This window comes from Klebsiella quasivariicola (assembly GCF_002269255.1).
Taxonomy (GTDB): domain Bacteria; phylum Pseudomonadota; class Gammaproteobacteria; order Enterobacterales; family Enterobacteriaceae; genus Klebsiella; species Klebsiella quasivariicola.
Genome location: NZ_CP022823.1, coordinates 2231925 through 2289051 on the forward strand (window position 1 = coordinate 2231925; position 57127 = coordinate 2289051).

At 58.9% G+C, this 57127-nt stretch carries 53 protein-coding genes, 2 tRNA genes and 4 other RNA genes (2 of these 59 only partly in view); 36 read left to right on the forward strand and 23 right to left on the reverse strand.

From position 1 onward, the window contains the following. From B8P98_RS11130 to B8P98_RS11165, 8 genes are all read left to right on the forward strand, one after another. Positions 1–136, forward strand: partial view of an ImcF-related family protein gene (locus tag B8P98_RS11130; protein ID WP_087804709.1) — the end only. The gene continues 3275 nt to the left of window position 1, outside the view; 136 of the gene's 3411 nt are visible here — the last part of the coding sequence; its start codon lies beyond the left edge, outside the window; the stop codon is at positions 134–136. A gap of 133 nt (positions 137–269) precedes the next feature. Next, positions 270–2033: a type VI secretion system baseplate subunit TssF gene (tssF, locus tag B8P98_RS11135; RefSeq protein ID WP_095033003.1), complete on the forward strand. Its 1764-nt coding sequence runs from the start codon at positions 270–272 to the stop codon at positions 2031–2033. Between the two features lie 29 nt (positions 2034–2062). Continuing rightward, the gene (gene tssG, locus B8P98_RS11140; RefSeq protein ID WP_167382655.1) at positions 2063–3079 is read left to right on the forward strand and encodes a type VI secretion system baseplate subunit TssG; all 1017 of its coding nucleotides are present in this window, start codon (positions 2063–2065) and stop codon (positions 3077–3079) included. Continuing rightward, positions 3060–3596: a type VI secretion system lipoprotein TssJ gene (gene tssJ, locus B8P98_RS11145; RefSeq protein ID WP_095033005.1), complete on the forward strand. Its 537-nt coding sequence runs from the start codon at positions 3060–3062 to the stop codon at positions 3594–3596. Before tssG ends, tssJ begins: the two co-directional genes overlap by 20 nt. A 2-nt stretch (positions 3597–3598) precedes the next feature. Then, positions 3599–4042, forward strand: coding sequence for a type VI secretion system baseplate subunit TssE (gene tssE, locus B8P98_RS11150; protein ID WP_095033006.1), 444 nt, complete (start codon positions 3599–3601; stop codon positions 4040–4042). A 19-nt stretch (positions 4043–4061) separates the two neighbouring features. After that, complete coding sequence (locus tag B8P98_RS11155; RefSeq protein WP_025711987.1) at positions 4062–5429, forward strand: VasL domain-containing protein; 1368 nt, start codon at positions 4062–4064, stop codon at positions 5427–5429. Positions 5430–5560: 131 nt separating this feature from the next. Next, the gene (locus B8P98_RS11160; protein WP_095033007.1) at positions 5561–6475 is read left to right on the forward strand and encodes a sugar ABC transporter substrate-binding protein; all 915 of its coding nucleotides are present in this window, start codon (positions 5561–5563) and stop codon (positions 6473–6475) included. A gap of 83 nt (positions 6476–6558) precedes the next feature. Beyond that, positions 6559–6888 carry a DUF1869 domain-containing protein gene (locus B8P98_RS11165; protein ID WP_080924340.1) on the forward strand — a complete coding sequence of 110 codons (330 nt, stop codon included), beginning with the start codon at positions 6559–6561 and terminating at the stop codon, positions 6886–6888. 87 nt (positions 6889–6975) lie between these two features. On the opposite strand, the gene ychF is transcribed toward B8P98_RS11165, so the two are convergent. Both ychF and pth read right to left on the reverse strand, forming a co-directional pair. Then, positions 6976–8067, reverse strand: coding sequence for a redox-regulated ATPase YchF (gene ychF / locus B8P98_RS11170; RefSeq protein WP_025711990.1), 1092 nt, complete (start codon positions 8065–8067; stop codon positions 6976–6978). A gap of 117 nt (positions 8068–8184) precedes the next feature. Then, positions 8185–8769, reverse strand: coding sequence for an aminoacyl-tRNA hydrolase (gene pth / locus B8P98_RS11175; protein ID WP_025711991.1), 585 nt, complete (start codon positions 8767–8769; stop codon positions 8185–8187). A gap of 272 nt (positions 8770–9041) precedes the next feature. Between pth and ychH the strand changes: the two genes are divergently transcribed. Both ychH and B8P98_RS11185 read left to right on the forward strand, forming a co-directional pair. Beyond that, positions 9042–9317 (forward strand): stress-induced protein YchH, encoded by a 276-nt coding sequence (gene ychH, locus B8P98_RS11180; protein WP_002910437.1) that lies wholly within the window; start codon positions 9042–9044, stop codon positions 9315–9317. A gap of 220 nt (positions 9318–9537) precedes the next feature. Next, a complete protein-coding gene (locus B8P98_RS11185; RefSeq protein WP_080924322.1) occupies positions 9538–10584 on the forward strand; it encodes a MerR family transcriptional regulator in 1047 nt (348 codons plus the stop codon). On the opposite strand, the gene dauA is transcribed toward B8P98_RS11185, so the two are convergent. The 4 genes from dauA to lolB form a co-directional block, all read right to left on the reverse strand. After that, positions 10585–12264: a C4-dicarboxylic acid transporter DauA gene (dauA, locus tag B8P98_RS11190; protein ID WP_080896697.1), complete on the reverse strand. Its 1680-nt coding sequence runs from the start codon at positions 12262–12264 to the stop codon at positions 10585–10587. A 124-nt stretch (positions 12265–12388) separates the two neighbouring features. After that, complete coding sequence (gene prs / locus B8P98_RS11195; RefSeq protein WP_002910407.1) at positions 12389–13336, reverse strand: ribose-phosphate diphosphokinase; 948 nt, start codon at positions 13334–13336, stop codon at positions 12389–12391. A gap of 183 nt (positions 13337–13519) precedes the next feature. Further along, the gene (ispE, locus tag B8P98_RS11205; protein ID WP_167382691.1) at positions 13520–14368 is read right to left on the reverse strand and encodes a 4-(cytidine 5'-diphospho)-2-C-methyl-D-erythritol kinase; all 849 of its coding nucleotides are present in this window, start codon (positions 14366–14368) and stop codon (positions 13520–13522) included. Continuing rightward, entirely contained in the window at positions 14368–14979 is a 612-nt protein-coding gene (lolB, locus tag B8P98_RS11210) for a lipoprotein insertase outer membrane protein LolB (protein ID WP_095033009.1), read from the reverse strand. Before lolB ends, ispE begins: the two co-directional genes overlap by 1 nt. 271 nt (positions 14980–15250) lie before the next feature. Between lolB and hemA the strand changes: the two genes are divergently transcribed. Genes hemA through kdsA form a run of 6 tightly spaced genes read left to right on the forward strand, consistent with a single transcriptional unit; the run spans position 15251 to position 20588 of the window. Next, entirely contained in the window at positions 15251–16507 is a 1257-nt protein-coding gene (hemA, locus tag B8P98_RS11215) for a glutamyl-tRNA reductase (protein WP_002910404.1), read from the forward strand. Between the two features lie 42 nt (positions 16508–16549). After that, entirely contained in the window at positions 16550–17632 is a 1083-nt protein-coding gene (gene prfA / locus B8P98_RS11220) for a peptide chain release factor 1 (RefSeq protein ID WP_025711996.1), read from the forward strand. After that, entirely contained in the window at positions 17632–18489 is an 858-nt protein-coding gene (gene prmC, locus B8P98_RS11225; protein ID WP_095033010.1) for a peptide chain release factor N(5)-glutamine methyltransferase, read from the forward strand. The genes prfA and prmC overlap by 1 nt, the downstream gene beginning before the upstream one ends. Further along, positions 18486–18878: an invasion regulator SirB2 gene (sirB2, locus tag B8P98_RS11230; protein ID WP_004203211.1), complete on the forward strand. Its 393-nt coding sequence runs from the start codon at positions 18486–18488 to the stop codon at positions 18876–18878. Before prmC ends, sirB2 begins: the two co-directional genes overlap by 4 nt. A gap of 3 nt (positions 18879–18881) precedes the next feature. Beyond that, the gene (gene sirB1 / locus B8P98_RS11235; RefSeq protein ID WP_095033011.1) at positions 18882–19694 is read left to right on the forward strand and encodes an invasion regulator SirB1; all 813 of its coding nucleotides are present in this window, start codon (positions 18882–18884) and stop codon (positions 19692–19694) included. 39 nt (positions 19695–19733) lie between these two features. Beyond that, positions 19734–20588 carry a 3-deoxy-8-phosphooctulonate synthase gene (gene kdsA, locus B8P98_RS11240; RefSeq protein WP_002910393.1) on the forward strand — a complete coding sequence of 285 codons (855 nt, stop codon included), beginning with the start codon at positions 19734–19736 and terminating at the stop codon, positions 20586–20588. An 86-nt stretch (positions 20589–20674) separates the two neighbouring features. On the opposite strand, the gene chaA is transcribed toward kdsA, so the two are convergent. Then, positions 20675–21775, reverse strand: a complete 1101-nt coding sequence (gene chaA, locus B8P98_RS11245) for a sodium-potassium/proton antiporter ChaA (protein WP_004203207.1) — start codon at positions 21773–21775, stop codon at positions 20675–20677. A gap of 263 nt (positions 21776–22038) precedes the next feature. Here chaA and chaB point away from each other — a divergent pair, with 263 nt between their 5' ends. Both chaB and B8P98_RS11255 read left to right on the forward strand, forming a co-directional pair. Next, positions 22039–22269 carry a putative cation transport regulator ChaB gene (gene chaB / locus B8P98_RS11250; protein ID WP_025712000.1) on the forward strand — a complete coding sequence of 77 codons (231 nt, stop codon included), beginning with the start codon at positions 22039–22041 and terminating at the stop codon, positions 22267–22269. Positions 22270–22405: 136 nt separating this feature from the next. Further along, positions 22406–23086: a gamma-glutamylcyclotransferase gene (locus B8P98_RS11255; RefSeq protein WP_025712001.1), complete on the forward strand. Its 681-nt coding sequence runs from the start codon at positions 22406–22408 to the stop codon at positions 23084–23086. 217 nt (positions 23087–23303) lie between these two features. Here the strand turns inward: B8P98_RS11255 and B8P98_RS11260 are convergent, their stop codons facing one another. Next, on the reverse strand, positions 23304–23546 hold the full coding sequence (locus tag B8P98_RS11260) for a DUF1883 domain-containing protein (protein ID WP_002910387.1): 243 nt from the start codon (positions 23544–23546) through the stop codon (positions 23304–23306). A gap of 237 nt (positions 23547–23783) precedes the next feature. After that, on the reverse strand, positions 23784–24137 hold the full coding sequence (locus B8P98_RS11265; protein WP_004184593.1) for a DsrE/DsrF/TusD sulfur relay family protein: 354 nt from the start codon (positions 24135–24137) through the stop codon (positions 23784–23786). A 67-nt stretch (positions 24138–24204) separates the two neighbouring features. Between B8P98_RS11265 and nasR the strand changes: the two genes are divergently transcribed. The 7 genes from nasR to B8P98_RS11300 all read left to right on the forward strand — a co-directional run bounded on the left by nasR (position 24205) and on the right by B8P98_RS11300 (position 36781). Then, positions 24205–25386: a nitrate regulatory protein NasR gene (gene nasR, locus B8P98_RS11270; protein ID WP_004214922.1), complete on the forward strand. Its 1182-nt coding sequence runs from the start codon at positions 24205–24207 to the stop codon at positions 25384–25386. Between the two features lie 242 nt (positions 25387–25628). Further along, entirely contained in the window at positions 25629–26885 is a 1257-nt protein-coding gene (locus B8P98_RS11275) for a CmpA/NrtA family ABC transporter substrate-binding protein (RefSeq protein WP_095033632.1), read from the forward strand. A gap of 1 nt (position 26886) precedes the next feature. Next, entirely contained in the window at positions 26887–27771 is an 885-nt protein-coding gene (gene ntrB, locus B8P98_RS11280) for a nitrate ABC transporter permease (protein ID WP_004152255.1), read from the forward strand. A gap of 9 nt (positions 27772–27780) precedes the next feature. Beyond that, a complete protein-coding gene (locus tag B8P98_RS11285; protein WP_004145418.1) occupies positions 27781–28569 on the forward strand; it encodes an ABC transporter ATP-binding protein in 789 nt (262 codons plus the stop codon). 10 nt (positions 28570–28579) lie between these two features. Continuing rightward, the gene (gene nirB / locus B8P98_RS11290) at positions 28580–32647 is read left to right on the forward strand and encodes a nitrite reductase large subunit NirB (protein WP_095033012.1); all 4068 of its coding nucleotides are present in this window, start codon (positions 28580–28582) and stop codon (positions 32645–32647) included. After that, entirely contained in the window at positions 32647–35247 is a 2601-nt protein-coding gene (locus B8P98_RS11295) for a nitrate reductase (protein ID WP_080896698.1), read from the forward strand. The genes nirB and B8P98_RS11295 overlap by 1 nt, the downstream gene beginning before the upstream one ends. 151 nt (positions 35248–35398) lie before the next feature. After that, positions 35399–36781 (forward strand): YchO/YchP family invasin, encoded by a 1383-nt coding sequence (locus B8P98_RS11300; RefSeq protein ID WP_025712007.1) that lies wholly within the window; start codon positions 35399–35401, stop codon positions 36779–36781. On the opposite strand, the gene narL is transcribed toward B8P98_RS11300, so the two are convergent. After that, a complete protein-coding gene (narL, locus tag B8P98_RS11305) occupies positions 36778–37428 on the reverse strand; it encodes a two-component system response regulator NarL (protein ID WP_002910198.1) in 651 nt (216 codons plus the stop codon). The genes B8P98_RS11300 and narL overlap by 4 nt on opposite strands. A 10-nt stretch (positions 37429–37438) precedes the next feature. After that, complete coding sequence (narX, locus tag B8P98_RS11310) at positions 37439–39217, reverse strand: nitrate/nitrite two-component system sensor histidine kinase NarX (protein ID WP_004175566.1); 1779 nt, start codon at positions 39215–39217, stop codon at positions 37439–37441. A 312-nt stretch (positions 39218–39529) separates the two neighbouring features. On the opposite strand from narX, the gene B8P98_RS11315 reads away from it, so the two are divergent. The 6 genes from B8P98_RS11315 (at position 39530) to narI (ending at position 47983) form a co-directional block, all read left to right on the forward strand. Further along, the gene (locus tag B8P98_RS11315) at positions 39530–40918 is read left to right on the forward strand and encodes a NarK family nitrate/nitrite MFS transporter (RefSeq protein WP_025712008.1); all 1389 of its coding nucleotides are present in this window, start codon (positions 39530–39532) and stop codon (positions 40916–40918) included. Between the two features lie 125 nt (positions 40919–41043). Further along, a complete protein-coding gene (locus B8P98_RS30855) occupies positions 41044–41145 on the forward strand; it encodes a hypothetical protein (protein ID WP_032409060.1) in 102 nt (33 codons plus the stop codon). A gap of 178 nt (positions 41146–41323) precedes the next feature. Beyond that, on the forward strand, positions 41324–45067 hold the full coding sequence (locus tag B8P98_RS11320; protein ID WP_025712009.1) for a nitrate reductase subunit alpha: 3744 nt from the start codon (positions 41324–41326) through the stop codon (positions 45065–45067). Continuing rightward, on the forward strand, positions 45064–46599 hold the full coding sequence (gene narH, locus B8P98_RS11325; RefSeq protein ID WP_002910193.1) for a nitrate reductase subunit beta: 1536 nt from the start codon (positions 45064–45066) through the stop codon (positions 46597–46599). Before B8P98_RS11320 ends, narH begins: the two co-directional genes overlap by 4 nt. Beyond that, positions 46596–47306 carry a nitrate reductase molybdenum cofactor assembly chaperone gene (gene narJ, locus B8P98_RS11330; protein ID WP_012541353.1) on the forward strand — a complete coding sequence of 237 codons (711 nt, stop codon included), beginning with the start codon at positions 46596–46598 and terminating at the stop codon, positions 47304–47306. Before narH ends, narJ begins: the two co-directional genes overlap by 4 nt. After that, entirely contained in the window at positions 47306–47983 is a 678-nt protein-coding gene (narI, locus tag B8P98_RS11335) for a respiratory nitrate reductase subunit gamma (RefSeq protein ID WP_002910189.1), read from the forward strand. Before narJ ends, narI begins: the two co-directional genes overlap by 1 nt. Here the strand turns inward: narI and B8P98_RS11340 are convergent. Continuing rightward, positions 47980–48876 carry a DMT family transporter gene (locus tag B8P98_RS11340; RefSeq protein ID WP_080924315.1) on the reverse strand — a complete coding sequence of 299 codons (897 nt, stop codon included), beginning with the start codon at positions 48874–48876 and terminating at the stop codon, positions 47980–47982. The two genes, narI and B8P98_RS11340, sit on opposite strands and share 4 nt — an antisense overlap. 107 nt (positions 48877–48983) lie before the next feature. Between B8P98_RS11340 and B8P98_RS11345 the strand changes: the two genes are divergently transcribed. Next, the gene (locus tag B8P98_RS11345; RefSeq protein ID WP_025712011.1) at positions 48984–49427 is read left to right on the forward strand and encodes an Lrp/AsnC family transcriptional regulator; all 444 of its coding nucleotides are present in this window, start codon (positions 48984–48986) and stop codon (positions 49425–49427) included. A gap of 102 nt (positions 49428–49529) precedes the next feature. Here the strand turns inward: B8P98_RS11345 and B8P98_RS11350 are convergent. The 8 genes from B8P98_RS11350 to B8P98_RS11385 form a co-directional block, all read right to left on the reverse strand. Beyond that, positions 49530–49662, reverse strand: a non-coding RNA gene (locus tag B8P98_RS11350) — RtT sRNA. A 43-nt stretch (positions 49663–49705) separates the two neighbouring features. Next, positions 49706–49837: non-coding RNA, RtT sRNA (locus tag B8P98_RS11355), on the reverse strand. A 43-nt stretch (positions 49838–49880) separates the two neighbouring features. Beyond that, a non-coding RNA gene (locus tag B8P98_RS11360) (RtT sRNA) lies at positions 49881–50011 on the reverse strand. 43 nt (positions 50012–50054) lie between these two features. Beyond that, positions 50055–50139: transfer RNA gene (locus B8P98_RS11365), tRNA-Tyr, on the reverse strand. A gap of 39 nt (positions 50140–50178) precedes the next feature. Further along, positions 50179–50263, reverse strand: a tRNA-Tyr gene (locus tag B8P98_RS11370). A 28-nt stretch (positions 50264–50291) separates the two neighbouring features. Next, positions 50292–50432, reverse strand: a non-coding RNA gene (locus tag B8P98_RS11375) — RtT sRNA. Between the two features lie 170 nt (positions 50433–50602). Then, positions 50603–51445: a formyltetrahydrofolate deformylase gene (gene purU / locus B8P98_RS11380; protein ID WP_095033013.1), complete on the reverse strand. Its 843-nt coding sequence runs from the start codon at positions 51443–51445 to the stop codon at positions 50603–50605. 42 nt (positions 51446–51487) lie between these two features. Further along, entirely contained in the window at positions 51488–51946 is a 459-nt protein-coding gene (locus B8P98_RS11385) for a YchJ family protein (RefSeq protein WP_042929233.1), read from the reverse strand. 112 nt (positions 51947–52058) lie between these two features. Here B8P98_RS11385 and rssA point away from each other — a divergent pair, with 112 nt between their 5' ends. The 3 genes from rssA (at position 52059) to galU (ending at position 55164) form a co-directional block, all read left to right on the forward strand. Beyond that, complete coding sequence (gene rssA / locus B8P98_RS11390) at positions 52059–52961, forward strand: patatin-like phospholipase RssA (RefSeq protein WP_025712015.1); 903 nt, start codon at positions 52059–52061, stop codon at positions 52959–52961. 89 nt (positions 52962–53050) lie between these two features. After that, positions 53051–54064 carry a two-component system response regulator RssB gene (gene rssB / locus B8P98_RS11395; protein ID WP_095033014.1) on the forward strand — a complete coding sequence of 338 codons (1014 nt, stop codon included), beginning with the start codon at positions 53051–53053 and terminating at the stop codon, positions 54062–54064. 197 nt (positions 54065–54261) lie between these two features. Next, positions 54262–55164 (forward strand): UTP--glucose-1-phosphate uridylyltransferase GalU, encoded by a 903-nt coding sequence (gene galU, locus B8P98_RS11400; RefSeq protein ID WP_025712017.1) that lies wholly within the window; start codon positions 54262–54264, stop codon positions 55162–55164. Between the two features lie 122 nt (positions 55165–55286). Here the strand turns inward: galU and hns are convergent, their stop codons facing one another. Together hns and B8P98_RS30860 are read right to left on the reverse strand one after the other, a co-directional pair. Beyond that, the gene (hns, locus tag B8P98_RS11405; RefSeq protein WP_002910103.1) at positions 55287–55694 is read right to left on the reverse strand and encodes a histone-like nucleoid-structuring protein H-NS; all 408 of its coding nucleotides are present in this window, start codon (positions 55692–55694) and stop codon (positions 55287–55289) included. Between the two features lie 421 nt (positions 55695–56115). Further along, complete coding sequence (locus tag B8P98_RS30860; protein WP_042929236.1) at positions 56116–56247, reverse strand: hypothetical protein; 132 nt, start codon at positions 56245–56247, stop codon at positions 56116–56118. Between the two features lie 7 nt (positions 56248–56254). On the opposite strand from B8P98_RS30860, the gene tdk reads away from it, so the two are divergent. After that, positions 56255–56872, forward strand: a complete 618-nt coding sequence (tdk, locus tag B8P98_RS11410) for a thymidine kinase (RefSeq protein WP_025712018.1) — start codon at positions 56255–56257, stop codon at positions 56870–56872. 152 nt (positions 56873–57024) lie between these two features. Here tdk and adhE read toward each other — a convergent pair whose 3' ends face one another. Further along, a protein-coding gene (gene adhE / locus B8P98_RS11415) for a bifunctional acetaldehyde-CoA/alcohol dehydrogenase (protein ID WP_025712019.1) crosses the window boundary here: on the reverse strand, positions 57025–57127 show its 3' portion. 2573 nt of this gene lie beyond the right edge of the window; 103 of the gene's 2676 nt are visible here — the last part of the coding sequence; its start codon lies off the right edge, out of view; its stop codon occupies positions 57025–57027.

The following is a 57127-nucleotide window of genomic DNA, read 5'->3' on the forward strand; positions in this document are numbered from 1 at the left end:
TACCGAGGCGGGGGAAGGACCGCTGGCGCTGCTGGCGCTGCGAAACTTTACGCTACCGGAGACGATATTCAGCGTGCGCGCGTCTGCTGAACGTGTTCCGCTGACCGACGATATACCCGGCGAAGAGGGATACTGAACCTTCTCCCTCACTGATTGGCGTTGACCTGCAACGCCAGGCCTCCTTCGCTCATGGCCGCCCGACGGCCAACTAATCTGGCCGCGCAGCCATGCTGCGTGCCTCCCTGTAGACGAATAAGGGAATATTCATAATGGACGATTTAACCCTGCGATATTTTGATGCTGAAATGCGCTACCTGCGCGAGGCGGCAAAAGCGTTCGCGCAGGCTCACCCCGATCGGGCGGCGATGCTGGATCTCGATAAAGCCGGCACGCCGGACCCTTACGTCGAGCGCCTGTTTGAAGGCTTTGCCTTTTCCGTAGGTCGCTTGCGCGAAAAAATTGATGATGATCTGCCGGAACTGACCGAGGGGCTGGTCAGCATGCTGTGGCCGCACTATCTGCGCACCATTCCATCGTTATCGATCGTGGCGCTGACCCCAACGCTGCCGGCGATGAAGATGGCGGAAACGGTGCCCGACGGGTTTGAGATAAGCTCCCGCCCACTGGGACCGAAAAATACCGTGTGCCGGTACCGAACCACCCGCGATCAGACGCTTAACCCACTGGCGATAGAGGAGGCGGTGATGACGGCAGAGCCGGACGGACGTTCGGCCCTGCGACTACGATTCACCTGTAGCGAGCTGGCTGACTGGTCGCAGACCGATCTCCGCCGCCTGCCGCTGTACCTGGGGGAAGACGCCGTTACCGGCAGCGCCCTCCATCTGTGGCTGACCCGACGCCAGGCCGCGCTGTACCTGCGCCTGCCGGGTCAGGCAGAACGGGTAAGCCTCGACGGCTATTTTTCGCCAGGGGGATTCAGCGAGGAGGATCGTTTATGGCCGAAGGGAGAGAGCGCTTTCAGCGGCTATCAGCTGCTGCTCGAGTATTTCATCTTTCGCGAAAAATTTATGTTCGTGCAGCTAAATGGTCTGGAAAACATCACCCTGTCGGCGGGGATATCGCATTTCACGCTTGAGGTGGTGTTCAGCGAGGTCTGGCAAAGCGATTTACCCGTCAGCGCAAGCAGCCTGCGCCTGCACTGTGTGCCGGTGATTAACCTGTTTACCCTCGAGGCCGATCCGTTGACCATCAGCGGGCTGGAGAGCGAATACCTCCTGCGTCCGAAGCGCCTGCAGGACGGGCATACCGAAATCTATTCTGTCGACAGCGTGACCGGCTCCGGGCGCACCGGGGAGGCGCGCTATGTGCCTTTCACCAGCTTTCGTCACCAGGGCGGGATGATGCGTCGCCATGCGCCGGAGCGCTACTACCACACCCGCGTCAAGCGGGGCGTTACCGGTATGCACGACACCTGGCTTATCCTCGGCGGACAGCAATGGGAGGCCGACCGGGCGCTGGAGCGGGAAACGGTCTCCCTGCGTATCACCGGCACGAATGGCCAGCTGCCGCGCAGGGCGCTACAGAGCACGCTGCTGGATCGCTGTGAGCCGATATCCGCTACGCCGCTTACCGTGCGCAATCTCTGTAAGCCCACATTGCCGGTATATCCCCCGGCGGAAGACCGCTACCACTGGCGGGTCATGAGCCATCTGGGCACTCGTTTTCTCAATATGATGAGCAGCGCCGAGGTGCTGCGCGGTACGCTGTCGCTCTACAACTGGCGGGAGGATGAGCTCAATAACCGCCGTCTGGACGCTATTCTGGCGGTCAGCCATCACCGAATCCAGCGTTTCGAACAGGGATTCCTGCTGCGCGGGCTGGATATCGAAGTGACGCTCGACGGCAGTGGATTTACCGGCATGGGGGATGTCCATCTGTTTGGCGACATGCTCAACCGCTTTTTCGCGCTGTATGCCGATATGAATCAGTTCAACCAGCTAACGCTCATTGTTCAACCTGAAGGAAAATGTATCCGGTGGAAAGAGAATCACAGTCTGCGGCTGCCCGGCTGATGGATCAGCTCCGGCCTCAGTTGCCATACATGAATTTTTACCGCTTCTGCCAGCTGCTGGAGGAGATCCAGCCGAAGGCGCCGGTCATCGGCAGCGACTGGCAGTTGGGTGATGAGCCCATACGCTTTCGCCCGCATCCGGGGATGGGTTTCCCGGCCGGCGAAATTCGAGGAATGGACGATCCTGAACCGTCCCGGCTGCCGACGGTGCGCGTTGCTTTTATGGGACTCTACGGCGTGGAATCCCCGCTGCCGACCCACTATAGCGATGACATTGCGCAACGGCGGGAAGGCGTCGAGGCCACCGAGGATTTTCTCGATATCTTTAACCATCGTCTGATCGCCCAGTATTACCGTATCTGGCGCAAATACTCCTACCCGGCGACCTTTGGGGCGGGTGGCACGGACAACACCTCGCAGTATCTACTGGGCCTGGCGGGGCTGGGCATACCAGGATGTGCCGCCGTTGCCGCAGCGCCGCTGTCGCGCTTTCTGGCGCTGCTGCCGGTGATGATGCTGCCGGGGCGATCCGGGGAAGGCATGGCGGCGCTGGTGGCGCTCCTGGCCCCGGGGACCCGAGCGACGGTGTACCACCACGATCCCTGCCGGATCCCCTTATCGCAGCCGTTAACGATGAGCATCCGCCAGCCGGTTAGCCTGCAACATCGGCCAGTGATGGGAACCCACGCCACAGATGTGAACGGCCAGGTGTTGCTGCAGCTGGCGACCGACCTGCCTGACGAGGTCCGCGGCTGGCTGCCCGGCGGCGAACTGCTCAGCGACCTGATGGCACTCCTGCACGTCTGGCTTGGATCTCATCTCGACGTGCGGCTGCAGCTTTGCATCGCCCGCCATTTACTGCCGGATGCGCAACTTTGCTGCCAGCAGGCGCATGCTGTCCAGCTCGGCCGTACCGCTGTGCTGCGTCCGCTGGATGCGCGGAAACAGGCTGAAGACAAGATCACGATTTATCTGGGGCGCTATCAATGTGTCCAGGAAAATATCCACCGCAGGGAGAGCGATGAAGATGGCGAATACCGCAGTTAAACCCTCTGCCACGTTGCTGGCATTCCTCATGGCCACCCTCTTAACCGGCTGCGGCCTGACGCAGACCGTGAAAGACGGCGCCGTTTCCGTGACCCAGTCCATTTTTTACCCCCAGGTGAAAACGCTTCATCTGGATCTTCGCGCCCGGGAAGGGGTGAATAACAACGCCAAGGGCGCCTCCCTGGCGACGGTGGTGCGTATTTACCAGCTGAAGGATCGGCAGGCGTTTGACAATACTGACTACCCGTCGCTGTTTGCCGGCGATGGCCTGGCGCTGCAGGCGGATCGGGTGGCGGAAAAAGATGTTCGCCTGCGTCCGGGCGAATCGGTGACCGTCGATATGCCCATGGAAACCCGCGCGCAGTTTGTGGCGGTGGCGGCCATGTTTATCGATCCAGACCTGACGCAAAACAGCTGGCGGCTGGTACTCACCCGGGACGATCTTGACCCGGCGAGGCCGCGCATTATCGAAGCCAGCCAAAATCAACTGACGCTGCACCCGCTTAAGGAGAAGTGAAAATGCCTCGTCCCTCCCTGTATGACATCCTGTACGGTAATTTCGCCGGCGGGCTTGACCTGAATACTGTCAGCGAAACGGATCAGGTCATCCTGTCGGTGCTCGATAACATGCAGCGCATCCTTAACTGTCGGGCCGGAACGCTGGCGCATCTGCCAGACTACGGCTTGCTGGATATGACCGCTATCCTTCAGGGCATGCCGGCATCGGCGCACCAGCTGATGAGCACGTTGTCGGCGGTGTTGCTCAAATACGAACCGCGCCTGCTGCGGATCGCGGTAGTGATGCTCGATCAGCATGCACCCGGCGAGTTGCGCTATGCCATTGATGCGGAGCTGAAAGGAATCGGTCTGGTGCGCTATGGAACGGCGTTTATGCCCGAAGGCAGGGTGTTGATCCGCCACCTTAAACGTCAGCAGTATCTTGACGCCCGCTCCGCCCTCTAATCTCTCGCTGAAAGACATCATGATGACAACATACAACGACCGCCACTATAAAACCGGTGGCGACCCGCGCACGCTGGCTGATTTTATTGCCCTGCGTGCGGAAATGAACAAGCTTAGCCACCCGGCGCGGCCGGATATTAACTGGTCATATGCCGAGCAGCTTGCCCGCGCGTTGCTCGAGCATCACGGCGCAGATCTGCAGACCGTCGCCTGGTATACGCTGGCTCGCGCCCGGCTGGGCGGGCTGGCAGGGATCAACGAGGGCCTGTCGCTCATGGAAACGCTGCTGGCCCACCAGGGGAAAAACCTGTGGCCGCAAGCGGTCCCCGCCCGCACAGAGATCCTTCGTACTCTGAGTAAGCGGCTGCGGCAGGTGATCCGCACCCTGAGCCTGACCCCGGACGATCTTGAGTCGCTTGGTCAGGCTGAACGTTTGTTGCAAACTTTCGAAGCGGTCCTGCTGCGCCTTGAGATTGCTCCTGAAAACCAGCTGAGTGAACTGCGTGCATTGCTGCACAGCGCGGCAACTCGCTTCGATAGCCTTGACTCTGCGCCAGCGCTTCCCGCCGTACCGCCGATGGTGGCGTCCAGCCTGGAACACTCTGTTTCTCTGGCCAGCGAAGAGGATGCAGCGAAGGCTGAGCCAGCGGCAGACCTAAAACTAAGACCACAGGCTGAGCCGCTGGCTCCGCCTTCACCAGCAACGCGCTGGAAGCCGTTTATCGGCGGGATGGTCACCATGCTGGCGGTGGCGGGCATCGCCGTCGGCGGATGGCTGGCGCTGCGTCAAGCCGCTCCGCCACCGCCTTCTCTGACGCAAAAGGCCGGGCCGATACCGGGCCTGCCGGCAGCGCTTCTCCAGCGGCCGGGCGATGTTCGTCAGATGCAGGACCTGCTGGACGAGCTTGCCCACCTGACGCCGGACTGGGCGGTCAGCTACGGCGACCAGCTGGTCCGCCATGCCCTGAGCCGCTGGCCGGATCAGGCGCAACCGCTGGCACAGCAGTGGCGGCAGCAGTTGAGTGCTGCTGCGTTGCCCGCGGAAAACCTTACCGGCTGGTCGGAGGGTATGCAGCAGCTGCAGCGGCTCGCCGACCGGCTCAATGCCCTTGACGAGCAGAAGGGGAAATACCTGACGGTGAGCGAACTGAAGACCGCAGTATTTGCCATTATGCAGTCGTTCAACCGCGCCGTTCCGCTGGAGGAGCAGCTGCGCCAGCTGGCCGCGCTTCCCGCTGATGAACCCTGGCCTGCCGCCCGCGGAAGCCTCGCGGAGCTGCATCTGCAACAGCTGTTAGTGGAGTATGCCCTGTTGAAGCGCAAGCAGTCGACGCCCGCTGCGCTCCCCCCAACCGGTGAGTCCTCGGTGAGTCAGACGGCAAAATAAAGTGTGCGCATGGCAACATTTTCTTTACATCATCATTGCATGTTCAGAACGCCCTTCGTAGTCTGAAAATGATTTAAATATACCATTTGTATTTATATTGAAAATTTCATTTCGAACCCTGAGGGCGTGTTATGAAGCACTGTAAAATCATCCTGTTAGCAGGGTTACTGGCCAGTTCCGCCTCGGCGCTGGCGGAGAAGATCGGCGTCTCAATGGCTTACTTCGATCAAAACTTTCTCACCATTATCCGCCAGTCCATTGAGAAAGAGGCCAACGCCCGCCACGTCGACGTGCAGTTTGAAGATGCCCGCGGCGACACCGGACGTCAGGCCGATCAGGTGCAGAGCTTCATCGCCTCCGGTGTGGACGCGATCATCGTTGACCCGGTGGATTCCGCCAGCACCCCGCAGCTAACGAAGATGGCGCAGCAGGCCAGGATGCCGCTGGTGTATGTGAACCGGACGCCGGGGGATAAAACACTTCCGCCGGGCGTGGTGTTTGTCGGTTCGGATGAGCGAGAATCCGGCACATTGCAGATGGAGGCGCTGGCGAAGCTGGCAAACTACAAAGGCAATGTCGCCATCATGATCGGCAACCTCACCGATGCCGGCGCCCTGCAGCGCACCAAAGACGTGGAGCAGGTGGTTGCCAAGTATCCGGCAATGAAAGTGGTGCAGAAACAGCCGGCCAACTATTCCCGCAGCGAGGGAATGGATCTGATGCAGAACTGGACAGGCAACGGGGAAGCGATTGATATTGTGGCGGCGAACAACGACGAAATGGCGATTGGCGCGGCGATGGCGCTCGAGAAGAGCCAGAAAAAGCTGTTGATCGGTGGGATCGATGCCACCCCGGACGGCCTGAAAGCCCTGGCCAGCGACAAGATTCAGGTGACGGTCTTCCAGGACGCAGTCTGTCAGGGCAAAACGGCCTTAGCGGTAGCGCTGAAGCTGATTAAAGGAGAAAAGGTCGAGTCTCATGTCTGGATCCCGTTTGAGTTAGTGACCAAAGAAAACATGCAGACCTATGTGGAAAAGAGTCATTAACGGCAAGGCGCAAGTGAACGAACTTTGCTGATAAAACCGGGTTGACAATGTGACGCCCGGGCAACGAAACCGGAGGAAAAGACATGGCAACGGCAAGAAGCGGCTATACGCTGCAGGTAATAAAGGCAGGGCAACAGGGGCACGTTGAGCTGAGATGGTCGCATCTCGCAGACGTTGATACGCGCGCGGCGGCGGCGACCATCGTGCAGCATATCGGGCGACCGTCGTCCTCGATGGGCCAGCAGGAGATCAGTCTGTCACTGACCAATGCCGCCAGCGGGGTCTCGGTGGAGCTTCATCATCCGGCCTCTGGCGAAAGTGCCACCCCGGCTTTTATTGAGAGTGAGTTAAAGAAGATTGTGCAGATCATTGATGGCTACGAGGCGGCAGAAGAGACCCATATCGTGGAGTAGCGTGCCGCCTGGCGCCTGGGCAAAAAAATCCACGCTGAGCGTGGATTTTTTATTGCGCGGTGGCGGCGAAAACGCCAGCCAGCGGGATTAGACGTTGAACAGGAAGTTCATCACATCGCCATCTTTCACGATGTAGTCTTTACCTTCAGCACGCATTTTACCGGCTTCTTTCGCGCCCTGTTCGCCTTTGTAGGCGATAAAGTCTTCATAAGCGATGGTCTGCGCGCGGATAAAGCCTTTTTCGAAGTCGGTATGGATCTTACCGGCTGCCTGCGGCGCGGTCGCTCCGACCGGGATGGTCCATGCACGAACTTCTTTCACGCCCGCAGTGAAGTAGGTCTGCAGGTTAAGCAGGGCGTAACCGGCGCGGATCACGCGGTTCAGGCCCGGCTCTTCGAGGCCCAGCTCAGCCATGAACTCGTCACGCTCTTCATCGTCCAGCTCGGCGATGTCTGCTTCAACCGCGGCGCAAACAGGCACTACGACGGAGCCTTCCTGTTCGGCGATAGCGCGAACCTGATCGAGGTACGGGTTGTTCTCGAAACCGTCTTCATTGACGTTCGCGATGTACATGGTCGGCTTCAGGGTCAGGAAGCTCAGATAGCGGATCGCGTCTTTCTCTTCTTTAGTCAGATCCAGGGCGCGGAGCATACCGGCGTTTTCCAGCTGCGGCAGGCATTTCTCCAGCACGGCCAGTTCAACTTTCGCGTCTTTATCGCCGCCTTTGGCTTTTTTGGAGACGCGGTGAATCGCGCGTTCGCAGGTATCAAGATCCGACAGCGCCAGCTCGGTGTTGATCACGTCGATATCTTCCGCCGGATTCACTTTCCCCGCGACGTGGATAATATTATCGTTCTCAAAGCAGCGAACCACGTGGCCGATAGCTTCGGTTTCGCGGATGTTGGTCAGAAACTGGTTGCCGAGACCTTCGCCTTTGGACGCGCCTTTCACCAGGCCAGCAATATCCACGAATTCCATTGTGGTCGGCAGGATGCGCTGCGGTTTGACGATTTCCGCCAGCTTGTCCAGACGCGGATCGGGCATCGGTACGACACCGGTGTTCGGCTCAATGGTACAGAACGGGAAGTTGGCCGCTTCAATACCCGCTTTGGTGAGCGCATTGAACAGGGTGGATTTGCCGACGTTGGGCAAACCGACGATACCGCATTTGAATCCCATGATTTAAATCACCTTAATCTTTGGATAATCAATCTGTTATAAGTAACAGATTGCAGAAAATTGAATAGCTTTGCCTATTATACACGGTGCGCGGCAAAAATGCCGCACGACAACGGCTTATTGCGCCTTAAAGGCATGTAAACGGTTGGTCGCTTTAGTCAGACCGTCCTTTAACCAGATTTCCGTGCAACGTGCCGCTTCGTCGACGGCGTCATCAATCAGTTTCTGCTCGTTGGCCGGCGGTTTGCCGAGCACGAAACCGACAACCTTGTTTTTGTCGCCCGGATGGCCAATTCCGACGCGTAAGCGGTGAAAGTTGGGGTTATTACCCAGCTTGCTGATGATATCCTTCAGGCCATTGTGGCCACCATGGCCGCCGCCAAGCTTAAATTTCGCCACGCCCGGCGGCAAATCCAGCTCATCATGGGCGACCAGAATTTCATCCGGATTGATACGATAGAAGGTCGCCATCGCAGCGACTGCTTTACCGCTGAGGTTCATAAAGGTCGTGGGGACCAGCAGGCGAACATCCTCGCCTGCCAGGTTGATACGCGAGGTATAGCCGAAGAATTTGCTCTCTTCGCGCAGCGGCGCACGATGGCGATCCGCCAGTAAATCTACATACCAGGCGCCAGCGTTATGCCGGGTGGCGGCATATTCCGCACCGGGGTTAGCCAGGCCGACAATCAGTTTAATAGTCACGTTTCTATCCTGCATGGGGCATTCTCTGCCGCGTAGTGTACTGTCTGCGGGCGCGCTTGACAAAGTTCTGGCCTGGAGACAACACCAGCATTGATGATTGCTCCCCTAAATCATTAGAATTTGATATTGTTCAGAGAGTTATTTGTAAATTTTTGTCTAATCGCTGTTCACTATTGTGATCGTGTGCGCACTCCTGAGAAAGGGCCTTGTCTATACTACACCTATAAGATTTGGGGATATTCCCAGGCAACCCAAAGTTCCGGAGGTGACACATGAAACGCAAAAACGCTTCGTTACTCGGTAACGTACTCATGGGGTTAGGGTTGGTGGTGATGGTTGTGGGGGTGGGTTACTCCATCTTGAACCAGCTTCCGCAGCTTAACCTGCCACAATTCTTTGCGCATGGCGCAATCTTAAGTATCTTCGTCGGCGCTGTGCTCTGGCTGGCCGGTGCCCGTATTGGCGGTCACGAGCAGGTCAGCGATCGCTACTGGTGGGTGCGCCACTACGATAAACGCTGCCGTCGTAACCAGCATCGCCACAGCTAACCGTAGCATGATTTCCCGCATCGGCCGGTAACGGCCGATGCGTTTTCCTGTGTCTCTCGTAATCTCTTTTTCATTTCCCGCCACATTACGCCCCCATTCCGTCCTGACCTTCGTGCTGCTATGGTTGCCGCCAACAGTGAAAAACAAGCGCGGTTTTTGCTTGACCCTGACGTTACGTCAGGCTGCAGAGTAGCGGACCTGGCCACAGAGAGGAGCAGTCATGTTAATTCAGGTGGGAGAGCTGGCGAAGCGCGCCGGAATGACGGTGCGTACGCTGCATCATTATGAACAGACGGGGCTGTTAACGCCTTCGGCCAGAAGCGAGGCGGGCTATCGGCTCTATAACCTGTCCGCGGTTCAGCGCCTGCATATGATAAAGGCGCTGGCGCAGGCCGGGCTGACGCTCGCCACCATCAAGGACTATCTCGATCGGCAAACGCTGTCGCTACCCGAGCTGCTGACGCAGCAGATAGAGACGCTCAACGCCCAATTGCGCGATGTCGGCAGGCTGCGCGACCGGCTGTTGGTGCTGCGCGAGGCGCTGGCGGGCGGCAATGAACCCGATCTGGAGTCCTGGCTACAGACGCTGGAGTTAATGAAAATGTACGATCGTTGGTTTAGTCAACAGGAGTTAGCCGCGCTGCCGTTTGCGGCACAGGATGAACAGCGCGCGCAGGCGTGGCGCGAGCTAACAGAGGAGGTGCAGACGCTGATGGCGAGCGGCTGCCCGACGGACAGTCCGCAGGCGATGAGTCTGGCGACGCGCTGGATGGAGCGCCTGGAGCAGGATACGGCAGGGCGCCCGGAGTTTCTGACCCGCCTGAACGAGATGCATGCCGCCGAGCCGCAAATGGTTGAACAGACCGGCGTCACCCCGGCCATCATCGCCTTTATCACCGAGGCCTTTGCCGAAAGCAAACTGGCCATCTGGGCTCGTTACCTCGACGACGAGGAGATGGCGTTCACCCGCCGGCACTATTTCGACCGGCTACAGGAGTGGCCTGCGCTGGTGGCGAAGCTGCATCAGGCGTGTCGGGAGGGCGTAGCGCCGGACTCGGCGTCGGGTCAGGCGCTGGCCCGGGCGTGGCTTGAACTGTTTCAGTCCTACGCCGGCACCCGGCCGCAGACGTTACAGAAGTTTCGTCAGGCGATGGAGCAGGAGCCGCATTTGATGAAGGGTACCTGGATGACGCCGGTGGTGCTGCGCTGGCTGCAGCAGGCGACCGGAGCCTTGATGCGGCAGGCGCAGGGGCCTGCCGCCGGGTGATCACAGGTCAGCCAGCGCGGCCTGACGATCGGGGTAGAAGCTCAGGCGTCCGGGCAGCGGCTTAACGCCGGCGCGCGCTAACGTGCGCAGCGGCTGAAACTCGAGGTTAGATACGCGCAATTCACAGCCTTCCGGTAGCTTGTTCACAAAGCGCTGGAAGGCATCCAGACCACCGGCGTCGAGAACCGGCACCGCGTCCCATTTCAGCACCACGATGCGCTTGCCAGCGATCCGGGTCTCCAGGTCGTTGAACAAGCCTTCGGCGGCGGCAAAGAACAGCGGTCCAATCACCCGCAGCACCAGCACATCGTCTGGCACTTCGACGTTGACCGGCGCCAGATGGGTCATGCGTGCGATACGGCGCATAAACAACAGCGAGGCCAGCACGATCCCGACGCTGATAGCAATCACCATATCAAACAGCACCGTCAGCGACATGCACATCAGCATCACCACGATGTCGTCTTTCGGCGCATGGCGCAGCAGGTTAATCACTTTATGTGCCTCGCTCATATTCCATGCGACCATCAGCAGCAGGGCGGCCATCGCCGACAGCGGCAGCCAGGAGAGCAGCGGGGCGAGGATCAGTAGCGCGAGGATCACCAGCAGGGCGTGGATCACGGCGGCAACCGGCGATGTGGCGCCGGCGCGGACGTTCGCCGCCGAGCGGGCAATCGCCGCGGTGGCAGTGATCCCGCCGAAGAATGGCGCGACAATGTTGCCCAGCCCCTGGCCAATCAGCTCGCTATTGGCTTTATGCTTGGTACCGGTCATGCCATCGAGCACCACCGCGCACAGCAGAGACTCAATGGCGCCGAGCATCGCCATGGAGAAGGCGGCAGGCAGCAGAGCCTGCAGCGAGGCCCAGCTCAGGGTAAAGTTTGAACCCGGCATATCCCAGGGCAGCACCAGCTGCGGCAAAAGTTGCGGAATACCGTTGCCCTGAGTGCCGTCCGCCAGCTGATAGTGGAACTGTGAGCCAATTGTGGCGACATCGCCACCGAGCAAATTGACGACCAGCATCACCGCACAACCGGCGAGTAATGCCGGAAGATGGCCCGGCAGGCGAATACCCAGCCGCGGCCAGAGGATCAGGGTGCCAAGAGTAACGATACCGATGGCAGCATCCCCGAGGTTAATGGTCGGCAGGGCCATCGCCAGCGCCGCCACTTTCTGCAGGTAATGCTCCGGCACATGGGGCATCTGCAGGCCGAGGAAGTCTTTAATCTGCATGGTACCAATGGTGATACCGATCCCGGAGGTGAAGCCGAGGGTAACCGACAGCGGGATATATTCGATCAGGCGGCCAAAGCGCGCCAGGCCGAAGAGAATCAAAAATATCCCCGACATCAGCGTCGCCACCAGCAGCCCCGCCAGGCCAAACTGTTGGGAAACCGGATAAAGGATCACCACAAAGGCGGCGGTTGGGCCGGAAACGCTAAAGCGCGACCCACCGGTTAAAGCGATCACAATCCCTGCCACCGCGGAGGTATAGAGGCCGTACTGCGGCGGCACACCGCTGCCAATCGCCAGTGCCATCGCCAGCGGAATCGCGATGATCCCGACGGTGATCCCGGCGATCAGGTCGCGGGTAAAGCGGGCGGTACTGTATTTTTCTTTCCAACAAGCGTCGATGAGGGCGCGGAAAGGCATCACATGTGAGGAAAATAATCTGTTCACAATAATGTTTCATCCATGAGCGCATCATCTGTCAACTAAATGGCAGGTGAAGGAGGCATTGATCATACAAATAAAGCGCGGAGACAAAAAAACCCGCCGCAGCGGGTTTTTGTGCTGGGCTCGATTAATGTTCGAACATAGCAGAGATAGATTCTTCATTGCTGATACGGCGAATAGCTTCAGCCAGCATACCGGAGAGCGTCAGAGTACGCACTTTATCCAGCGCTTTGATTTCTGGTGCCAGCGGAATGGTATCGCAGACGACAAATTCATCAATGACAGAGTTTTTGATGTTCTGGATAGCGTTGCCGGAGAAGATTGGGTGCGTCGCGTAAGCGAATACGCGTTTCGCGCCACGCTCTTTCAGCGCTTCTGCCGCTTTACACAGGGTGCCGCCGGTGTCGATCATATCGTCGACCATCACGCAGTCACGACCGGCAACGTCGCCGATGATGTGCATCACCTGGGAGACGTTGGCGCGCGGACGGCGCTTGTCGATGATAGCCATATCGGTATCATTCAGCAGTTTAGCGATAGCGCGGGCACGCACGACGCCGCCGATGTCCGGAGAAACCACAATCGGGTTGTCCAGGTTCAGCTGCAGCATATCTTCCAGCAGGATTGGGCTGCCGAACACGTTATCGACTGGCACATCGAAGAAGCCCTGGATCTGTTCTGCGTGCAGGTCAACGGTCAGCACGCGGTCAACGCCGACGCTGGACAGAAAATCCGCCACCACTTTTGCGGTGATTGGCACACGAGCAGAACGAACACGACGGTCCTGACGAGCATAACCGAAGTAAGGGATAACGGCGGTGATACGACCTGCCGAAGCACGACGCAGAGCATCAACCATAACAACCAGTTCCATCAGGTTGTCATTGGTGGGAGCACAAGTGGACTGGATGATGAAAATATCACCACCGCGTACGTTTTCATTGATTTGTACGCTGACTTCGCCGTCGCTAAAACGACCTACAGCGGCGTCGCCAAGAGAAGTGTACAGGCGGTTGGCAATACGTTGTGCTAGTTCCGGGGTGGCGTTACCAGCAAAAAGCTTCATATCAGGCACGAGAAGAACCTCAGGCATGCGTCCAGTGGTGGATGAATGGGCCAATAATGTGCGGGATGGCGCCATTCGATCCAGTCGGTGTATTTAAAGAGCACGATGCAACGTCTGGAACAGGGTGACGTTGTCACCGTAACTCAATTTCCCCGGCTGACTCATTATCAATGTGCCATCACGGCGCAGGATTCAGAGCAGGGCCTGCTTGAGCGGCGAAAGGTTAACTCCGCGCGCCACAAAGCCATTTAGCCATGCCGGGGCAGTGTCCAGCACCTGACGGGCAGCGGATTCGGTGTTAAATTCAGCAAACACACAGGCCCCTGTGCCGGTCAGGCGTGACGGCGCATATTCTAACAGCCAGGAAAGCGCGGCATCAACCTCGCGAAAACGTTTTCTTGCGATAAGCTCGCAATCGTTGCTGAATTCACAATTTAATAACGTATTAATTGACCGGCGCGGGGTATTTCGTGGTAGCTCCGGATCGCGAAAAATGATCGGCGTCGGAATACTGACCCCCGGGTGGGCCACCAGGTACCATTTTTCCTCGGGTTCTACCGGCGTCAGTATTTCACCCACCCCCTCGGCGAAGGCGGCATGGCCGCGCACGAAAACCGGCACATCGGCCCCCAGCTGAAGGCCAAGAGTCGCCAGCTCATCTTCCGAGAGACCGCAGCCCCACAGATGGTTGAGCGCCACCAGCACGGTGGCGGCATTGGAGGAGCCACCGCCCAGGCCGCCGCCCATCGGCAGGCGCTTATCGATACTGATATCGGCGCCGCTGCCCGCCGGCAGACGTTCGCTTTCGCTGGCGGCACACATTAGCAGACGCGCGGCGCGAACGATCAGGTTCTCCTCGTCCGGCACCCCGGGCACCGGCGTCAGCAGGCGCAGTTGGCCGTCAGTACGCGGTTCGATGCTCAGCGTATCGCCGTAATCAAGAAACTGAAACAGCGTCTGCAGAGTATGATAACCATCGGCCCGTTGGCCGGTGATGTATAAAAACAGATTCAGTTTTGCAGGAGAGGGCCAGCGGGTCATCATTTCACGATCCAGTTATCCATCTTCAGCTTGATACGCTGGGCACCATTGTTCAGCTCGATATTAGACGGCAGCGCTGGCTGGGTATCGCTGGTGTAGCCACCGTAAGTGACGTGCCATGTCTTGCCATTTTGCGTGTAGTTAAGTTCACGCAGACGGTACTGATCGTCCAGCGAATAGTCGGTGGCATCGCCCGGCAGGCCGATGATCCACTGGCGCAGGCTGTTCAGCGGGATCGGCATCCCGGTCAGGCGGCCAATCATCTCCTCGGCATCGGTGGCGGTGTAGGTCTGGCCTTTGTTATCGATCAGCTGGACGCTGCCCGGTTGCGCGGTCAGCGACAGCTCGGTGCTGCCCAGCGGGTTGGTGAGCAGCAGGCGATAGCGGTCCTGGCCGGTTTGTTGCCAGAAGAAGCGGGCATAGACTTTTTGCTGATCGGAAAGATAGGCAAACGCCCCGCGAGTCTGGAACTGGTTGAGGCTGCGAACAGCCTGCTGATGCTGACGCCACTGCGGCGAATCCGGGCTTTTGCCAGGCCCTTGCGGCGTATGAAGAGAACAGGCGGTAAGGACGAGGCTGGCCAGCGGCAGCAGGCGGAACAGTCGATTCATAATGATGACAAATCCTTGATGTCTACAGGGAAAAACGGCGGCAGGGGAACAGCGGGCCGATTTGTGTAGCAGGTTACATTTATAACCCTTAATGCTAGCGTCGCCGGGCGATAGCGTCTACGTTCAAGTTGTCTGAAATCAAAAAATTAACCTTAATGGCGGTCTTGCTTTGGCTATTACTCCAAAAGGGGAGCCTCTCTTTTATTGATTACGCGCATCCTGTATGATGCACTCAGACTAACCTTAGCAACGCTGGTACTACTCCCTCACAATGACCCTTTTAGCTCTTGGCATCAATCACAAAACAGCTCCGGTCGCCCTGCGAGAACGCGTCACGTTTTCGCCGGAAACGCTCGATAAGGCGCTGGAGAGCTTGTTGGCTCAGCCGATGGTGCAGGGTGGGGTGGTGCTGTCGACCTGCAACCGCACGGAACTCTATCTCAGCGTCGAAGAGCAGGATAACCTGCAGGAAGCGCTGATCCGTTGGCTGTGCAACTACCACGGCCTTAACGAAGAAGACCTGCGGAAAAGCCTCTACTGGCATCAGGATAACGACGCTGTCAGCCATCTGATGCGCGTCGCCAGCGGCCTTGACTCGCTGGTGCTGGGCGAACCGCAGATCCTCGGCCAGGTGAAAAAAGCCTTCGCCGACTCCAGCCGCGGCCATCTTAACGTCAGCGAACTGGAGCGGATGTTCCAGAAATCGTTCTCGGTGGCCAAGCGCGTGCGTACCGAAACCGATATCGGCGCCAGTGCGGTCTCTGTGGCTTTCGCTGCCTGTACCCTGGCGCGGCAAATCTTTGAATCGCTCTCCAGCGTCACCGTGTTATTGGTCGGCGCCGGTGAAACTATTGAACTGGTAGCGCGCCATCTTCGCGAACATCACGTGCGCAAAATGGTCATCGCCAACCGCACCCGTGAACGCGCCCAGGCGCTGGCGGAAGAAGTGGGCGCCGAGGTGATTGCCCTCAGCGATATCGACGAACGGCTGAAAGAGGCTGATATCATTATCAGCTCCACCGCCAGCCCGTTGCCAATTATCGGCAAAGGCATGGTGGAGCGCGCGCTTAAGGCGCGGCGTAACCAGCCGATGCTGCTGGTGGATATCGCCGTCCCGCGCGACGTTGAACCAGAGGTCGGCAAACTGGCTAACGCCTACCTCTATAGCGTCGACGATCTGCAAAATATCATTCAGCATAACCTGGCGCAGCGTAAGGCCGCCGCGGTGCAGGCCGAATCGATCGTTGAGCAGGAGACCAGCGAATTTATGGCCTGGCTGCGCGCGCAAAGCGCCAGCGAGACGATTCGCGAATACCGCTCTCAGTCTGAGCAGGTCCGTGAGGAGCTGACGGCGAAGGCGCTGGCTGCGCTGGAGCAGGGCGGTGATGCCCAGGAAATAATGCAGGATCTGGCGCGCAAGCTGACCAATCGCCTGATCCACGCGCCAACCAAATCTCTTCAGCAGGCCGCCCGTGACGGGGACGATGAACGCCTGCATATTCTGCGCAACAGCCTCGGGCTGGAATAGCGCACCTTTCTCTTATTTTCAGGACAGGGTGAATTCACGCCTATGAAGTCTTCTATTGTTGCCAAACTGGAAGCGTTGTACGAGCGCCATGAAGAAGTGCAGGCGCTGCTCGGCGATGCCGCGACGATTGCCGATCAGGATAAATTCCGCGCACTATCGCGGGAATATGCTCAGCTGAGCGATGTGGCGCGCTGCTATACCGACTGGCGTCAGGTGCAGGAGGATATTGAAACCGCGCAGATGATGCTCGACGATCCGGAAATGCGCGAAATGGCGCAGGAAGAGCTGCGTGACGCCAAAGAAAAAGGCGAACAGCTGGAGCAACAGCTGCAGGTTCTGCTGCTGCCGAAAGATCCTGATGATGAGCGTAACGCTTTCGTGGAAGTGCGCGCCGGGACCGGCGGCGACGAAGCGGCGCTGTTTGCCGGCGATCTGTTCCGCATGTACAGCCGCTATGCAGAATCGCGCCGCTGGCAGGTGGAGATCCTCAGCGCCAACGAAGGTGAGCACGGCGGTTTCAAAGAAGTGATCGCCAAGATCAGCGGCGACGGCGTCTATGGCCGGCTCAAATTTGAATCCGGCGGGCATCGCGTGCAGCGCGTGCCGGCCACCGAGTCGCAGGGGCGTATCCACACCTCTGCCTGCACCGTGGCGGTGATGCCGGAGCTGCCGGAAGCCGAAATGCCGGACATCAACCCGGCGGATCTGCGCATCGATACCTTCCGTTCCTCCGGGGCGGGCGGTCAGCACGTTAACACCACCGACTCGGCTATCCGTATTACGCACCTGCCGACCGGCATTGTGGTGGAGTGTCAGGACGAGCGTTCTCAGCATAAAAACAAAGCTAAGGCGCTGTCGGTGCTGGGGGCGCGCATCCGCGCCGCCGAAGTGGCCAAACGCCAGCAGGCGGAAGCCTCCACGCGCCGCAACCTGCTGGGCAGCGGCGATCGTAGCGACCGCAACCGTACTTACAACTTCCCGCAGGGCCGCGTGACCGACCACCGTATCAACCTGACGCTCTATCGTCTGGACGAGGCGATGGAGGGCAAACTCGACATGCTGATTGAGCCGATTGTGCAGGAACACCAGGCCGATCAGCTGGCGGCGCTGTCCGAGCAGGAATGATGACCTTTCAGGCCTGGCTGCAGCAGGCGATCGCCCGGCTGCGTGAAAGCGACAGCCCGCGACGTGACGCCGAGATCCTGCTGGGACACGTTACCGGCCGGGCGCGTACCTGGATTTTGGCCTTCGGTGAAACGACGCTCTCTGCTGACGAGGCGACGACGCTGGAGGCGCTTCTGGAGCGACGCCAGCGCGGGGAGCCCATCGCTCATCTGGTCGGACAGCGCGAGTTCTGGTCGCTGCCGCTGTTCGTCTCCCCGGCGACGCTGATCCCCCGTCCGGATACCGAATGTCTGGTAGAGCAGGCGCTGGCGCGTCTGCCCGCCGCGCCGTGCCGTATTCTCGATCTTGGCACCGGAACCGGCGCTATCGCTCTGGCGCTGGCCAGCGAGCGTCCGGACTGTGAGGTCACCGCGGTGGACCGGATGCCGGACGCCGTGGCGCTGGCGTTACGCAACGCCGCCCATCTGGGTATCGCCAACGTGACGATACGGCAAAGCGACTGGTTTAGCGCACTGCCCGGGCAGCGCTTCGCCATGATTGTCAGTAATCCGCCCTACATCGATGCCGCCGATCCGCATCTTGCCGAGGGCGATGTGCGCTTTGAGCCGCGGACGGCGCTGGTCGCCGCCGATCATGGGCTTGCCGATCTGGCGCAGATTATCCGCGAGGGGCGACAGTATCTGCTGCCCGGCGGCACTATGCTGCTGGAGCATGGCTGGACCCAGGGCGAAGCGGTGCGCACCCTGTTCCGCGAGGCGGGTTATCTTGATGTCGCGACCTGCCGCGACTATGGCGACAATGAACGTTTGACTCTTGGGCATTTACCGGACATGGGCATGGAGAAGATTGGCGGATGAACTTATTCACGGCTGTCCTCTACCTGCACATCGCCAGCGTGGCGGTGTCGGTAGGATTGTTCGTTTTACGTTACTGGTGGATGTATCACCAGAGCCCACTGCTGAACCAGCGGTGGGTGCGAATTGCGCCGCACTGCAGCGACACGCTGCTGTTTCTCAGCGGCGCGGGATTAATGGCGATAACGCATTACCTGCCGTTCACTGAAGACGGCGCATGGCTGACTGAAAAGCTGTTTGGCGTTATCATTTACATCGCATTAGGTTTTATCGCGCTGGGCCGTCGTCGTCCGCGCAGCCAGCAGAGCCGCTTTATCGCGTTCCTGCTGGCGCTGGTGGTGTTGTTTATCATCATTCAACTCGCCATCACAAGAATACCGATACTGGGGTAGGTCATGGGGTCATTAGCGGATTTCGAATTTAACAAAGCGCCATTATGTGATGGCATGGTCCTCATTTCTGTACAGGTCCGCGACGATTTTCCGACGCATTTTGTTGAGGAAGAGCTGCAGCGGCTGCTGCGCCTGGCGCAGGAGGAGATTGCGCCTTCGTGGGACCAGGAGCGCCAGATAGAACGCCTGCTGGAGTTGTTTTACGAGGAGTGGGGCTTTGGCGCCTCGCAGGGCGTGTATCGTCTTTCCGACGCATTGTGGCTGGATAAAGTGCTGGTCACCCGCCAGGGCAGTGCGGTGTCGTTAGGCGCGATCCTGCTGTGGATTGCCCAGCGTCTGGAGCTGCCGGTGGTGCCAGTGATCTTCCCGACCCAGATGCTGCTGCGCGCGGATCCGGAAACCAGCGAGGAGATGTGGCTGATTAATCCGTTCAACGGCGAGACCCTCGACGAGCATACCCTGGAGGTCTGGCTGAAAGGCAACATCGGCCCGGTGGCAGAACTGTTTAATGAAGACCTCGACGAAGCGGATAATGCCGAGGTGATCCGCAAACTACTGGATACCCTGAAGTCGGCGCTGATGGAAGAGCGACAGATGGAGCTGGCCCTGCGCGCCAGCGAGGCGCTGCTGCAGTTTAACCCGGAAGATCCGTACGAGATCCGCGACCGTGGGCTGATTTACGCCCAGCTGGATTGCGATCACGTTGCGCTGCTGGATCTGAGCTATTTCGTTGAGCAGTGCCCGGAGGATCCGATCAGTGAGATGATCCGCGCGCAGATCAACACGATTTCGCACAAACAAATTACATTGCATTAGTCTGGAACCATTCCGGTTACACCCTGATAAGGCGAACTTATGAAACAAAAAGTGGTTAGCATTGGTGATATCAACGTAGCAAACGACCTGCCGTTCGTGCTGTTCGGCGGGATGAATGTGCTGGAGTCGCGCGATCTGGCGATGCGCATCTGCGAACATTACGTCACCGTTACGCAGAAGCTCGGCATCCCCTACGTCTTCAAAGCCTCCTTTGATAAAGCCAACCGTTCCTCCATCCACTCCTATCGTGGGCCGGGTCTGGAAGAAGGGATGAAGATTTTCCAGGAGCTGAAGCAGACCTTTGGCGTGAAAATCATCACCGACGTTCATGAAGCCAGCCAGGCGCAGCCGGTGGCTGACGTGGTGGACGTGATCCAGCTTCCGGCCTTCCTCGCGCGCCAGACTGACCTGGTGGAAGCGATGGCCAAAACCGGGGCGGTGATCAACGTCAAGAAGCCGCAGTTCGTCAGCCCGGGTCAGATGGGCAATATCGTCGATAAGTTTATCGAAGGGGGCAACGACAAAGTCATTCTGTGCGACCGCGGCGCTAACTTCGGTTACGACAATCTGGTCGTGGATATGCTTGGCTTCGGCGTGATGAAGAAAGCCTCCAACAACTCGCCGGTCATTTTCGACGTCACCCACGCGCTGCAGTGCCGCGATCCGTTTGGCGCGGCTTCTGGCGGTCGTCGTGCCCAGGTGAGCGAACTCGCTCGCGCCGGTATGGCGGTAGGTATCGCCGGTCTGTTTATCGAAGCGCATCCGGATCCGGACCACGCGAAATGCGACGGCCCGTCCGCGCTGCCGCTGGATAAACTGGAGCCGTTCCTCAAGCAGATGAAAGCGATTGACGATCTGGTGAAAAGCTTCGACGAGCTGGATACCAGCAAGTAAGTCTGATTGCATTAGTAAAAAGCCTGCCGGCGTAAAAACCGGCAGGCTTTTTTTTCGCCCGGGCTCTGCCGGGCGGAGAAAGGTTATCAGGCGAAAATGGTCATCAGGTAGGCGGCGAACAGCGCCAGGTGGGCCGCGCCGTTCAGCACATTGGTGCGCCCGGTGGAAAAGGAGATATGGCAGAGCACCAGCGAGGCGACCATCACCACCATCTCCGGCGCGCCAAGGCCAAAGCGCAGCTCGTTGCCGGTCAGGAAGGCGATGAGGGTGACCACCGGGACCGTCAGCGAGATGGTGGCCAGCACGGAGCCGAAGAACAGGTTCATCGCCCGCTGCACCTGATTATTGAGCACCGCTTTCAGGGCGCCAAGACCTTCCGGCGACAGGATCAGCAGAGCCACCAGGAAGCCGGTAAAGGCCACCGGGGCATTCATGCTGGTCAACAGCGTTTCCAGCGGGTTAGCGTTCATTTTGGTAACCGCGATCACCGCTACCAGGTGCACCAGCAGCCAGGCGGTATGCCACCCGCTGCTGTGGGCGGAGGGTTTACCGTGGTGCGGGTCGTCATCGTCGCCGTCGTCCTCATGCTCATAAACAAACAGACTCTGATGGGTTTTGGTCTGAATCAGCAGGAAAACGCCGTACATGGCCGCCGAGATCACCGCCACCAGCAGCGATTGCCCGGTGCTGAAGTTTGCGCCCGGCAGCGCCATCGGAAACACCAGCACGATAATTGCCAGCGGAAACAGGGCGATAAGATACTGCTTAATGCCGAACAGATTCATATATTGGGTGGCGAATTTACGCCCGCCCAGCAGCAGGGAGAAACCGACCAGACCGCCGGTGACGATCATTATGATGGAGTAGAGGGTATCACGCATCAGGGTCGGGGCGGCGTCGCCGGTGGCCATTAAGGCGGAGATCAGACTGACCTCAAGGATAACCACCGACAGGCTTAAAATCAGGGAGCCGTAGGGTTCGCCCAGGCGATGGGCGAGGACGTCGGCGTGGCGGACTACGCTGAAGGCGCTGCTTAAAATACCCACCAGCGCGAGGATATTAATCGCGATAACCACTGGCAGTGACTGGCTGCTTCCCCAGAAAAACAGCACCGCCAGCGCCAGCACCGGAAAGACGAGGGAGGACTCCTTATGGCGGGTTTTTACCGCCTCATGTGCATGGGTCATGAACCATCTCCATTTATGCAGGTGTTATAATTATAAAAACGTAGGGCGGTAAAGTAACAGATTTTGCTAAATTGACGCTGTATTTTTACTTAAGTTTACGGGTATCGAGAGATATCTTGATTAGTTTATTATAATTTGCGCTTAATTTTATTTAATACTTACTATTCAGATAATTACTAAAATCGTTTTATCACTTAGCATCGCCTTGATAGCCAGCCGTCCGCGTACCAAACTGAGATTTTATGCTCAAACAGGAGATCATTATGCCCTATCACAGTAAACGAGAGCTCCCCGACAGCGTTCAGCACGTTCTGCCTGCCCATGCGCAGGAAATTTACAAAGAAGCGTTTAACAGTGCCTGGGATCAATATAAAGATAAAGACGAGCGGCGCGATGACGCCAGCCGCGAAGAGACGGCGCACAAAGTCGCCTGGGCGGCGGTGAAGAACAGCTATGAGAAAGGCGATGATGATAAGTGGCATAAGAAAAAATAATCGCTGACGCCGCTTTTTCGCTTGCCAGCGCCCCGCTGATTGCTTATTGAAAGATAAAGCTGGATAATATTTCAGCAATATTGACGGATGCATGAGACGAACGCCGGGAAGCGGGCAGTGGCGGAGGTAGTAAACAGTGTTAACTCGTGATTTCTTAATGAATGCGGATTGTAAGACAGCGTTTGGCGCTATTGAGGAATCGCTACTCTGGTCGGCAGAACAACGTGCAGCCTCGCTGGCGGCGACGCTGGCCTGCCGCCCGGATGATGGCTCAGTATGGATCTTTGGCTACGGTTCGCTTATCTGGAACCCGGCGCTCAATTATCGCGAGTCCTGCACCGGCACGCTGCCGGGCTGGCACCGTGCGTTTTGCCTGCGGTTGACCGCCGGGCGCGGTAGTGCCTGCCAGCCGGGACGCATGCTGGCTCTCAAAGAGGGCGGCCGAACCACCGGCGTCGCCTATCGTCTGCCTGACGACACGCTGGAGGAGGAGCTGACCCTGCTGTGGAAGCGGGAGATGATCACCGGCTGCTATCTGCCCACCTGGTGCAAGCTGGAGCTGGACGACGGACGGACGGTGAATGCCCTGGTGTTTATTATGGATCCGCGCCATCCACTGTTTGAACCGGATACCAGTGCCCAGGTTATCGCCCCGCTGATCGCCCGGGCCAGCGGGCCGCTCGGCACCAACGCCCAGTATCTGTTTTCGCTTGAGCAGGCGCTGCGCAAGCTGGGCATGCACGATGCCAGTCTCGATGACCTGGTGGCCAGCGTCCGCGCGCTGTTGGGCGAGAGTCCGACGGCGGGCCTGGCCTGAGCGCGCGCAAAAGAAAACGCCCGGCATGACCGGGCGTCCGATTGCTGACCAGTAAGGAAAAAGCGTGGTTTTTCCTTACTGGTGGTTATCAGCCGAAAATCAATAAATTGATTTTCCTTGTTATTTTTCTGGTGCAATCTGCAAGTACAATGATTGCATGAGGTTTGTCATGAATCTCACGCCCGGCATGACCGGGCGTGTGTTCTGGCAGTGACGGTCAGGCCGGCACGTAGCTGATGGAGTGCTCCAGCGACTGGCTGTGACTGTCGATAAGCACGTTCCAGGTGCCGCTGTAGGGCACCGTCAGATAGGCGCTGTCCCGATCCTGCACGCTCAGAATATCCGCATGACTGTCGCCCGGGACCTTCGCGCTCATCAGATGAATATGGCAGCGCTCTGAGCACCGCACCACCAGCGTGTCACCACCAAATAACGTCAAACTTGCTTTAACCATCGCCATTTTATACCCCGTTTCTGTCCCGCTACAGCATCCTGCCCACCCAGTCCTCGCGTGATATTGTTCACACTTTGCTCTGTGCATCACACCAAACGGCGCGGGTCGGGATGCTGATTTTGATCAAAAAAAGGGATAAAGATTAAACAAAAATGACGTTGTTCCTGAAAGCATTCAGCTAACGTTTTTTTTACCTCCGCAGGCTGCGAAACCTGATATTTCCTGCCGTTTGGCGCCCCAGATTCAGAAGGTCAGCACTTTATCTGCCGCCAGGGTCCACTGGGCCAGCTCAACGAGAGTGCCAACCTCCACGCCGTCAACCAGCGGCAGTACGCTGACCCCGCGGCCGTCCGCGCAGGTTTTACACAGCTTCACGGGAACCTGCTGGGCGGTGAGGATCTCCAGCATCTGCTGCACATTATACCCTTCTGCTGGCTTCTGCCCGCGCAGCCCGGCGGTGACGGCGTCGGACATCAGAAACAGCTTGAGATCGAGGTCGGACTGCTGCTCGCGCAGGGCAATGGCCAGGCGCAGGCTGTTGAACAGGGATTCGCTGCCGTAGGCGGCGCCGTTGGCGATGATCACAATACGTTGCATACAAACTCCTTCTTAAAGGCACGGTTATTGCTTTAGGCAGTATAAAGCGTTAACCCGGAGGAGGGGTATGAATAATACGACTGGTCATGCGCACGATGCGACGGCCTGGCTGCAGCTGGCGCGTCGCCTGCAAAAGCAACAGCTTCAGCAGCTTAGCCAACTGGGGGAACTGGCCAGCCAGCTCAGCGCGCTGGTGCATATGCTGCAGTGTGAGCGCGGGGCGTCAAATATCTATCTTTGCTCGGGCGGCTTGCTGTATACAGCGGAGTGTCGGGCGGGAGGGGCGCTGGTTGACGAGCGGCTAGCCCTGTTTTATGCCAGCCTCGAACGGGCGCGCGCGGTAGCCGGCAGCGCGCTGTGCTGGCGTATCGCCAGAGCGGTTGACGAGCTGGCGCAGCTCCCGGCGCTACGCGCGCAGATCGGCCGCCGGCAAATTGCCGCTGAAGCCGCGACGGAGCAGTTCAGCCGCGTCATCCGCCATCTGCTGAACATCGCCCCGCAGCTCAATGACAGCATTGACGATCCGCCGGTGGCTGGTCGGATGGTCGCCCTGTACAGCTTTATGCAGGGAAAAGAGCTGGTGGGCCAGGAGCGCGCGCTGGGAGCATTGGGCTTTACCCGCGGCGAGTTCAGCGACAGCCTGCGCCAGCAGCTGGTGGACCGTATTGACGGTCAGCAGCCCTGCTTCGACAGCTTTCAGGCGCTGGGCAGCCCGGCGACCGTCCAGTTGTTCAGAACCCAGTGCCACGCCGGTCTGGATATTGAACAGCTGCGGCGGATCGCCTGTACCCGCCAGCCGGCTGCCGACGGCGGGGAAACGGCGCTGCGCTGGTTTGGCCTGCAAACCCAACGGCTTGAGCAACTGCGCGAAGTGGAAGAGCAACTGATCGACGATCTGCTGGATGCCACCGACGCGCTGTTAGCAGACGACGCGCCTGGCTGGCAGGCCGGAGAGGAAGACGATAGCGTGACGCCACGGCTCGATAAACAGCTACTGCCGCTGGTGCGCCAGCAGGCCTATGAGCTGCAGCAGCTCTCCAGCCAGCTGGCCTCGCTGAAAGACGCGCTCGAAGAGCGCAAGCTGATCGAAAAAGCGAAAAGTCTGCTGATGACGCACCAGGGAATGCAGGAGGAGCAGGCCTGGCAGACGCTGCGCAAGATGGCCATGGACAAAAATCAGCGCATGGTTGAGATAGCCCGCGCGCTGCTGATGGTGAAGGCGATTTGGCCGCTAACACCAAAGGAGTAGATGCACAATCGATGGGCATTCTTTGCCTGCCGGCGGTGCACTTTTAGGTGAAAAACCGGCCAGCGTTGAGAAAAAGCCCGCCAGCGCGCTATTGCCAAAGCTGGCATCCCGTTTGCATTACTTATTAAGTGAATAAAAGTCCGGGCAACGAACCAATGGCGGTTCGGGTGTCCGTGGATAAAGGCGTCCTGCAGTGCGTATGCACTGTCGGGCGCTTTTTTTTTGCGCATGGTGGAGCGGATATGGGCGACAAATTTTCAATTTCCCGGCGGCGCTTGCTGCAGGCAGGGGCCGCGCTGGGCGGCGCGATGCTGCTGCCGGGCGTGATGCAGGCCGCCTGGGCCGGCGGCTCGGACAAACCGGAGCAAACCCGCGTGCGGGTCGGATTTATTCCGCTGACCGATTGCGCGCCGCTGGCCATCGCCGCGGCGAAGGGGTTTGACCAAAAATATGGCATCACCCTGGTGGCGAGTAAGGAAGCCAGCTGGGCGGCGGTGCGCGACAAGCTGGTGGCCGGCGAGCTCGACGCGGCGCATATTCTCTATGGCCTGCTGTACGGCCTCGAACTGGGGATCGCCAGCAAGCCGCAGGCGATGGCCAATTTGATGACCCTCAACCGCAATGGCCAGGCGATTACCCTCTCCAGCGAGCTGCAGGAGAAAGGGGTGACCGACCTCGGCGGGCTGAAGCGGCTGATCGACCGCAGCGCGCCGGGCAGTTACACCTTCGCCCATACCTTTCCTACCGGCACCCATGCCATGTGGCTTTACTACTGGCTGGCGAGCGCCGGCATCGATCCCTTCAACGATGTGCGCACCGTCGTGGTGCCGCCGCCGCAGATGGTGATGAACATGCGCATCGGCAATATGAGCGGCTTTTGTGTCGGCGAGCCGTGGAACGCCCGCGCTATTAACGACCGTATCGGCTTCACCGCGGCCACTACCCAGGATATCTGGCCCGAGCATCCGGAAAAGGTGCTGGGCACCCGTCGCGACTGGGTGGAACGCAACCCGAACACCGCCCGCGCGCTGGTGGCGGCCCTGATGGAGGCGCAGCGCTGGATCGCCGCCTCGCCGGAGAACACCCGGGAGACGGCCCGCCTGCTCGCCAGACGCGGCTGGCTCAATACCAAGGAGCAATACCTCACCGGCCGGATGCTGGGAGAGTATGACAACGGCCTTGGCCGCCGCTGGCAGGATGCCCATCCGATGCGCTTCTGGGCCGGGGGCGAGGTGAGTTTCCCGTGGCTGTCGGACGGGATGTGGTTCCTCACCCAGTTCCGCCGCTGGGGGTTGCTGAAGCAGGCTCCGGATTACCTCGCGGTGGCGTCGCGCATTAACCGCATCGATGTCTGGCAGGCTGCCGCCCAGGCGGTCGGCGGGATCAGCACCCCGGCAGCCGCGATGCGCAGCAGCACACTAATGGACGGGACGGTCTGGAACGGGTCCGACCCGGAAGGCTACGCCCGCCATTTCTCTATTCAACGTAAGGGGGCATGAGATGAAGCAGGCACAACGTAAGCAACCGGTCGTCAGCGTGGACAACGCGCCTGGCGAAGTGATTATCCTGCCGCCGGTGCAGGTCCGGCGCACCACGCCGACCGTCACGCGCTGGCTGCGTGAGCTCACCCAGCGCCTGCTGCCCCCGCTGTTGGGGCTGGGTGTGCTGCTGCTGGCCTGGCAGCTGGCGGCGATGCATAGCAAAGGCTTTCCCACGCCGCTGAGCACGCTGGACTCGGCGCTGACCCTGTTTGCCGATCCGTTCTATCAGGACGGGCCCAATGACATGGGCATCGGCTGGAACGTGCTGGCCTCCCTGCAGCGCGTGGCGGTGGGCTTCGGCCTGGCGGCGCTGGCGGGCATTCCGCTGGGGTTTTTGATCGGCCGTTCGCTGTTCTTCGCCCGCATGTTTAATCCGCTGATTGCTCTGCTGCGCCCGGTCAGCCCGCTGGCCTGGCTGCCGATTGGCCTGCTGCTGTTCCAGAAGGCGGAGCCGGCTTCCAGCTGGACCATTTTTATCTGCTCCATCTGGCCGATGGTGATCAACACCGCGGAGGGTGTGCGGCGGATCCCGCAGGACTATCTCAACGTCGCCCGCGTCCTCCAGCTCTCGGAGTGGACGGTGATGCGCAAAATCCTCTTTCCGGCGGTGCTGCCGGCGGTGCTTACCGGCGTGCGCCTCTCCATCGGCATCGCCTGGCTGGTGATCGTGGCGGCGGAAATGCTTACCGGCGGGCTGGGGATCGGCTTCTGGATCTGGAACGAGTGGAACAACCTCAATGTGGAAAACATCATCATCGCCATCGTCATTATCGGCGTCGTCGGCCTGCTGCTGGAGCAGGGCCTGATGCTGCTCGCTCGCCGCTTTAGCTGGCAGGAAAAATAAGGAGCCAACATGAAACCATTAATTCAGGTGCAGGCCGTCAGCCAACGCTTCAACACCGCCAGCGGCGAGTTCCTGGCGCTGCAGAATGTCTCCTTCGATATCGTCGAAGGGGAGACCATTAGCCTGATCGGCCACTCGGGTTGCGGAAAATCGACCCTGCTAAACCTGATCGCCGGGATCACCACCCCTACCGAGGGCGGACTACTGTGTGATAACCGGGAAATCGCCGGTCCCGGGCCGGAGCGGGCGGTGGTTTTCCAGAACCACTCGCTGCTGCCGTGGCTGAGCTGTTTCGACAATGTGGCGCTGGCGGTGGATCAGGTGTTCCGTCGCACCATGAGCAAGAGTGAGCGCCGGGAGTGGATCGAACACAACCTGGCGCGCGTACAGATGGGTCATGCGCTGCACAAACGTCCCGGGGAGATCTCCGGCGGCATGAAGCAGCGGGTGGGTATCGCCCGGGCGCTGGCGATGAAGCCGAAAGTGCTGCTGCTTGATGAGCCCTTCGGCGCCCTGGATGCGCTGACCCGCGCCCACCTCCAGGACACGGTGATGCATATCCAGCAGGAGCTCAATACCACCATCGTCATGATCACCCACGACGTTGATGAAGCGGTGCTGCTCTCGGATCGGGTGCTGATGATGACCAACGGTCCGGCGGCGACGGTCGGCGAGATCCTCGCGGTCGATCTGCCGCGTCCGCGCCACCGCGTTCAGCTGGCGGACGACAGCCGGTATCACCATCTGCGCCAGCAGATCCTCCATTTCCTGTATGAAAAACAGCCGAAAGCGGCGTAAGGAGGCGGTCATGACGCGGCGACTGGTGGTGATCGGTAACGGCATGGCGGCCACCCGGCTGGTGCAGCGGCTGGTTGAGCGCGACCCCGCGCGGTTTGCCATTACCGTCGTCGGCGACGAGCCGCACCCGGCCTATAACCGCATTCAGCTCTCGCCGCTGCTGGCAGGTGAAAAAACGGCGGCGCAGATCCCGTTGCTGCCGGCGGAGTGGTACACCCGGCACGGGGTGTGCCTGCGGTCTGGCGAGGCGGTCGATGAAGTCGATATTCAGCAACGGCGGCTGCGCATCGCGGAAACCTGGCTGCCGTGGGATGAGCTGGTGTTCGCCACCGGTTCGCGGCCCTTTATCCCGCCGCTGCCGGGCAGTGATCGTCCGCAGGTTATGCCCTTCCGCACTCTGGCGGACGTGGAACGTATTCTGGCGATACCCGGCCCGGCGGTGGTGATTGGCGGCGGGGTGCTGGGGGTGGAAGCGGCGGCGGCGCTGCGTCGTCACGGCGGAGAGGTCACTCTTCTGCATCGCGGCAGCGGATTAATGGCGCCGCTGACCGACGCTTTTGCCGCCGATGAGCTCAGGCAGCAACTTGAAGCACGCGGCATCCGCTGCGTGCTGGAATGCCGGATCGCCGCCATCGAAGAGGATGGCGTGCGGCTGGCGGACGGGCGCGCTTTCCGTGCCGCCAGAGTGGTGCTGGCCACCGGCGTGCAGCCTAACAGCCGTCTGGCGGCGCAGAGCGGCGTGCTGTGTCAGCGGGGGATCGTGGTTGACCGCCAGATGGCCGCCTCGCTGCCGGGGATCAGCGCCGTCGGGGAATGTTGCGAAATTGACGGCCAGACCTGGGGGCTGGTGGCTCCCTGCCTGCGCCAGGCCGAGGTACTGGCGGATCGCCTGTGCGGCGCCCCCGGCGAGGGCTTTGTCTGGCAGGACGCCGGGACCCGCCTGAAGGTTACCGGCATTGAACTCTTTAGCGCTGGCGAGCAGCAGGCCGGCGAACAGGATGACATCTATACCAGCTGGGACCCCATCGATCGCCACTACCGTCGCCTTCTGCTGCGCGACGGCCGCCTGCGCGGCGTGCTGCTGATGGGCGACTGCACCGCCGCCGCCGCGCTCACCGCGCGCCTGGAAAGCGACGAGCCCGCCACCGCGGACTGGCTTTTTGACCCCTCTTCAACGCAGCCGCAGGCTGCAGGAATGATGACAATGACGAAACCTGTATTAGTGCTGGTGGGACATGGCATGGTCGGCCACCATTTTCTCGAACAATGCGTGAGCCGCAATCTGCATCAGCAATATCGAATCGTGGTGTTTGGCGAAGAGCGTTACCCCGCCTACGACCGGGTACATCTTTCCGAATATTTCGCCGGGCGCAGCGCTCAATCGCTGTCGCTGGTGGCCGATGATTTCTTTCACCAGCACGGCATCGAACTCCGCCTCGGCGAGGCGGTGGCGACGATCGACCGCGACGCGCGGCTGGTGCGAGATGCCGAGGGACATGAAACCCACTGGGATAAACTGGTGCTGGCGACCGGCTCCTATCCCTTTGTTCCGCCGATCCCTGGCAACGATCTCGACGGGTGCTTTGTCTACCGCACTCTTGACGATCTCGACCGTATCGCCGCCCATGCCGCCGCGGCGAAGACCGGAGTGGTTATCGGCGGCGGCCTGCTCGGGCTGGAGGCGGCTAACGCCCTGAAACAGCTGGGGCTGGACACGCACGTAGTGGAGTTTGCCCCGAACCTGATGGCCGTCCAGCTGGATAACGGCGGGGCGGCGATGCTGCGGGAGAAGATCGTCGCCCTCGGCGTGGGGGTGCATACCAGCAAAGCGACCACCGCCATCGTGCGCGAGGCCGACGGCCTGCGGCTGAACTTTGCCGACGGCGGCGCGCTGCGGACCGACATGGTGGTCTTCTCGGCGGGGATCCGTCCGCAGGACGCGCTGGCCCGCGGTTGCATGCTGCAGGTGGGCGAACGCGGGGGCATTCACATCGACGGCCAGTGCCGCACCTCTGACCCGGACGTGCTGGCGATAGGCGAATGCGCCCTGTGGGACAATAAAATTTACGGTCTGGTGGCGCCGGGCTATCAGATGGCGCGTATCGCCGCGGCCACCCTCGCGGGAGAAGACGCCTGCTTTAGCGGCGCCGACATGAGCACCAAACTGAAGCTGCTGGGGGTGGACGTCGCCTCATTTGGCGATGCGCAGGGGCGCACGCCGGGCTGCCAGAGCTATCAATGGACCGACGGTCCGCAGCAGGTGTACAAAAAAATCGTCGTCAGTCAGGACGGCAAAACCCTGCTTGGCGGCGTGCTGGTGGGGGAGGCCAGCGACTATGCCACGCTGCTGCAGATGATGCTGAACGGCATGGCGCTGCCGCCGCGTCCGGAGAGCCTGATCCTGCCCGCGCTGGAGGGCGCCGCGCCGAAGGCGCTCGGCGTCGCGGCGCTGCCCGACAGCGCGCCGATCTGCTCCTGCCATAATGTCAGCAAAGGCGATATCTGCCAGGCGGTGAACAATGGGGCGGGGGATATGGCGGCGATAAAAAGCTGCACCAGAGCGGCCACCGGCTGCGGCGGCTGCAGCGCGCTGGTGAAACAGGTGATGGAGTACCAGCTGGCGGAGCAGGGCGTCGAAGTGAAAAAAGACGTCTGCGAGCATTTCCCGTGGTCGCGCCAGGAGATTTACCACCTGGTACGGGTCAATCATATCCATACCTTCGAGCAGCTGATTAGCCGCTACGGCCAGGGACACGGCTGTGATGTCTGCAAACCGCTGGTGGCCTCGGTGCTGGCTTCCTGCTGGAACGAGTACCTGCTGAAGCCGGCGCACCTGCCGCTGCAGGATACCAACGACCGCTATTTCGCCAACATTCAGAAGGACGGAACCTATTCGGTGGTGCCGCGGATGGCGGCAGGGGAAGTGACGCCGGACGGGCTGATCGCTATCGGGCAGATCGCCAAACGTTACCAGCTCTACAGCAAAGTGACCGGCGGCCAGCGTATCGATCTGTTTGGCGCGCGGCTGGAACAGCTGCCGGCTATCTGGCGCGAGCTGGCCGACGCCGGGTTTGAAACCGGCCACGCCTACGGCAAGTCGCTGCGCACGGTGAAATCCTGCGTCGGCTCAACCTGGTGTCGCTACGGCGTGCAGGACTCCACCGGGCTCGCGGTACGGCTCGAGCATCGCTATAAAGGGCTACGCGCCCCGCACAAAATCAAGATGGCGGTCTCCGGCTGCACCCGCGAATGCGCTGAAGCCCAGGGGAAAGATATCGGGGTGATTGCCACCGACAAAGGCTGGAATCTGTACGTCTGCGGCAACGGCGGGATGAAACCGCGTCACGCCGACCTGTTTGCCAGCGATCTCGACGAAGCGACGCTGATCCGCAGCATCGATCGTCTGCTGATGTTCTATATCCGTACCGCCGATCGCCTGCAGCGGACCAGCACCTGGATGGATAACCTGGAGGGCGGCGTCGCCTATCTGCGGCAGGTGGTGCTGGAGGATAGTCTCGGCATTGGCGAGGAGCTGGAGCAGGAGATGGCCCGGATCGTCGACAGCTACCAGTGCGAGTGGCAGACCACCCTCAACGATCCGCAGCGTCTGGCGCTGTTCCGCTCCTTCGTTAATAGCGACCAGCCGGACGAGGCGGTGCAGCGCCACGAGCTGCGTGGTCAGCCGCAGCTGTTACAGACTGAGACGTTGCCCGAGGGCGAACTCCCATCCCGGCCGTGGCAGGCGGTATGCGACCTTGACGCCATCCCGGCGCAGGCGGGGATCGGCGCCCGCTTAGGGGAGCGGCAGATTGCCCTGTTCCGCTTTGGCGATCGGGTCTACGCCCTCGACAACCGCGAGCCGGGCAGCGCGGCCAACGTGCTGTCACGCGGGCTGTTAGGGGACGTCGGCGGCGAGCCGGTGGTGATTTCCCCGCTGTACAAACAGCGGATTCGCCTGCGCGACGGCTGGCCGTGCGACGGCAGTGAACAGGCGGTACGCGCCTGGCCGGTGAAAGTGGAAAACGGCAAAGTGTGGGTGGGCAGCCAGCAGCTGCTGGCCCGAGCGGAGGCCTCCTGATGCAGACCATCCGAACGACCTGCCCCTACTGCGGCGTAGGCTGCGGGGTGCTGGCGAGCGTGGACGACGCGGGGCAGGTGAGCGTGCGCGGCGACGATCAGCACCCGGCCAACCTCGGCCGCCTGTGCGTCAAAGGGGCGGCCCTTGGGGAGACCACGGGCCTGGCGGGGCGGCTGCTGGCGCCGGAGGTGGACGGCCAGCAGGTAGCCTGGTCTCAGGCGCTGGCGGAGACCGCTGCGCGCCTGCAACAGGTTATCGACCAGCACGGCCCGCAGGCGGTGGCCTTTTACGCCTCCGGCCAGCTGTTAACCGAGGATTACTATGCCGCCAACAAGCTGATGAAGGGATTTATCGGCGCGGCGAACATCGACACCAATTCGCGGCTGTGTATGTCGTCGGCGGTGACCGGCTACAAGCGGGCCTTTGGCGCCGATGTGGTGCCCTGTAGCTATGAGGATGTGGAAAACAGCGATCTGGTGGTGCTGGTCGGCTCGAACGCCGCCTGGGCGCATCCGGTGCTGTTCCAGCGGCTGGCGCAGGCGAAGCGGGATAATCCCCGATTGCGGATCGTGGTGATCGACCCCCGGCGCACCGCTACCTGCGAGATCGCCGACCGCCATCTGGCGCTGGCCCCAGGAAGCGACGGCGGGTTGTTTGCGGGGCTGCTTAACGCCCTGGCTGAGGCAGGAGCCTGCGTCGATGGCTTTCGCGACGGCCCGCAGGCGCTGGCCGCCGCCCGCGGCTGGGACGTGGCGAGGGTGGCGGCCTTTTGCGGTCTGCCTGCCGATGAGGTGGCGGGATTCTATCGCGAGTTCATCGCCGCCCCGCGGGCGATCACCCTCTACACCATGGGAATCAATCAATCCGCCAGCGGCAGCGACAAATGTAACGCCATCATCAACGTCCATCTGGCCAGCGGGAAGTATGGCCGCCGCGGATGCGGCCCCTTTTCGCTGACCGGTCAACCCAACGCCATGGGCGGCCGCGAAGTCGGCGGGCTGGCGACGATGCTGGCGGCGCACATGGATTTTGTGCCAGACGATCTGCAGCGGCTGGCCCGCTTCTGGGGGACGGAACGGCTGGCGCAGACCCCCGGGCTGACCGCCGTGGAGCTGTTTGCCGCCATTGGCCGCGGCGAGGTCAAAGCGGTCTGGATCATGGGTACCAACCCGGTGGTGTCGCTCCCTGACAGCCACGCGGTGAGCCAGGCGCTGGCCGCCTGTCCGCTGGTGATCGTCTCGGATGTCGCCGCCCAGACCGATACCGGACGTTTCGCCCACATCCGCTTTCCAGCGCTGGCCTGGGGCGAGAAGAATGGCACGGTCACCAACTCGGAGCGGCGGATCTCCCGTCAGCGCAGCTTTCTGCCGCCGCCGGGGGAGGCGAAAGCGGACTGGTGGATCATCGCCAGAGTGGGCCAGGCTCTGGGGTATCGCGAGGCGTTTGCCTGGCAGCATCCGCATGACGTCTTCCGCGAGCATGCGGCGCTGTCCGGTTTCGAAAACGACGGCCAGCGGGCGTTTGATATCGGCGCGCTGGCGGATCTCAGCCGTGAGGCGTGGGACACCATGCCGCCGGTGCGCTGGCCGGTCAGCCGCAGCGAGGTCGCCTGGGATATCACGCGCGGCTGGCATGGCGATGGCAGGCTGCGGATGGTGCCGGTGACGCCTCAACCGACCCGGGCGACAACCGATGCCTTTTATCCGCTGATCCTCAACAGCGGGCGGATCCGCGATCAGTGGCACACCATGACCCGTACCGGCGCGGTGCCGCGGCTGATGCAGCATATCGCTGAGCCAATGGTGGAGGTGGCGCCGCAGGATGCCGTTCGCTATCAGCTTCCCGCTGACGGGCTGGCGCGGATCTGGTCGCGGCATGGGGTGATGGTGGCGAAAGTGGCGATCAGCGAAGGGCAGCGCCCCGGCTCGCTGTTTGTTCCGATGCACTGGAACAACCAGTTTGCCCGTCAGGGGCGGGTAAATAACCTGCTGGCCGCCGTCACGGACCCGTATTCCGGCCAGCCGGAAAGTAAACAGGCGGCGGTGGCCATCGCCGCCTGGCAACCGGCCTGGCACAGCGAGCTTTTTTGCCGCGAACCGTTACCATTTCCTGCGGCCTGGCACTGGCGGCGGCGGGCGGCGCCAGGCGTGCTGCACTACTCGCTGGCCGGGGAGGCATCTGCCCGACAGTGGCTCAGCGCGTGGTGCGCCCGGCGCGGCTGGCAGTTACAGGTGGCTGACGGCGGCGCGGTGTGGAACCTGCTGGCCTGGCATCAGGGAAGGCTGATGCTCGGCTGGTGGAGCGATGCGCGCGAGCCGGCGGTTGATTGCGCATGGATAAGCGCTGCCTTTGCCGCGCCGCCGTCCGATGCCGTCCAGCGACATGCCTTGCTTAGCGGCCGACCGGGCGCCGCCGTCGCGCCGCGGGGGCGGATCGTCTGCAGCTGCTTTGGGGTGGGGGAATGGTCAATTAACGAGGCCATCGCCAGCGGCTGCGCCAGCGTCGGGGCGCTGGGTGGGAAGCTGAAATGCGGGACCAACTGCGGCTCTTGCGTGCCGGAGCTCAACGCGCTGCTGGCGGCGCAACGAACCCGGGCGTAACGGTGGCGCGCAGCGACGCCTCCGGTTGGGCGGCACCTTACCCAACCGGTTTCAGCTTATTCCTGGAATTGCCCACAGGGCTGCGGGAGCAGGGAAAAAACGATAAACTAACACTTCTATCCATTTTTGTGAGCTTGCGCAAACTCTGTTAATGCCTGTGTCGTTCCGTTTGTTGCCAACGTTGACCTTTCTCCTGCTGTTGCCGGGCGTTCCCGTCTGGGCGCTGACCGCCAGCGACACCACCCGCCCTGCGCAAGCGCAAGATCCGCTGCCCGATATGGGGATTGCTCCCCAGGTTGATGACGACGCCCGGCACTTTGCCGAAGTGGCGAAGAAGTTTGGCGAGGCCAGCATGAGCGACAATGGTCTGACGGCGGGTGAACAGGCGCAGCTGTTTGCCATCAGTAAAATCGGCAATGAAGTGAGTCATCAGCTGGAGAGTTGGCTCTCGCCGTGGGGCAACGCCAATGTCGACCTGCTGGTCGATAAAGAGGGTAAGTTCACCGGCAGTAAAGGGAGCTGGTTCGTACCGTTGCAGGATAATGACCGCTACCTGACGTGGAACCAGTACTCGGTGACCCAACGCGAGAACGATCTGGTAGGCAACATCGGGCTTGGCCAGCGTTGGCGGGTCGGCGGCTGGCTGCTGGGCTATAACTCGTTTTACGACAAAGTACTGAGCGAAAGCCTGGCGCGTGGCAGTGTTGGCGCCGAGGCATGGGGAGAATATCTCCGCTTGTCGGCAAACTACTACCATCCGCTGGGCGACTGGCAACTGCGCGAGAATCAGACTCAGGAGCAGCGGATGGCTACGGGATATGATGTCACCGCCCAGGCGCGGCTGCCGTTCTATCAGCACATTAATACCAGCGTCAGCGTTGAACAGTATTTCGGCGACAGCGTCGATCTGTTTCATACCGGCACCGGCTACCACAACCCGGTGGCCGTCTCCGTCGGACTCAATTACACCCCGGTCCCCCTGGTCACCGTGACCGCCAAGCATAAACAGGGGGAAAATGGCGTCAGTCAGAACAATGTTGGCCTGAAGCTTAACTACCGCTTTGGCGTACCCCTTAAGCAGCAGCTGGCGGCAGACGAGGTGGCGATCAGCAACTCGCTGCGCGGGAGCCGCTTCGATAGTCCGGAGCGGGATAATCTGCCGGTGGTGGAGTATCGTCAGCGCAAAAATCTGACGGTCTATCTGGCCACGCCGCCCTGGGATCTGCAGTCCGGGGAGACGGTGCAGTTGAAGCTGCAGATCCATAGTCTGCATGGCATCAAGGCGCTGCACTGGCAGGGAGACACCCAGGCCCTCAGCCTGACGCCGCCGGTAGATGCCAGCAGCCCCGATGGCTGGAGCATCATTATGCCGATGTGGAACAGTGAACCGGGCGCCGCGAACCGCTGGCGCCTGTCGGTGGTGGTGGAGGATAAACAGGGGCAGCGCGTCTCCTCCAATGAGATCGCCCTGGCGCTGACCGAGCCGCTGGTCAAGTTTACCACGCCAGGCGTCTCCTGGACGGACTCGCCTTAGAAGATTCGCTCCTGGTGGACCCATACCGCCGCTTCCACGCGGGATTTGAGCTTCATTTTCTTCAGCATGTGCTTTACGTGTACTTTGACGGTGCTTTCGGTGATATCCAGGCGACGGGCGATCATTTTGTTCGGCAGTCCCTGGGCTATCAGCTTGAGAATGTCGCGCTCGCGCGGGGTCAGCTGGCTGATGTCCCGATCGGAGGTGGCGCGGTTGGCGCGCAGGCTGGCGGCCAGCACCGGCGTTAATGCTTCGCTTAATACCATCTCTCCGGCGGCCGCCTGCTGCAGCGCTTTCAGCAGATCTTCCGGTTCCATGTCCTTCAACAAATAGCCATCGGCGCCGCGCTTCAGGGCGGTGACAACGTCCTCTTCATGGTTGGAGACGCTGAAGACCACTACCCGGCCAGAAAGGGATTTCTCACGCAGCTTATCCAGCGTCTCCAGACCGTTCATGCCCGGCATATTAAGGTCCAGCAGGATCAGGTCAGGATCCAGCGACTCGGCCAGCTCGATACCTTGCGCGCCATTGCTGGCCTCGCCAATCACCTGGATGTCCGGCGCCATGCTGATCAACTGTTTCACGCCGGTGCGCAGCATCGGATGGTCGTCAATGAGAAGGATAGTTGCCCGTTCCTGTTGACTCATGAGGGTCTCCTTATTGGATGGAAAACGTTTTTTCCGGGATAAACGTGACGATCACTTCGGTTCCACCGGTTTCCCGGCGTCGTACCTGACAGTCACCGCGCAAGCTCTGGGCGCGATCCCGCATAATAATTAAACCGTAATGGTTACTCCGTTCGGCGTGGTCCGGTACGCCGCGGCCGTTATCCGCTACCACCAGACGAACCTGATTATCGCGTTGTGACACCGTCACGGTTACTTCGGTTGCGCTGGCATGCTTCAGAGCGTTGCTCAACGCTTCGCGAGCGATCTGCAGCAGGTGGATCGCCTGATGCGAGGGCACAAAGCGCGGCGGGAGCTGGTAATCAAGCTGCACCGTAAAGCCGAAGTGGGCGCTGTACTCCTGACAGCTGGCCTCCAGCGCCGGGCGCAGCCCCGGCTCGGTCAACTGCAGGCGGAAGGTGGTTAACAGCTCCCGCAGCTGGGCCCACGAGGTATTCAGTTCGTTACGGATCTGCCCCAGCAGCTGGCGGCTTTCCGTCGGCAAGGCGTCGCCTTGCATCTGCAGACAGCTAACCTGCATCTTCATACAGGATAGCGACTGGGCGATGGAGTCGTGCAGCTCGCGGGCGATAGTGGCCCGTTCTTCCATGACGATCAGCTGCTGCTGCTTCTCCTGATGGCGGTCCAGCGCCAGGGTGCTGGTCAGCTGTTCCACCAGGGTATCCACCAGCTGCTGCTGATCGTGGCTGAGATGGCGGCCAACCGGCAGCGTCGCCAGCAGGATGCCGTACTGACTATGCGCATCTGACAGCCGCCACTTCAGCGTTGTTCCGCCATCCGGCAGCGGCGGCAGATTGCGTGGACAGAGGTAGCAGCCTTTATCATCACAGTCATCATCCGAGTGGCAGGTAAACTCCTGGTGATTATCTTCGTCTTCCAGGTCGTAAACCCGTACCTCGATATCGCGCAGCAGCGTCAGCCCCTGCAGGCCATTCAGTACCGGCGAAATACGTTCGCAGAGCGGGGCGCTGGAGTGCAGCCGGCGGTTGGCCTGCCATAAGAAAGCGAGGATCTCGTTCTTCTGCTCCAGTCCGGCAGTCTTCTCCTGCACCCGCCGCTCGAGCACGGCATAGCTTTCCGCCAGCTCTTCCGACATGTTATTCAGCGCCATGCCCAGGGTCGCCATTTCGTTGCGGCCGCTGATGTGCGCCCGCTGGGTGAAATCACGCTGGCTCACCGCGCGCGCCATGCTCAGCAGCTGTTTCCACGGCCGCAGCAGGCGGGCGCGTAGCCAGATGATAGTGAAGATCAGCAGCAGCGCCATACCAATGGCGAGGATGCGATGGATCCAGACCACCCGTTCGATACGCTGCTCGGTGGTGTGGTCGAATGCGGTGACCAACTGGTCGATACGATCGACAAAGTCGGCGACATCCTGGGCCACTTCCGCCTGATTGACTGCGCGCTGCATGCCGGGGGCCAGCGCCAGCTGCCAGTACTGCTGCAGGGCTTTAAGCTGGATTTCCTGGCCGTCGCGGCGGGCGGAATTTTGCAGCTCCGGGCTGAAGACGGTGGCGGTCATGTCCGCCACCAGTTTTTGATCGTTTTCATTCAGCGGGATCGCCGCCAGCAGCCGGTAGCTTTGCATACGCAATGAACCGGCCTTGTTAATGGCGTGCGCGCTGCCCTGCACGCCGTTCACCAGGCGCGCGGAGATCGCCATGCCGGCGACGCCAATAATCGTGGCGAGCAGCACGATTAACGCCAGTTGATTGACCAGCGTCAGCGGGGTAAAAAGACGTTTTAACATGGAATGCGTGGCTCCTGAACCGGGGATCTCTCCGGGAGTGGCGCTTATTCTCGGCTATCCCCTGGAGTATACCCATACCCCTAAAGAGTTACTCCTTAATTGTCGGTGGTAGGTGGCGTTGGGGGAGGGGTTATACGGAACCCGGCAGTCGCGTGAAAAACCACACTTTTTTCCCCACCATTCTCTACTCACTTCGGAGCATGGTTTATTTTTGCACAAATTAGTGCGCGCTTTTCCTTTGATTTATATCAACTTACCGCCCCGGGCAACCCCTAAGGTAGCGGCAGGAAATATGAATAATCAGAGGTATCTATGAGTCAATCTTCCCTCCCGGAGAAGGCTAATCGCTCGGTCATTACCGACTGGCGGCCTGAAGATCCTGAATTCTGGCAACAGCGCGGCCACCGTGTGGCGAGCCGTAATTTATGGATCTCCGTTCCCTGTCTGTTACTGGCGTTCTGCGTGTGGATGTTGTTTAGCGCGGTTGCCGTCAACCTCAACAAAGTGGGCTTTCAGTTTACGACCGATCAGCTGTTTATGCTGACCGCGCTGCCGGCGCTGTCTGGCGCCCTGTTGCGTGTACCTTACGCCTTTATGGTGCCGCTGTTCGGCGGCCGTCGCTGGACGGCGTTCAGCACCGGGATCATGATTGTGCCTTGTGTATGGTTGGGCTTTGCGGTTCAGGATACCTCCACGCCGTTTAGCGTTTTCGTGATTATCTCTCTGCTGTGCGGTTTCGCCGGCGCCAACTTCGCCTCCAGTATGGCCAACATCAGCTTCTTCTTCCCGAAAGCGAAGCAGGGCGGAGCGCTCGGCGTCAACGGCGGTCTCGGTAATATGGGCGTCAGCGTGATGCAGCTGGTCGCGCCGCTGGTGGTGTCGGTTTCGGTGTTTGCCATTTTTGGCGGGACCGGCAGCGAACAGCCGGACGGCTCGATGCTGTATCTGGAAAACGCCGCGTGGATCTGGGTACCTTTCCTGGTTATTTTCACCCTGGCGGCGTGGTTCTTTATGAACGACCTGTCGGCTTCTAAAGCGTCGCTGAGCGAACAGCTGCCGGTCCTCAAACGCCTGCATCTGTGGATCATGGCGCTGCTCTATCTGGCTACCTTCGGTTCCTTTATCGGCTTTTCCGCCGGTTTCGCCATGCTGTCGAAAACCCAGTTCCCGGATGTGCAGATCCTGCATTATGCCTTCTTCGGCCCGTTTATTGGCGCGCTGGCGCGTTCGATGGGCGGGGCGATCTCCGACCGTCTCGGCGGGACCCGCGTAACGCTGGTCAACTTCGTGGTGATGGCTGTCTTCTGTGCGCTGCTGTTCCTGACCCTGCCGACCAACGGCCAGGGCGGCAACTTTATCGCCTTCTTTGCGGTGTTTATGGTGCTGTTCCTGACCGCCGGGCTGGGCAGCGCCTCCACTTTCCAGATGATCTCCGTGATCTTCCGTAAGCTGACCATGGACCGCGTGAAGGCCCAGGGCGGCAGCGAAGCCCAGGCGATGCGCGAGGCGGCGACCGATACCGCGGCGGCACTGGGCTTTATCTCCGCCATTGGCGCTATCGGCGGCTTCTTTATTCCGAAAGCGTTCGGTATCTCGCTGGATCTGACCGGCTCGCCGGCCGGGGCGATGAAAGTGTTCCTCGTGTTCTATATTGCCTGCGTGGTGATCACCTGGGCGGTATACGGTCGTAAGCGTCAGTAATCGGCCGCGGTAACGTTGGCGTATAAAAAGGCGCGCTCCCCACGGAGGCGCCTTTTTTAACCGCTTAATTAGTTACAACATACTATTGGAGAAAATTGTCCGCATCGACCGCTGAGCCAGAACAGGTGGGCTTGCCAGTGAAATGGCTCTACCCCTTAATACCTCCGTTGTTAACAAATCCCGGTGAGGCGCCGCTTTTTGAGGTGAAAATCATTAAAAAACAATAAGTTAAAAAATAACATCTTATACCACCTTGGTGGTAATCGAGGTTTTGCTGCGCAGTAACAAGCCAGTTCGGATTGATCGCTATCAATTCTCGCCCTCTTTCATAGCGTTACCTTCGCTGCAAATCCAGCAATGTCGATTTATCAGAGAGCCGTCAGGCTCCATATCAGGAGAAACCCGATGAGTAAATTCCTGGACCGGTTTCGCTACTTCAAACAGAAGGGTGAAACCTTTGCCGATGGGCACGGCCAGCTTCTTAACACCAACCGGGACTGGGAGGATGGATACCGTCAACGTTGGCAGCATGACAAAATTGTGCGTTCCACTCACGGTGTTAACTGCACCGGTTCATGCAGCTGGAAGATTTATGTCAAAAACGGTCTGGTGACCTGGGAAACCCAGCAGACTGACTACCCGCGCACCCGCCCGGACCTGCCGAACCACGAACCACGCGGTTGTCCGCGCGGCGCCAGCTACTCATGGTACCTGTACAGCGCGAACCGCCTGAAATATCCACTGATGCGTAAACGTCTGATGAAGATGTGGCGGGAAGCGAAAGTTCAGCATAGCGATCCGGTTGAGGCATGGGCCTCGATTATCGAAGACGCCGACAAAGCCAAAAGCTTCAAACAGGCCCGCGGCCGCGGCGGCTTTGTACGTTCTTCCTGGCAGGAAGTGAATGAGCTGATTGCCGCTTCTAACGTCTACACCGTCAAAACCTACGGTCCGGACCGCGTGGCCGGCTTCTCGCCGATCCCGGCGATGTCGATGGTCTCCTACGCCTCCGGCGCCCGTTACCTGTCGCTGATCGGCGGCACCTGCCTGAGCTTCTACGACTGGTACTGCGACCTGCCGCCGGCCTCGCCGATGACCTGGGGCGAGCAGACCGACGTACCCGAATCCGCCGACTGGTACAACTCCAGCTACATTATCGCCTGGGGCTCCAACGTGCCGCAGACCCGTACACCGGATGCCCACTTCTTTACCGAAGTCCGCTACAAAGGCACCAAGACCGTGGCGATTACCCCGGACTACGCCGAAATCGCCAAACTCTGCGATCTGTGGCTGGCGCCAAAGCAGGGGACCGATGCCGCGATGGCGCTGGCGATGGGCCACGTGATGCTGCGTGAGTTCCACCTCGATAAGCCGAGCCAGTACTTTACCGATTACGTGCGCCGCTACACCGACATGCCAATGCTGGTGATGCTCGAGGAGCGCGATGGTTATTACGCCGCCGGCCGCACGCTGCGCGCGTCCGACCTGGTGGACTCCCTCGGTCAGGAGAACAATCCGGAATGGAAAACCGTCGCCTTTGATGAGAAAGGTGACCTGAGCGTACCGAACGGTTCTCTGGGTTTCCGCTGGGGCGACAAAGGCAAGTGGAACCTCGAACAGCGCGATGGTAAAACCGGCGAAGAGATTGAGCTGCGTCTGAGCCTGCTCGGCAGCCATGATGAAGTGGCAAACGTCGGCTTCCCGTATTTCGGTGGCGAAGGCACAGAGCACTTCAACAAAGTTGACCTCGAGAATGTTCTGCTGCACAAACTGCCGGTGAAACGCCTGCAGCTGGCCGACGGCTCCACCGCCCTGGTCACCACCGTTTACGATCTGACCATGGCTAACTACGGCCTGGAGCGCGGTCTGAACGATGACAACTGCGCCGCCGGCTACGATGAAGTGAAAGCCTACACCCCGGCGTGGGCGGAGAAGATCACCGGCGTCTCCCGCGCGCATATCATTCGTACCGCCCGTGAATTTGCCGATAACGCCGATAAAACTCACGGTCGTTCGATGATTATCGTCGGGGCGGGCCTCAACCACTGGTTCCACCTCGACATGAACTACCGTGGCCTGATCAATATGCTGATCTTCTGCGGCTGCGTCGGTCAGAGCGGCGGCGGTTGGGCGCACTATGTGGGCCAGGAAAAACTGCGTCCGCAGACCGGCTGGCAGCCGCTGGCGTTCGCCCTTGACTGGCAGCGTCCGGCACGTCACATGAATAGTACCTCGTACTTCTATAACCACTCCAGCCAGTGGCGCTATGAAACGGTGACCGCGCAGGAACTGCTGTCGCCGATGGCGGATAAATCCCGTTACAGCGGCCACCTGATCGACTTTAACGTGCGCGCAGAGCGGATGGGCTGGCTGCCGTCGGCGCCGCAGCTTGGCGTCAACCCGCTGCGTATCGCTGACGAAGCGAAGAAAGCCGGCATGACCCCGGTGGATTACACCGTGAAGTCGCTGAAAGAGGGCTCGATTCGCTTTGCGGCCGAGCAACCGGAAAACGGCAAAAACCACCCGCGTAACCTGTTTATCTGGCGTTCCAACCTGCTGGGTTCCTCCGGTAAAGGTCATGAATACATGCTCAAGTACCTGCTGGGTACCGAGAACGGCATTCAGGGCAAAGACCTTGGCAAGCAGGGCGGCGTGAAGCCGGAAGAAGTCGAGTGGCGGGATAACGGCCTCGACGGCAAACTGGATCTGGTGGTAACTCTCGACTTCCGTCTGTCGAGCACCTGTCTCTACTCCGACATCGTGCTGCCGACCGCCACCTGGTACGAAAAAGACGACATGAATACTTCGGATATGCATCCGTTTATTCACCCGCTGTCGGCCGCCGTTGACCCGGCGTGGGAATCGAAGAGCGACTGGGATATCTATAAAGGTATCGCGAAGAAATTCTCTGAAGTGTGCGTGGGCCACCTCGGTAAAGAAACCGACGTCGTCACGCTGCCGATCCAGCACGACTCCGCCGCGGAAATGGCGCAGCCGCTGGATGTCAAAGACTGGAAAAAAGGCGAATGCGATCTCATCCCGGGGAAAACCGCGCCGCATATTATTCCGGTCGAGCGCGATTATCCGGCGACCTACGAGCGCTTCACCTCGATCGGCCCGCTGCTGGAAACCATCGGCAACGGCGGTAAAGGCATCGCCTGGAATACCCAGAGCGAAATGGACCTGCTGCGTAAGCTCAACTACACCAAGGCGGAAGGCCCGGCGAAAGGCCAGCCGAAGCTGGAAACAGCCATCGACGCCGCGGAGATGATCCTCACTCTGGCGCCGGAAACCAACGGTCAGGTGGCGGTGAAGGCGTGGAAAGCGTTGAGCGAGATCACCGGTCGCGAGCACACGCACCTGGCGCTGAACAAAGAAGACGAGAAGATCCGCTTCCGCGATATTCAGGCGCAGCCGCGGAAGATTATCTCCAGCCCGACCTGGTCTGGCCTGGAGGATGAGCACGTCTCCTATAACGCCGGTTACACCAACGTTCATGAGCTGATCCCGTGGCGCACGCTGTCCGGCCGCCAGTCGCTGTATCAGGATCACCAGTGGATGCGCGACTTTGGCGAAAGCCTGCTGGTCTATCGTCCGCCGATTGACACCCGTTCGGTGAAAGCGGTGATGGGCGAGAAGTCCAACGGCAATCCGGAGAAGGCGCTGAACTTCCTGACCCCGCACCAGAAATGGGGTATCCACTCGACCTACAGCGATAACCTGCTAATGCTGACTCTGTCGCGCGGCGGCCCGATCGTCTGGATGAGCGAAGCGGATGCGAAAGATCTGGGTATCGAAGATAACGACTGGATTGAAGTGTTTAACGCCAACGGCGCCCTGACGGCGCGCGCGGTCGTGAGCCAGCGCGTACCGGCCGGAATGACCATGATGTATCACGCGCAGGAACGCATCGTGAACCTGCCGGGCTCTGAAATCACCGGTCAGCGCGGGGGGATCCATAACTCCGTCACCCGTATTACGCCAAAACCGACCCACATGATCGGCGGTTACGGCCACCTGGCCTATGGCTTTAACTACTACGGTACCGTCGGCTCCAACCGCGATGAGTTTGTGGTGGTACGTAAGATGAAGAACATTAACTGGTTAGACGGCGAAGGCAACGACCAGGTACAGGAGAGCGTAAAATGAAAATTCGTTCACAAGTCGGCATGGTGCTGAATCTCGATAAATGCATCGGCTGCCACACCTGCTCGGTCACCTGTAAAAACGTCTGGACCAGCCGGGAAGGGATGGAATATGCCTGGTTCAACAACGTTGAAAGTAAACCAGGCGTCGGTTTCCCGAACGACTGGGAAAACCAGGAAAAATGGAAGGGCGGCTGGATCCGCAAAATCAACGGTAAGCTGCAGCCGCGCATGGGCAACCGCGCGATGCTGCTGGGTAAAATCTTCGCCAACCCGCATCTGCCGGGGATCGACGATTACTACGAGCCGTTTGATTATGACTACCAGAATCTGCACAACGCGCCGGAAAGTAAGCATCAGCCGATCGCCCGTCCGCGCTCGCTGATCACCGGCCAGCGGATGGACAAAATTACCAGCGGCCCGAACTGGGAAGAGATCCTCGGCGGCGAGTTCGAAAAACGCGCCAAAGATCAGAACTTCGACAATATGCAGAAGGCGATGTACGGCCAGTTCGAGAACACCTTCATGATGTATCTGCCGCGCCTGTGCGAGCACTGCCTGAACCCGGCCTGCGTCGCGACCTGCCCGAGCGGCGCCATCTATAAGCGTGAAGAAGACGGCATCGTGCTGATCGACCAGGACAAGTGCCGCGGCTGGCGGATGTGTATCACCGGCTGTCCGTACAAGAAGATCTATTTCAACTGGAAGAGCGGGAAATCCGAGAAATGCATCTTCTGCTACCCGCGTATTGAATCCGGAATGCCGACGGTGTGCTCCGAAACCTGCGTGGGCCGTATCCGCTATCTCGGGGTCCTGCTGTACGACGCGGACGCGATTGAAAACGCCGCCAGCACCGAGAACGAGAAAGATCTGTATCAGCGCCAGCTGGACGTCTTCCTCGATCCAAACGATCCAAAAGTGATTGAACAGGCGTTAAAAGATGGCGTACCGCAGGGCGTAATTGAAGCCGCGCAGCAGTCGCCGGTCTATAAAATGGCGATGGACTGGAAGCTGGCGCTGCCGCTGCACCCGGAATATCGTACCCTGCCAATGGTCTGGTACGTGCCGCCTCTGTCGCCGATTCAGTCCGCCGCCGATGCGGGCGAACTGGGTAGTAACGGTATTCTGCCGGACGTGGAAAGCCTGCGTATTCCGGTGCAGTATCTGGCGAACCTGCTGACCGCCGGCGATACCCAGCCGGTCCTGCTGGCGCTGAAGCGGATGCTGGCGATGCGTCACTACAAACGTGCGGAAACCGTCGACGGCGTCGTCGATACCCGTGCGCTGGAAGAGGTGGGGCTGAGCGAAGCGCAGGCCCAGGAGATGTACCGCTATCTGGCGATCGCTAACTACGAAGATCGTTTCGTGGTGCCGAGCAGCCACCGTGAACAGGCGCGAGAAGCGTTTCCGGAGAAAAACGGCTGCGGCTTCAGCTTTGGCGATGGCTGCCACGGCTCGGACAGCCAGTTCAACCTGTTCAACAGCCGTCGCATCGACGCTATCGACGTGACCAGCAAAACGGAGCCGCACGCATGATTGAACTCGTGATTATGTCGCGTCTGCTCGAATACCCTGACGCTGCCTTATGGCAGCATCAGCAGGAGATGTTCGAGGCGCTCGCGTCATCAGAGAAACTCAGCAAAGAGGATGCCCACGCGCTGGGCGTTTTCCTGCGCGATTTAGTGGCTCAGGATCCGCTGGATGCCCAGGCGGCCTATAGCGAACTGTTTGACCGCGGCCGCGCCACCTCGCTGCTGCTGTTTGAACATGTCCACGGCGAATCACGCGATCGCGGGCAGGCGATGGTGGATTTGATGGCGCAGTATGAGCGCCACGGTCTGCTGCTTGATAGCCACGAGCTGCCGGATCACCTGCCGCTGTATCTGGAGTATCTGGCGCAACTGCCGGAAGAGGAAGCGCTTGGCGGCCTGCGGGACGTCGCGCCGATCCTCGGCCTGCTCAGCGCGCGCCTGCAGCAGCGCGAAAGTCGCTATGCGGTGCTGTTCGAGCTGTTACTGAAGCTGGCTAATACTCAGGTCGACAGCCAGAAGGTGGCAGAGAAGATTGCCGACGAGGCGCGCGACGATACGCCGCAGGCGCTGGACGCGGTCTGGGAAGAAGAACAGGTCAAATTCTTTGCCGACCAGGGCTGCGGCGAGTCGGAAATTTCCGCTCACCAGCGTCGTTTTGCCGGAGCCGTGGCCCCGCAATATCTGAATATCTCTAACGGAGGACAGCAATAATGCACTTCCTGAATATGTTCTTCTTTGACATTTATCCGTACATTGCGGGCTCAGTGTTCCTGATCGGCAGCTGGCTGCGCTACGACTATGGCCAGTACACCTGGCGCGCGGCCTCCAGCCAGATGCTGGATCGTAAAGGGATGAACCTGGCGTCGAACCTGTTCCATATCGGCATCCTCGGTATTTTCGCCGGCCACTTCCTCGGCATGCTGACCCCGCACTGGATGTATGAGTCCTTCCTGCCTATCGACGTCAAGCAGAAGATGGCGATGATCGCCGGCGGCGCCTGCGGCGTGATGACCCTGGTGGGCGGGTTACTGCTGCTCAAGCGTCGTCTGCTCAGCCCGCGCGTTCGCGCCACCACCACCGGAGCGGATATTCTGATCCTCTCCCTGCTGATGGTGCAGTGTGCGCTTGGCCTGCTGACGATCCCGTTCTCTGCCCAGCATATGGACGGCAGTGAAATGATGAAGCTGGTCGGCTGGGCGCAGTCGGTGGTGACCTTCCACGGCGGCGCTTCGCAGCATCTGGATGGCGTGGCGTTTATTTTCCGCGTTCATCTGGTGCTGGGCATGACCCTGTTCCTGCTGTTCCCGTTCTCCCGTCTGGTTCATATCTGGAGCGCGCCGGTCGAATACCTGACGCGCAAATACCAGATTGTCCGCGCCCGTCGCTAATTGACCCGTGACGGCTGACTGACCCCGCCATGGCGGGGTTTTTTTTCGCCCCAGCCGAGGTTGTTGCCCGCCGCAGCAAACAGAATCAGCACCCCTCCAGCCAACTGCAGCGGCGTGAGCGCGTGATGGAAAACCAGATAGTCAACCACGATAGCCACCAGCGGATAGATAAACGAGTGCGAACCAGTGACCGGGGTCGGCAGCTTTTGAATCGCACTATATAAAAGTTGATACATAATCCCGGTATGGACGATGCCGAGGATCAGCAAATAGCGCCAGGGAAAATGGCTGTTAAACTCGGGGGCATGAACCAGCGGCAAAAGCATTACCGTACCGACGATAACCTGAATAAAAGCGATATGCTGCGCCGGTAGCGGCCGCAGCTTGCGGGCGATAATGGCGGTCAGGGCATAGAAGAATGCCGCGCCCAGCGCCAGTAACACGCCGGTGATGAGTCCCTCGCCGTGCGCGGGCATCAGTTCGCTCGACAGCAGGATCACCACGCCGCCAAAGGCCAGCAGTAGCCATCCCCATTTCACGGCGCTGACCCGTTCCCCCAGCACCATCCCCATCAGTACCAGCATAAACGGTTGGGTGTTATAGACCACGGTGGCCATGCCGATGGAGATCCGCGAATAGGCGGCAAACAACAGCAGCCAGTTGACGACCAGCGCCGCGCCGCCAATCACCGCCAGAGCGAGAGTGAAACGCGTTAGCCGGCTGAAGGGCTGGCGGCTTAACACGATAAACACCAGCAAGGTTAGCGCGCCAATAAGGCAGCGCCAGAACACGACATCAATCACCGGCAAACCCGAGAGCAGCACGAACGCGCCGATCGAGCCGGAGATTATCATTGCCAGGCTCATTTGCCAGACGCCGCGGGTAAGTTGCATTTTTCACCTCCACAATTTTTCAGCTATTGTGCGAAAAACCCTGACAGGGTGATATGGCTGAATTAAGGTTGAAAGGGTTAAATGCCTTTTATAATTAGGTGAAATAGATGAATGACATTCTTGATGAAATAGACCGGGCGATCCTCACTTGCCTGACCCAGGATGCCAGAGTTTCGCTAAAGGTCTTGAGCGCACGAGTGGGACTGACCTCGCCGAGCACGGCCGAGCGGGTGAAGCGCCTGGAGGAGCGGGGCGTTATTCAGGGTTATGGGGCGCGGGTCAATCTCGCTGCGCTGGGCTACAGCCTGCAGGCGCTGGTGCGGGTCCGGCCGCTGCCGGGGCTGCTGCAGAAAGTGGATAAATATATCCAGGCGATGCCGGAATGCATTGAAAGTGACAAGGTGACCGGGGAAGATTGTTTCGTGATGCGCCTTGTGGTGCGCGACATTGCCCAGCTTGATACCCTGCTGGACGGTCTGGCGGAATATGCGCAGTGCAATACCTCGGTGGTGAAAAGCTCGCCGGTAAAAAGGCGGTTGCCACCGCTGTGATTTTTTCGCAGACGTTGCGGTTACCGGTCAGCAGTGCCTGTAGCCTCGCTAAGCGAAGCGCGAGCGAGGAGAGAGCAGCACAGGTGGTTGCAGAGAGCGCGAGAGTGGTGGGGGAAGGATAACTCGGCGCTCAAGCGCCTCGCCCTTCGGGCCGTTGCCTGCGGCAACGTTCTCTCGCTGGAGCTCGAGTCGAACCTTAGTCGAAGCTTCTCATCCTTCCCCGTTGGGCAGAATATAGAATATCGCTGGTAGATTAAGCTGGGCATGACATGGAGAGATGGTGGTGGGGGAAGGATAACTCGTCGCTAAAGCGCCTCGCCCTTCGGGCCGTTGCCTGCGGCAACGTTCTCTCGCTACGCTCGAGTCGAACCTTGGTCGAAGCTTCTCATCCTTCCCCGTAGGGCAGAATCTAGAATATCGCAGGTAGATTAAGCTGGGCATGACATGGAGAGATGGTGGTGGGGGAAGGATAACTCGGCGCTAAGCGCCTCGCCCTTCGGGCCGTTGCCTGCGGCAACGTTCTCTCGCTACGCTCGAGTCGAACCTTGGTCGAAGCTTCTCATCCTTCCCCGTAGGGCAGAATCTAGAATATCGCAGGTAGATTAAGCTGGGCATGACATGGAGAGATGGTGGTGGGGGAAGGATTCGAACCTTCGAAGTCGATGACGGCAGATTTACAGTCTGCTCCCTTTGGCCGCTCGGGAACCCCACCAGGGGTAAAATCATATTGTAGGCTATTCAGCAAAATGAATGGTGGTGGGGGAAGGATTCGAACCTTCGAAGTCGATGACGGCAGATTTACAGTCTGCTCCCTTTGGCCGCTCGGGAACCCCACCACGGGGAATATTCACTTCTGCTGCATTCAACAGGAGGGAAGGATTATTCGGAGCTAAAGCTCCTCACCCTTCGGGCCGTTGCCTTCGGCAACGTTCTCTCGCTGGTGCTCGAGTCGAACCTTGAAGTCGATGACTGCAGATTTACAGTCAGCTCCCTTATGAACGCTCGGAAACCCCACCACGGGGTAATGCTTAGTACTGGCCTGCTTCCTTCTCGGGAAGCGGGGCGCATCATACCAAATGATGCGCCCCTGTAAAGCATTCCTTTGACAAAAATAAACTGGTTGCCTGATTTTTACCCGTAACGCCGTAAAGCTAACCAATTCATTTCTTAGTCGATTAAAGAATGATCGTCCGGTTACCGTAAACGAATACGCGCTGCGCCAGTACCTGATATAACGCGCGGCTTAAAACGTTTTTTTCGACATCGCGCCCAGCACGCATCATATCTTCTGCAGTATAAGTATGATCGACGTGAATCACGTCCTGCATGATAATCGGACCCTCGTCCAGATTATCATTCACATAGTGGGCAGTGGCGCCGATGATCTTCACGCCGCGCTCGTAGGCCTGATGATAGGGACGCGCGCCGATGAACGCCGGTAAAAACGAATGGTGAATATTGATGATTTTATTCGGGAAGCTGGCGACAAACTCCGGCGTGAGGACGCGCATATATTTGGCCAGTACCACGTAATCCGGCTCGTGGGCGGCGATAGCGTCACCCATTTGCTTGTCGTGTTCGTCGCGGCTCAGCCCTTCATGGCTGACCAGCTCGAACGGAATACCAAAGCGTTCCACCAGCGGGCGCAGCGTGTCATGGTTGCCGATAACCGCGGCAATGTCGACGTCCAGTCCGCCATAGTTGGCTTTCATCAGCAGATCGCCAAGGCAGTGCGCTTCTTTAGTGACCAGAATCACCACCCGGCGGCGGCCTGCAGGATTCAGTTCACGGATGGAGCCTTCGGGCAGGGCGCTGTCCAGATCGGCCAGCAGAATGGTGTCGTTGAAAATGCCTTCCAGCTCGGTGCGCATAAAGAAACGACCGGTACGGTGGTCAACAAATTCATTGTTCTGCACAATGTTGAGTTCATGCTTGTAGCAGATATTGGTGATACGCGCGATGAGGCCTTTCTGATCAGGGCAAATAGTGCGTAGTACTTTACGTTGTAATGAATGCATCGCGAGGAAAATCCTGTAGTGTTTGCAAGCGCTACGGCAGCGTTACTGGCCGCAGCATTTTTTAAATTTTTTACCTGAACCGCAAGGGCAGGGGTCGTTGCGGCCAATCAGCGGCCGTGTCCCGTCGATATAGTACCATTGTCCATTTTCTTTTAAGAATCTGGAACGTTCAATAATGGCGCCTGGACGGTTATTGTCATTAAAGCGGGCGACAAAGCTGACAAAACTTTCATCTGGGGTTCGTCCTTCATCGCTGGCGAACAGGGTTAAGCCCAGCCACTCGGTTTGGCTAAACCCCTTTTCCAGATCGGCGCGAAACTGCTGCGCCTGGCAGGACGGATGCCAGGTTTTAATCAGATAGTCGGCATCTTTCATGACGAACGCGCTGTAACGGGAGCGCATAAGCTGTGACGGGCCAGGCGCAAGCTCGGCGCCGGACAGATATCGCTGGCAACATGAGCTATACTCCAGTGCGCTGCCACAGGGGCACAATTGCGACAAAATTGCCTCCATGGAAGAAAGAGTAACGGCGCGTTTACGCCAAAGGGCTTTATGTTAACTGAGGCGTGACAATGTTGCCACGCTCAGAGTGGAAGGATAGTTATCAGTACTCATGAGAAAGCTTAAAATTGGTCTGGCGTTAGGGGCGGGGGCGGCCCGCGGGTGGTCGCATATTGGCGTCATCAACGCTCTTCAGCGGGCCGGTATTGAAATTGATATCGTGGCCGGCTGCTCTATCGGTTCTCTGGTAGGAGCGGCGTTCGCCTGTAACCGACTCCCGGCGCTCGAATCATGGGTCTGTTCTTTCAGCAACTGGGATGTCCTGAAGCTGATGGACCTTTCCTGGCGTCGCGGTGGACTGCTGCGGGGGGAAAAGGTATTTAATCATTACCGCCGCATCATGCCTGTGACCGATATCGCGGCCTGCGAACGGCCTTTTGCCGCTGTCGCCACCAATTTAAGCACCGGCCGGGAGCTGTGGTTTACCGAAGGCGATCTGCATTTAGCGATTCGTGCTTCCTGCAGTATGCCAGGACTGATGGCGCCGGTCAGGCATAATGGCTACTGGCTGGTGGATGGCGCAGTGGTCAATCCGGTACCGGTGTCGCTGACGCGTGCGATGGGGGCGGACATTGTGATTGCTGTAGACCTGCAGCATGATGCCCATCTCATGCAGCAAGATTTATTCTCCCTCGACACGCCCCGGCGGGACGCTGAAGAGAAGGAAGGTCCATGGCATGCTCGCCTGCGCGCGCGGTTGACGCAAATGAGTGCCCGACGTGCAACGGTGACGCCGACGGCCATGGAGATCATGACCACGTCTATCCAGGTTCTGGAGAACCGTCTTAAACGCAATCGTATGGCGGGCGACCCACCGGATATCCTGCTGCAGCCTTTTTGTCCGCAAGTGTCGACGCTGGATTTCCATCGCGCGGGTGAGGCGATTGCTGCGGGGCATTTGGCCGTAGAAAAGAAAATGGATGAACTATTACCCTTAGTGCGTACAGCGGTTTGACGCACGAGTACCTGACTTAAGTAAAATCTGACAGGCGATAGTGTGAATAGCGTGCCACTATTGAATTATCGTCAGCCAGGGGAGATATCATGACGCAGCCATTGGCGGGAAAACAGATTCTGATAGTTGAAGACGAACCCGTTTTCCGCTCACTCTTGCATGGATGGCTGGCCTCGCTGGGAGCCACAACCTGGCTGGCAGAAGATGGCATGGATGCCCTGCATAAAATGACAGAGGTGCATCCGGACCTGATGATTTGCGACATTTCTATGCCGAGAATGAACGGTCTGGAGCTGGTGGAGACGCTGCGAAACCGCGGCGAGCAGTTGCCGATTTTGATGATTTCGGCGACTGAAAACATGGCGGACATAGCCAAAGCGTTGCGGCTTGGCGTCCAGGACGTGCTGCTAAAGCCCGTAAAAGATTTCGATCGCCTGCGCGAGACTGTCTATGCCTGCCTTTATCCCGCGATGTTCAGCTCACGTGTGGAAGAGGAAGAGCGTCTGTTTGAGGACTGGGACGCACTGGTTAGTAATCCCACCGCCGCATCAAGATTACTGCAGGAATTGCAGCCGCCAGTGCAGCAGGAAATGTCGCACTGTCGGATCCATTATCGCCAACTGGTGTCGGCGGACAAACCCGGGTTGGTACTTGATATTGCACCGCTCTCAGAAAATGATTTAGCGTTCTATTGTCTGGATGTCACCCGAGCCGGGGATAATGGTGTACTGGCGGCGTTATTATTGCGCGCGTTGTTCAATGGTCTGTTGCAGGAGCAACTTGCGCACCAGGGACAACGCTTACCTGAAATGGGGAGCCTGTTAAAACAGGTCAATCAGTTACTGCGTCAGGCTAATCTTCCTGGACAGTTCCCTTTACTGGTGGGTTATTACCACAGCGGATTGAAAAATTTAATTCTGGTTTCTGCTGGTCTCAATGGCACACTGAATACAGGTGAACATCAAATTCAGATAAGTAATGGCGTTCCTTTAGGGACGTTGGGGGAAGCCTACCTCAACCAAATTAGCCAGCGTTGTACGTCCTGGCAGTGCCAAATTTGGGGGGCCGGAGGACGTTTACGCTTAATGTTGTCTGCGGAATGAGCAATTAACGTTATATCTAAGCAGACAGGATTACCCGTAGCCCTTTACCGGTGGTACCATCGAGCAGTTTTATGCGTAAAAGTCCTAATTCGAGGCTATCGGAACCTTTTCAGATCAGTGAATACGCGGTTGACTGATATACTCGACACGTTATTTGTAACGAGAAGTTTAAAAAACAAACAGTCCAGGAGATTTCAATGGCTGCCCTTAATTCTAAAGTCAGAAAAGCGGTTATCCCGGTCGCGGGATTAGGCACCAGGATGCTGCCTGCCACAAAAGCAATCCCAAAAGAAATGCTGCCGCTGGTAGATAAACCGTTAATTCAGTACGTTGTTAATGAATGTATCGCTGCAGGAATTACTGAAATTGTTCTGGTAACGCACTCGTCCAAAAACTCTATCGAAAACCATTTCGATACCAGTTTTGAGCTGGAAGCGATGCTGGAAAAACGTGTAAAACGTCAGCTGCTGGAAGAAGTGCAGTCTATTTGCCCGCCGCACGTCACCATTATGCAAGTTCGTCAAGGTCTGGCGAAAGGCCTTGGCCACGCGGTGCTTTGCGCCCATCCGGTGGTAGGTGATGAGCCGGTCGCGGTTATTCTGCCAGACGTTATTCTGGATGAATATGAATCAGATCTGAGCCGCGATAACCTTGCAGAGATGATTTCTCGTTTCGATGAAACCGGCGTCAGCCAGATTATGGTTGAGCCTGTTGAGGATGTGACCGCGTATGGCGTGGTTGACTGTAAAGGCGAATCCCTTAAGCCGGGCGAAAGTGTACCGATGGTAGGGGTGGTCGAGAAGCCGAAAGCTGACGTTGCTCCGTCCAACCTGGCGGTAGTAGGGCGCTATGTCCTCAGCGCAGATATCTGGCCACTGCTGGCGAAAACCCCTCCTGGCGCCGGGGATGAAATTCAGCTGACTGACGCGATTGATATGCTGATCGAGAAAGAGACAGTTGAAGCTTATCATATGAAGGGCAAGAGCCATGACTGCGGCAATAAGCTTGGCTATATGCAGGCGTTTGTCGAATATGGTATTCGCCACAAAACGCTGGGTGACGATTTTAAAGCCTGGCTTGAAGCTGCGGTTACGAAGTAATCTACCGCGCGGTTGAAAGCCCAAAGCCGGGAGCGCGTCAGCGACTCCCGGTTTTTTTATATTGGTACTCAAGGCAAAAAAAATCCCGCCGCAGCGGGATTTTTATATAGCAGCAATGAAGATTAGATCAGGAAATCGTCCAGTGATTTGCCTTGTTCGTCCATTGCTTTTTTGATCACTGCCGGAGTACGACCCTGGCCGGTCCAGGTTTTGGTTTCGCCGTTTTCGTCTACATAGCTATATTTAGCCGGACGCGCAGCACGCTTGGTTTTGGTACCGGCTTTAACGGCAGCCATGGTGCTCAGCAGTTCATTCGGATCAATACCGTCAGCAATCAGCATTTCGCGGTATTGCTGCAGCTTACGCGTACGTTCTTCAATTTCCGCCGCAGCAGCGTTTTCTTCTTCACGGCGCTCGTTAACGACGACTTCTAATTTTTCCAGCATTTCTTCGAGCGTTTCCAGGGTGCATTCTCTTGCCTGCGCACGAAGAGTACGGATGTTGTTCAAAATTTTAAGTGCTTCGCTCATTGTAGTAATCTCAAACTTATATTGTGGGGTGGTTTGTTGAACTAATAATAGAGCGATAAATTGCGTTGTGCAATAGGGGAGAATGTAAGGAATTCAAAATTACTGGTTATTTGTCGCGGGAATTAATTAATTTAAGTTAAAATTCCCGTGTCGCTTCACATCTTTCCTGCTTATAGCGATGCGAGGAACCCCAGCTAAAACACTGAGGCAGTATGCTTTTTTTGAGGTTTAGGGAGAAAAATTATACTTTACCTGGGTAAATATGCCGCCTCAGTATTAGCGCATTTTTGGTTACGCCCCTTAATATAAAACAGTGTGCATCCAGGCTTATAGCCCTTGTCCTGCGGGGCTATAAGCACGAAAAGACAATGGTTACCTTGCTGGTAGCATAGCGATACGAACAAATAATGGCCCTGCAAATTCAATTAATCTCCATAATCCTTTCACTTTCCAGGCCCTTCAGCGCCGCGACAATACCCCTGCTGAAAGGGCGGCTGAGCGCATAAAATATGGTACAATCGCCGCCGCGATAAAACACATTGATTGGGGTCACGCAGCCGATGGCACAACTTTATTTCTACTACTCTGCAATGAATGCAGGTAAGTCGACCGCTCTGTTGCAATCTTCGTACAATTACCAGGAGCGGGGGATGCGTACCGTCGTTTATACCGCTGAGATTGACGACCGATTTGGCGCTGGCAAAGTCAGCTCGCGTATTGGTCTCTCCTCCCCAGCCCGCTTGTATAACCCGCAGACGTCCTTATTTAACGATATCGCGGCAGAGCACAAGCTGAAGCCGATTCACTGTGTGCTGGTGGACGAAAGCCAGTTTCTGACGCGCGAACAAGTTCATGAGCTGTCCGAAGTTGTCGATATGCTCGATATTCCGGTGCTTTGTTACGGCCTGCGCACAGACTTTCGCGGCGAGCTTTTTACCGGCAGCCAATATTTACTGGCCTGGTCCGATAAACTGGTGGAACTGAAAACCATTTGTTTCTGTGGCCGGAAGGCCAGCATGGTGCTGCGTCTTGATCAGGAAGGACGTCCTTATAATGAGGGCGAGCAGGTGGTCATCGGCGGTAATGAACGATACGTCTCAGTTTGTCGTAAGCACTATAAAGAGGCGCTAAGCGTTGGGTCGTTAACTCAGGTACAAAACCAGCACCGTCCCTGCTAATACGCTCAGAAGCTCATACAGGCGCCCGTGGGCGCCTTTTTTTGCCTGCGATAAGCCAGCCAGCGGCTACTTTGTGGTAAAACCGTGGCTGATGACTGGCATAAAAAAAGCCCCATCCGAGGATGAGGCTTTTAGCGTATTTACGCTGTCGATTAAGCGGATTTTTTCGCTTTTTTCTCAGCTTTAACCGGAGCGACTTCTGCTTTCACCCCAGCTTCGCCTTCGACGAATTCGCGGCCATAGTAGGTATCCAGC

Bases quoted from the DNA above. Each gene is read 5' to 3' on its own strand.
- tssF (WP_095033003.1), top strand. From the start codon at position 270: ATGGACGATTTAACCCTGCGATATTTTGATGCTGAAATGCGCTACCTG.
- tssG (WP_167382655.1), top strand. From the start codon at position 2,063: ATGAATTTTTACCGCTTCTGCCAGCTGCTGGAGGAGATCCAGCCGAAG.
- tssJ (WP_095033005.1), top strand. From the start codon at position 3,060: ATGGCGAATACCGCAGTTAAACCCTCTGCCACGTTGCTGGCATTCCTC.
- tssE (WP_095033006.1), top strand. From the start codon at position 3,599: ATGCCTCGTCCCTCCCTGTATGACATCCTGTACGGTAATTTCGCCGGC.
- B8P98_RS11155 (WP_025711987.1), top strand. From the start codon at position 4,062: ATGATGACAACATACAACGACCGCCACTATAAAACCGGTGGCGACCCG.
- B8P98_RS11160 (WP_095033007.1), top strand. From the start codon at position 5,561: ATGAAGCACTGTAAAATCATCCTGTTAGCAGGGTTACTGGCCAGTTCC.
- B8P98_RS11165 (WP_080924340.1), top strand. From the start codon at position 6,559: ATGGCAACGGCAAGAAGCGGCTATACGCTGCAGGTAATAAAGGCAGGG.
- ychF (WP_025711990.1), bottom strand. From the start codon at position 8,067: ATGGGATTCAAATGCGGTATCGTCGGTTTGCCCAACGTCGGCAAATCC.
- ychH (WP_002910437.1), top strand. From the start codon at position 9,042: ATGAAACGCAAAAACGCTTCGTTACTCGGTAACGTACTCATGGGGTTA.
- B8P98_RS11185 (WP_080924322.1), top strand. From the start codon at position 9,538: ATGTTAATTCAGGTGGGAGAGCTGGCGAAGCGCGCCGGAATGACGGTG.
- ispE (WP_167382691.1), bottom strand. From the start codon at position 14,368: ATGACCCGCTGGCCCTCTCCTGCAAAACTGAATCTGTTTTTATACATC.
- lolB (WP_095033009.1), bottom strand. From the start codon at position 14,979: ATGAATCGACTGTTCCGCCTGCTGCCGCTGGCCAGCCTCGTCCTTACC.
- hemA (WP_002910404.1), top strand. From the start codon at position 15,251: ATGACCCTTTTAGCTCTTGGCATCAATCACAAAACAGCTCCGGTCGCC.
- prfA (WP_025711996.1), top strand. From the start codon at position 16,550: ATGAAGTCTTCTATTGTTGCCAAACTGGAAGCGTTGTACGAGCGCCAT.
- prmC (WP_095033010.1), top strand. From the start codon at position 17,632: ATGACCTTTCAGGCCTGGCTGCAGCAGGCGATCGCCCGGCTGCGTGAA.
- sirB2 (WP_004203211.1), top strand. From the start codon at position 18,486: ATGAACTTATTCACGGCTGTCCTCTACCTGCACATCGCCAGCGTGGCG.
- sirB1 (WP_095033011.1), top strand. From the start codon at position 18,882: ATGGGGTCATTAGCGGATTTCGAATTTAACAAAGCGCCATTATGTGAT.
- kdsA (WP_002910393.1), top strand. From the start codon at position 19,734: ATGAAACAAAAAGTGGTTAGCATTGGTGATATCAACGTAGCAAACGAC.
- chaA (WP_004203207.1), bottom strand. From the start codon at position 21,775: ATGACCCATGCACATGAGGCGGTAAAAACCCGCCATAAGGAGTCCTCC.
- chaB (WP_025712000.1), top strand. From the start codon at position 22,039: ATGCCCTATCACAGTAAACGAGAGCTCCCCGACAGCGTTCAGCACGTT.
- B8P98_RS11260 (WP_002910387.1), bottom strand. From the start codon at position 23,546: ATGGCGATGGTTAAAGCAAGTTTGACGTTATTTGGTGGTGACACGCTG.
- B8P98_RS11265 (WP_004184593.1), bottom strand. From the start codon at position 24,137: ATGCAACGTATTGTGATCATCGCCAACGGCGCCGCCTACGGCAGCGAA.
- nasR (WP_004214922.1), top strand. From the start codon at position 24,205: ATGAATAATACGACTGGTCATGCGCACGATGCGACGGCCTGGCTGCAG.
- B8P98_RS11275 (WP_095033632.1), top strand. From the start codon at position 25,629: ATGGGCGACAAATTTTCAATTTCCCGGCGGCGCTTGCTGCAGGCAGGG.
- ntrB (WP_004152255.1), top strand. From the start codon at position 26,887: ATGAAGCAGGCACAACGTAAGCAACCGGTCGTCAGCGTGGACAACGCG.
- B8P98_RS11285 (WP_004145418.1), top strand. From the start codon at position 27,781: ATGAAACCATTAATTCAGGTGCAGGCCGTCAGCCAACGCTTCAACACC.
- nirB (WP_095033012.1), top strand. From the start codon at position 28,580: ATGACGCGGCGACTGGTGGTGATCGGTAACGGCATGGCGGCCACCCGG.
- B8P98_RS11295 (WP_080896698.1), top strand. From the start codon at position 32,647: ATGCAGACCATCCGAACGACCTGCCCCTACTGCGGCGTAGGCTGCGGG.
- B8P98_RS11300 (WP_025712007.1), top strand. From the start codon at position 35,399: ATGCCTGTGTCGTTCCGTTTGTTGCCAACGTTGACCTTTCTCCTGCTG.
- narL (WP_002910198.1), bottom strand. From the start codon at position 37,428: ATGAGTCAACAGGAACGGGCAACTATCCTTCTCATTGACGACCATCCG.
- narX (WP_004175566.1), bottom strand. From the start codon at position 39,217: ATGTTAAAACGTCTTTTTACCCCGCTGACGCTGGTCAATCAACTGGCG.
- B8P98_RS11315 (WP_025712008.1), top strand. From the start codon at position 39,530: ATGAGTCAATCTTCCCTCCCGGAGAAGGCTAATCGCTCGGTCATTACC.
- B8P98_RS11320 (WP_025712009.1), top strand. From the start codon at position 41,324: ATGAGTAAATTCCTGGACCGGTTTCGCTACTTCAAACAGAAGGGTGAA.
- narH (WP_002910193.1), top strand. From the start codon at position 45,064: ATGAAAATTCGTTCACAAGTCGGCATGGTGCTGAATCTCGATAAATGC.
- narJ (WP_012541353.1), top strand. From the start codon at position 46,596: ATGATTGAACTCGTGATTATGTCGCGTCTGCTCGAATACCCTGACGCT.
- narI (WP_002910189.1), top strand. From the start codon at position 47,306: ATGCACTTCCTGAATATGTTCTTCTTTGACATTTATCCGTACATTGCG.
- B8P98_RS11340 (WP_080924315.1), bottom strand. From the start codon at position 48,876: ATGCAACTTACCCGCGGCGTCTGGCAAATGAGCCTGGCAATGATAATC.
- B8P98_RS11345 (WP_025712011.1), top strand. From the start codon at position 48,984: ATGAATGACATTCTTGATGAAATAGACCGGGCGATCCTCACTTGCCTG.
- purU (WP_095033013.1), bottom strand. From the start codon at position 51,445: ATGCATTCATTACAACGTAAAGTACTACGCACTATTTGCCCTGATCAG.
- rssA (WP_025712015.1), top strand. From the start codon at position 52,059: ATGAGAAAGCTTAAAATTGGTCTGGCGTTAGGGGCGGGGGCGGCCCGC.
- rssB (WP_095033014.1), top strand. From the start codon at position 53,051: ATGACGCAGCCATTGGCGGGAAAACAGATTCTGATAGTTGAAGACGAA.
- galU (WP_025712017.1), top strand. From the start codon at position 54,262: ATGGCTGCCCTTAATTCTAAAGTCAGAAAAGCGGTTATCCCGGTCGCG.
- hns (WP_002910103.1), bottom strand. From the start codon at position 55,694: ATGAGCGAAGCACTTAAAATTTTGAACAACATCCGTACTCTTCGTGCG.
- tdk (WP_025712018.1), top strand. From the start codon at position 56,255: ATGGCACAACTTTATTTCTACTACTCTGCAATGAATGCAGGTAAGTCG.